Genomic DNA, 56766 nt, shown 5'->3' on the forward strand with positions numbered 1-56766 from the left:
CAACAACACCTCGGTGATCCGCGCCGCCGCCACCGGCAACGCCGCCGCCAGGGCGCTCGACCCGGCGTCCTTCTTCTCCAACAAGGAGAAGAACTACGCCTTCTACGGCAAAGCGAAGATCGGCTTCGACCTGGGCCAGTTCCCGGTCGATGGCGTGATCGGCGTGCGTGTGACCAAGACCGATTCGGATATCGAGGCTAACGACAGTGTCGATGGCGTCCTGGTGCCGACCTCCAAGGACTCGTCCAACACCGAAGTGCTGCCGAGCGCGAACTTCAAGCTGGCGTTGCGCAAGGATTTGCTTGCGCGTTTCGCCTACGCGAAGACGATGACGCGTCCGGACTTCGGCCAACTCAATCCCGCCACCGCGTACGTTAAACCGAACGGCACCACCAACGTGGCGACGGCGAGCGGCGGCAATTCGGACTTGAAGCCGTTCACAGCGCAGAACTTCGATACCTCGCTCGAGTGGTACTTCGCGCCGACCGGTTCCATTAGCGGCACGGTGTTCCGTCATAACTTCGACGGATACATCATGAACCGTGTGATATCGGAGACCTTCCAGGGCGTTCCCTACAATACTACTCGGCCGTTCAACACCGACAAGGGCCATCTGCAGGGCGTCGAGCTGGCGTACCAGCAGTTCTATGACGGTCTGCCTGGCTGGTTGAGCGGCTTCGGTTTGCAGGCCAACGTGACCTACAGCGAAGGCGGCGTGACCGCGTCCGAGAACAAGGATATCGAGGGCAAGCCGTTCGCCGGCATGTCGCGCCTGTCGTACAACATCGTGGCGCTGTATGAGAAAGAGGGCTGGTCGGCGCGCCTGGCGTACAACTGGCGCTCGAAGTTTGTCGACACCTACGCGGATACGCCGGACCGGGCCAACCCGAACCTGGTGCCGAAGGATTTGATCGTCAAGCCGATGTCGTCGCTCGATGGCTCCTTGAGCTACAAGGTGAGCGATCATGTTACCGTCAACCTGACCGGCACCAATCTGCTGAACTTCAAGTTCCAGGACTACTGGTCGGATTCGCGGATCTACCCGCGCGACACGCGCCGTTATGATCGCACGGTTGGCCTGTCGATGAATTTGAAGTATTGATGTCACCACGTCGTTAAAAAACTATCCCGCTTTTGCGGGATAGCTGCATTTTTAAGAGGTTGTAAATGTCGAATCAAAAACTATCGCTGTTGGAAAAAGTGGGCTTTGGCGCCGGCGACATGGCGCTGAACGTGGTGATTTCGTCGATGATGTTGATCATCACGTTCTTCTACACCGATATCTATGGACTGAAAACCTCCGACCTGGCCTTGCTGTTCCTGGTCGTCAAATTCGTCGGCGCCATCGCCGACCTGGTGGTGGGCCAGCTCACCGACCGCTATGCCAGCGCGCGCATGGGCCGCTATCGTCCATGGCTGCTGCTGCTCGCCGTCCCTTACGGCATCAGCGTGTTCTTCGTCTTCACCACGCCCGACTGGGGCTATGACGCGAAACTGATCTGGGCCTATTCGACCTACATCATCATGACGATCATGACCTCCGGCGTCGGCGTGGCCTATATCTCGCTGCCGAGCAGCCTGACCAACGATCCGCAGCAGCGCCTGTCGGCCAACGGCTACCGCCTGTTCTTCGCCAAGGTCGGCGCCTTCATGGTGACGGTGGTGGTGCCCATCCTCTCCGAGCGCTGGGGCGGCGGCAACGCGGCCACCGGCTACCAGGCGGCGATGGCCGTGATGGCGGCGATGGGCGTGGCGCTGTTCCTGTTCTGCTTCTTCACCACCAAGGAGCGCGTGCTGCACGTGGTGCAGCGCCAGTCGCTGTGGACGCAGCTCAAGGTGCTGCTGCAGAACGACCAGTGGCTGATCCTGTGCGGCGTCTGCGTGACCGGCACCATCGGCTATGTGCTGCGCGCCACGGCCGCCATCTACTACGTCAAATATTATCTGGGCGGCGACACCGCCACCGTGGCCACCTTCCTGTCGATCGGCGTGGTCGCGGCGATCCTGTCGATGGTCGCCTCGACCTGGATCACCAAATTCTATTGCAAGGTCAAGCTGTTCCGCTGGAGCCAGATCGCCGTGGGCGTGATCAGCGCCGCGATCTACTTCTTCGTCAAGCCGGGCGACATCATGCTGGCGTTCGTGCTGTACTTCGTGCTGTCGTTCGTGGTGGACCTGCATGCGCCGGTGTTCTGGTCGGCCATCGCCGAAACCATCGACTACGGCCAGGTCAAGACCGGCAAGCGCGTCTCCGGCTTCGCCTTCGGCGGCATCTCGGTGTGCCAGAAGGCCGGCATGGGCGTGGCCGGCGCGCTGGCCGGCGGCCTGCTGACGTACTTCCAATATCAGCCGAACCACGAGCAGACCGCGTTCGCGCTGCACGGCATCGTGCTGATGATGACCCTGATCCCCGGTTTCTTCCATACCTTGATGGGACTTTTGATGTTCAAATACCGGGTCACCGACGAGTATTACACGGAAGTGAAGAAGCAAATGGGAGCCGATTCTTATGTGGCAGTCTAATTTTTTGGAAAACGAAGCAATGGAAAGCAAAGACATACTGCAGCCGCTGATCGAACAGCGCGCCGATCCTTTTATCATCCGCCACAGCGACGGCTATTATTACTTCACCGCCTCGGTGCCGCAGTACGACCGCATTGAGCTGCGCCGCGCGAAAACCATCGCCGGCCTGGCCGACGCCGAGAAGGTCGATGTCTGGTTCAAGCCGGAGACGGGCGCGTACAGCGAGCTGGTTTGGGCGCCGGAGCTCCACTTCAACCAGGGCGCCTGGTATGTCTACTTCGCCGCCGCGCCGAGCCGCGAGATCAAACACAAGCTGTTCCAGCACCGCATGTACGCGATCCGCAACACCAACGCCAATCCGCTGGAGGGCGAGTGGGAGTTCATGGGCCAGATCGACACCGGCATCGACACCTTCTGCCTGGACGCCACCACCTTCACCCACAACGGCCAGCTGTACTACCTGTGGGCGCAGAAGGACGTCGCCATCGAGGGCAACTCCAACCTGTACATCGCGCCAATGAAGACGCCGTGGCAGCTGGGCGGCCCGCCCGTCATGCTGAGCAAGCCCGAATTCGACTGGGAGATCCGTGGTTTCTGGGTCAACGAGGGTCCGTCGGTGCTGAAAAAGAACGGCAAGATCTTCATCAGCTATTCGGCCAGCGCCACCGACGAGAACTACGCCATGGGCCTGCTGTGGGCGGACGAGAACGCCGACCTGCTGGACCCCGCCTCGTGGACCAAATTGAAGGAGCCGGTGCTGCAAACCTGCTTCGAGCACGGCGTCTACGGTCCCGGACATAACAGTTTCACCATCGGCGATGATGGCGAAACCGTCATGTTGGTTTATCATGCAAGGACCTACACCGAGATTGTTGGCGACCCGTTGTGGAATCCGGACCGTCACACCTATGTCAAGCCGCTCAAGTGGGACGGGCAGGGCATGCCGGTCTTCGGAAAACCGTCGATCGCATAATATAGGTTCATTCGCCTGGTCCCGACGGACCGCACAGGATAACCGCGGCGGCCGGTGGGTTCATTCCCCCGGCCGCCGCCCCATTTGAAAGTCAAGAATGCAAGCTTCGATCACTGAATCCCCGTTCGGCCAGATGGCCGACGGCCGCGACGTCACCCGCTACACGCTGACCAACGCCAACGGCATGATCGTCAAGATCATCAACCTTGGTGGCGCCATCACCGAAATCCATGTGCCCGACCGCAGCGGCACGCTGGCCGATGTCAATTGCGGCTACGACGACGTCGCCGCCTACATGGGCGAATCCCATTACTTCGGCGCGCTGATCGGCCGTTACGGCAACCGCATCGCCAACGCCCGCTTCACGCTCGACGGCGAGACCGTCGCGCTGGACGTCAACAACGGCGTCAATCACCTGCATGGCGGGATCGACGGCTTCCACCGCCGCCTGTGGACCGGCGAGACCTTCACCACCCCGCAGTCGGCCGGCCTGATACTGAGTTATGTCAGCGCCGACGGCGAGCAGGGCTACCCCGGCAACCTGGAAGTGACGGCCATCTATGAGCTGCGCAACGATAACGAATTGCGTATCGCTTTCCACGCCATCACCGACAAGGCGACGCCGGTCAACCTGACCAACCACGCTTATTTCAACCTGGCCGGCAAGGGCGATATCCTCGGTCACGAGCTGACCATCGTGGCCGACGCCTACACGCCGATCGACGATGTGCAGATTCCGCTGGGCGATCTGCCGCCGGTCGAGGGCACGCCATTCGACTTCCGTACGCCGCGCACGATCGGCGAGCGGATCGGCCAGGATGACGAACAATTACGCAACGGCTTCGGCTACGACCACAACTTCGTGCTGAAAAAAACCAAGCCTGGCGCGCTGGAGATGGCGGCCCGCGTGCGCGATCCGGCCTCCGGCCGGGTGCTGGAGGTGTGGAGCCAGGAGCCGGGCATCCAGTTCTACAGCGGGAATTTCATGAATGACAAGATGACTGGAAAAGGGCGGATCTACAGCTATCGCAGCGCTTTCTGCCTCGAACCGCAGCATTTCCCGGATTCGCCGAACCGTCCCGACTTCCCGTCGACGATCCTGCGTCCGGGCCAGGAATACTCGACGGTGATGGCTTACCGCTTCAGCACCGACGCTTAAGCCGTCTGCCGGAGGTTGCTGATATCGGTTTTGATATCGAAGTTGATTAATAATTTATTGGAAAGATATCTCAGTCCATCTTAGTATGCTTTATCGATGCGGGGGCATGACATTCACGTCCCCGCACAGGAAAATACTGAGGAGAATTGCATGTCTGAGAACGACAACAAGAAGGTAAAGCTGCGCTCCGCCGAATGGTTCGGCACCCAAGACAAAAACGGTTTCATGTACCGCAGCTGGATGAAAAATCAGGGCATTCCTGATCACGAATTCCAGGGCAAACCTATCATCGGCATCTGCAACACGTGGTCCGAGCTGACCCCTTGCAACGCCCATTTCCGCAAACTGGCGGAACACGTCAAACGCGGCATCCTCGAAGCCGGCGGCTTCCCGGTCGAATTCCCAGTCTTCTCCAACGGCGAATCGAATCTCCGTCCAACCGCCATGTTGACCCGTAACCTGGCCAGCATGGACGTCGAAGAATCCATCCGCGGCAATCCGATGGACGGCGTCGTCCTGCTGGTCGGCTGCGACAAGACCACGCCGGCGCTCTTGATGGGCGCCGCCTCGGTCGACATCCCGACCATCGTCGTCACCGGCGGCCCTATGCTCAACGGTAAGCTGAACGGCAAGAACATCGGCTCCGGCACCGCCGTCTGGCAGTTGCATGAGCAGGTCAAGGCCGGCGAACTGAGTATGCACGACTTCCTCGCGGCCGAAGCAGGCCACTCCCGCTCCGCCGGCACCTGCAACACCATGGGCACGGCGTCGACGATGGCCTGCATGGCCGAGTCGCTGGGCACCTCGTTGCCGCACAACGCCGCCATTCCGGCCGTCGACGCGCGCCGCTACGTGCTGGCCCACATGTCGGGCATGCGCATCGTCGACATGGTCAAGGAAGACCTGAAGCTGTCCAAGATCCTCACCAAGGAGAATTTCGAGAACGCGATCCGCGTCAACGCCGCCATCGGCGGTTCGACCAACGCCGTGATCCACCTGAAAGCCATCGCCGGCCGTATCGGCGTCGATCTGGAACTGGAAGACTGGACCCGCGTCGGCCGCGGCATGCCGACCATCGTCGATCTGCTGCCGTCGGGTCGCTTCCTGATGGAAGAGTTCTACTACGCAGGCGGCCTGCCGGCCGTGATCCGCCGCATGGGCGAGGGCAAGCTGCTGCCCAACCCGAACGCGCTGACCGTCAACGGCAAGACCATCTGGGAAAACTGCCAGGATGCGCCGATCTACGACGACGAAGTGATTCGTCCGCTGGAGAAGCCGCTGCTGAAGGATGGCGGCATCTGCATCCTGCGCGGCAACCTGGCGCCGCGCGGCGCCGTGCTGAAACCGTCGGCGGCGACGCCGGAACTGATGCAGCACCGCGGCCAGGCCGTGGTGTTCGAGGACTTCGAGCACTATAAGAGCCGCATCATCGATCCGGATCTGGTGGTCGACGCGAACTCGGTGCTGGTGATGAAGAACTGCGGCCCGAAAGGTTATCCGGGCATGGCCGAAGTAGGCAACATGGGCCTGCCGCCCAAACTGCTGGCGGCCGGTGTCAAGGACATGGTCCGCATCTCCGACGCCCGCATGAGCGGCACCGCCTACGGCACCGTCGTGCTGCACGTGGCGCCGGAAGCGATGGCCGGCGGCCCGCTGGGCATCGTCAAGGATGGCGACTGGATCACGCTCGATTGCGCGGGTGGTTTGCTGAACCTGGAAATCTCGGACGCCGAAATGGCCGAACGCCAGGCCGCCCGCGCGCCGGGCAGCGCTCCGGGTCCTAAGACCGGCTACCAGCAGCTCTACATCGAACATGTATTGCAAGCGGATGAAGGTTGCGACTTCGATTTCCTCGTCGGGAATCGTGGTTCGGCTGTTCCTCGCCACTCGCACTAATAAGCACTGAGAAGAACCAGGAGATACCATGCTACTCGTACAATTCAAGAACGAACAAGGCGCGCGCCAGATCGGCGTGCTGGAACAAGACACCATCCGCGTCATCGACGGCTACAGCACCACCTACGCGCTGGCCCAGGATGCGATCCGTAAGTCGACCGGCCTGGCCGCCTTGGTGGAGAAGTCGGTCGGCAGCGCCACCGCCTCGTTTGAAGCCGTCGCCGCCGCCGGCCGCCTGCTGGCGCCCCTGGACCACACCGACGACGCCCACTGCTACGTCACCGGCACCGGCCTGACCCACCTGGGTAGCGCTGACACCCGCGACGCCATGCACAAGAAAATCGGCGGCGACGTCGAAAGCCTGAGCGACTCCATGAAGATGTTCCGCATGGGCGTCGAAGGCGGCAAGCCGGCCGCCGGCGAAGCCGGTGTGCAGCCGGAATGGTTCTACAAGGGCGACGGTTCGATCGTGGCCGCCAGCGGCCAGGACCTGAGCATGCCCGACTTCGCGCTCGATGGCGGCGAAGAGCCGGAAGTGGCCGGCCTGTACGTGATCGGCGACGACGGCCAGCCTTACCGCGTCGGCTACGCCATCGGCAACGAGTTCTCGGACCACGTGACCGAGCGTCAAAACTACCTGTACCTGGCGCATTCGAAGCTGCGCGCCTGCGGTCTGGGCCCGGCGCTGCTGGTCGGCGACGCGCCGGCCAACATCCAGGGCACGTCGCGCATCTACGACGTGGATGGCAAGGTGCGTTGGGAGAAGGCCTTCTTCAGCGGCGAGCAGAATATGTCGCACACCATCGGCAACCTGGAGCACCACCACTTCAAGTACCCGCTGTTCAAGCGCGCCGGCGACGTGCATATCCACTTCTTCGGCACCGCCACCCTGAGCGTGGCCGACAACATCGTCGTCAAGCCGGGCGAAACGTTCGAGATCGAGTCGCCACAGTTCGGTCCCGCGTTGCGCAACAAGCTGACCGTGTACAAAACCGAAGTAGCGAAAGTAAAGACCTTATGATCATCACCGGCGATTCGCTGATCGGCGGCCAGGCCGTCAAAGGAAACGGCGCCGCTTTCCGCGCCTACAACCCATCGCTGCAGCAGTCGATGGACCCTGAGTTCACGACGGCAGACGTCAATCAGATCGACCAGGCTTGCCGCCTGGCCGAAGCGGCGTTCGACACCTTCCGCTCGCTGAGCGACGAGAAGCGCGCCGTGTTCCTCGAGACCATCGGCGAACAGATCATGGCCCTGGGCGATGTGCTGGTGGAGCGCGTGATGGCCGAAAGCGGCCTGCCGCGCCCCCGCATCGAAGGTGAGCGTGGCCGCACCGTCGGCCAGTTGAAATTGTTCGCCAACCTGCTGCGCGAAGGTTCGTGGAACGACGTCCGCATCGACAAGGCGCTGCCGGACCGCGCGCCGCCGCGTCCCGACATCCGCATGCGCATGATCGGCCTCGGTCCGGTCGCTGTTTTCTCGGCCAGTAACTTCCCGCTGGCGTTCTCCGTCGCCGGCGGCGACACCGCGTCGGCCTTCGCGGCCGGCTGCCCGGTGGTGCTGAAGGCGCACTTCGCCCACCCCGGCACGTCGGAGCTGGTTGGCCGCGCCGTCGTCAAGGCGGTCGAGATCTGCGGCCTGCCGGCCGGCGTGTTTTCGCTGCTGACCGGTGTCGGTAACGACATCGGCCAGGAGGTTGTGCGTCATCCGGCCATCAAGGCGGTAGGTTTCACCGGCTCGCGTGGCGGTGGCCTCGCGCTGATGGCGGTGGCCGCGGCTCGTCCGGTGCCGATTCCGGTGTACGCCGAAATGAGCTCGATCAATCCTGTGTTCCTGCTGCCGAAGGCCCTGGCCAACCGCGCCGAGGACCTGGCGGCCGGCTTCTCCGCCTCGCTGGTGTTGGGCGTAGGCCAGATGTGCACCAATCCAGGCCTGGTGATCGGCATCGCCGGCCCGGATCTGGACCGCTTCAAGGCCGCCGCGTCGACGGCGCTGGCAGGCGGCGCCGCCTGCGCCATGCTGTCGCCGGGCATCGCCGGCAGCTACAAGCGCGGCATCACGCAGCTGGCCGACAACGCAGACGTCAATACGCTGGCGCTGGCGCCTCAATCGGAAGGCAAGGCCGCTCCGGCGTTGTTCGACACGAGCAGCGCGGCATTCCTGGATCAGCACGTCTTGTCCGAGGAAGTATTCGGCCCGGCCTCGCTGGTCGTGGCGTGCAAGGACATCGCTGAAATGCGCCAGATCGCCGAAGAACTGGAAGGCCAGCTGACCGCAACCTTGCTGATGGACGAAGCGGATCTGGACGCCGCGCAGCAGCTGCTGCCGGTGCTGGAGCGTAAAGTCGGCCGCATCCTGGCCAACGGCTATCCAACCGGCGTGGAAGTATGCAGCGCCATGGTGCATGGCGGCCCGTTCCCGTCGACGTCGGATGGCCGCAGCACCTCGGTCGGCACCGGCGCCATCACGCGCTTCCTGCGTCCTGTCTCGTACCAGAACCTGCCGCAGCCGCTGCTGCCGCAAGTGCTGCGCGACGAAGGCGGCGCGCCATGGCGGCGCCTCGAAGGTGAACTGACCCACAAGTGATCGTGGTGGCTGTACCGGCCCCGCCACGGCGGGGCTTTCGTCTATAAAAACAACGGAGACTGTATGACCCAATTGGCCAAATTCGCCAGCCTGCGCGGCAAGCGCGTGTTCATCACCGGTGGCGGCACCGGCATCGGCGAGGCGATGGTGATTTCCTTCGCCGAGCAGGGCGCCAAGGTCGCTTTCGTCGACATCGCCCGCGACGCCAGCCTGGAGCTGGTTCGCCGCGTCAAGGAAGCCGGCTACCCCGAGCCGGAGTTCCGCGTCTGCGACATCACCGACATCCCCGCCTTGCAATCGACCATGGCCGAGATGGCCGGCATCATCGGCTCCTTCGACATCCTCGTCAACAACGCCGCCAACGACCAGCGCCACGAAACCAAGGACGTCACCGTCGACTACTGGGACGAGCGTATCGCCATCAACCAGCGTCCGATGTTCTTCACCTGCCAGGCGGTCTTCGAAGGCATGAAGGAAAAGGGTTCCGGCTCGATCATCAACGTCGGCTCGATCTCGTGGCAGGTCAAGAACGCCGGCTATCCGGTGTATGCCACCTCCAAGGCGGCGACCCATGGCCTGACCCGTGGCCTGGCGCGCGAATTCGGCGCCCATGGCATCCGCGTCAACACCGTCACGCCGGGCTGGGTGATGACCCAGCGCCAGATCGACCTGTGGCTGGACGAGGCGGGCGAGCAGGATATCAAGCGTAACCAGTGCATGCCGACAAAGCTGATGCCGCAGCATATCGCGTCGATGATTTTGTTCCTGGCCGCCGATGACGGCGCCATGTGCACGGCGCAGGAGTTCATCGTCGATGGAGGATGGGTGTAAGCAGCAACCGCAATACCCGTAATACCCGCAACACCGTTCGCCGCCCCGGAGACACCGCCCTTAGAGGCGGCGGGGCTACATAACCCTAAAAAACTGGTGAGAACATGGTGAATAGATTTATCTCCGCGGTCGCGGTGGGCGCCACAGCCGCGTCGACCGCTTTCGCAGCGTCCCCTGGCGCGCTGACAAGCCCCGACCGTCACATCAGCGTCCAGCTGAACGAGTCGCCCGGCAAACCCCTGACCTACACCGTCTCCCGCGACGGCAAACCGGTGCTGCTGGCCTCCGAACTCGGGCTGCAACTGCAAGGCGCCGATCTGGCCGGCGCGCTGACGATCGCCGCCAGCTCCAAGGTCGTCACCGTCACCGACAAGTATCAAATGGCCACGGGTAAGAAACGTGACATCACCTACAGCGCCAACGAACAAACCTACTCCGTACAGAACGCGCAAAAGCAGAAGATGGACGTCGTCTTCCGCGTATCGAACGACGGCGTCGCCTTTCGCTACATCGTCGCCGAGCCATCGCTGCCGCGCAAAAAGCTGATCCAGGAACGCACCACGTTCGCCCTGCCGACATCGGCCAAAGCATGGCTGCAGCCTATCGCCGTCGCGCAGACCGGCTGGGGCAGGACCAATCCGTCCTATGAAGAACACTATCAGATGGACATCCCGGTCGGCACGGTCTCGCCGTCGCCGGCCGGCTGGGTGTTCCCGGCGCTGTTCAAGGCCGGCGACAACTGGCTGGCCATCTCGGAGGCGGGCATGGACGGCAGCTTCCAGGGATCGCGCCTGGCGCCGGATTCCAAAGGCGGCAAATACAGCATCGGCAATCCGATGAAAGAGGAGGTGTTCCCGGACCGTGGCCTGATGGCCGACGTCGAAGGCACACTGACCTCGCCATGGCGCCTGATGGCGCTTGGTTCGTTATCGACCGTGGTTGGCTCAACCCTGGGCACCGACCTGGCCGCGCCGGCGATCGCCTTCGACAAGCAACTGGTCAAGCCGGGACACGCCTCCTGGAGCTGGGCGCTGCTGAAGGATGACGCCACCGTCTACGACGTGCAGAAGAAGTTCATCGACTACGCCGCCGACATGAGGTGGGACTACACCCTGGTCGACGCCGACTGGGACCGCAAGATCGGCTACGAGAAGATGAAGGAACTGGCCGACTACGCCGCCACCAAGAACGTTGGCGTGCTGGTTTGGTACAACTCGTCAGGCCCGTGGAACTCGACCGAGTACTCGCCAAAAAGCAAACTGCTGACGCACGAGCAGCGCGTGGCCGAGTTCACGCGCCTGCGCCAGATGGGCGTCAAGGGCGTCAAGATCGACTTCTTCAACGGCGACGCGCAGTCGATGATCGCCTATTACGTCGATATGCTGAACGATGCGGCCGCCGCCGGCCTGCTGGTGAACTTCCACGGCGCCACCTTGCCGCGCGGCTGGACCCGCACCTGGCCCAACCTGATGACGATGGAGGCGGTGCGCGGCATGGAGTTCACCACCTTCGAGCAGGCCGACGAGGACAAGATGCCGACGCACGCGGCGATGATGCCGTTCGCCCGCAACCTGTTCGACCCGATGGACTTCACGCCGATGGTGTTCGGCGATATCCCGAAGATCAAACGCACCAGCAGTAATGGCTTCGAGCTGGCGACATCGGTGTTGTACGTCTCCGGCATCCAGCACTTCGCCGAAGTGCCGGAAGGGATGGCGACCGTGCCGGCCTACGTCAAGAGCTTCCTTCAGGAGCTGCCGCGCAGCTGGGACGACAGCCGCCTGGTCGACGGCTTCCCCGGTAAATATGCGGTGGTCGCGCGCCGCGCCGGCGACACCTGGTACATCGCCGGCATCAACGCCACCGAATCCGACAAGGCGCTGACACTGGACTTGTCCTTTGCCGGCGCCAAGCAGGGCACGATCATCGCCGACGGTGAAGGCGAACGTGGTTTTAGCCAACGCAGCATCGCTGCCGGCAAAAAAGCAGCAGTAACCATCAAGCCGCATGGCGGCTTCGTGATAACAATAAAACAGTAATCAGGAGATTTAAAATATGAATCACATCAAACGTGGTGTTCTCACTCTGTGCATGCTCGCTTCGGGTGTCGCTTTCGCCGCGCCTGTCGGCGTGACGATCGATACGACCAAGCCTGGTCCGGTCATCAACAAAAACATCTACGGCCAATTCGCCGAACACCTGGGCACCGGCATCTACGAGGGCATCTGGGTCGGTCCGAAGTCGAAGATCCCGAACGTCAATGGCTGGCGCAAGGACGTTGTCGGCGCGCTGAAAGCCATGCATGTGCCGCTGGTGCGCTGGCCGGGCGGCTGCTTCGCCGACGAATACCACTGGCGCGACGGCATCGGCGCGCGCGAGAAGCGTCCGGTCAAGGTCAACACCAACTGGGGCGGCGTGGAGGAAAACAACGCTGTCGGCACCCACGAATTCTTCGAACTGGCCGAGCAACTCGGCGCCGAGACCTACGTCAACGGCAACCTGGGCACCGGCAGCGCGCAAGAGATGTCGGAGTGGGTCGAGTACATGACCTCCGACAGCAAGTCGACCTTGGCCGAACTGCGCCGCAAAAATGGCCGCGACAAGCCGTTCAAGGTCGACTACTTCGCCATCGGTAACGAGGCCTGGGGCTGCGGCGGTAACATGTCGCCGCAACACTACTCGAACTTGTACAAGAACGTCGAAACCTTCCTGCGCGCGCCGCCGCAGTATCGTCCGAAGATGATCGCCAGCGGCGGCAACGACCATGACCTGACCTGGACCGAAACCCTGAGCAAAGAGCTCAAGAAGCAGACCTACGGCATCAGCTTCCACTACTACACCATCCCGACCGGCCAGTGGGAAGTGAAGGGCATGGCGACCGGCTTCAAGGAAGACCAGTGGTTCTCGACCCTGTCCAACACGATCAAGATGGATGGCTTCATCAAGGCCAATACGGCGGTGATGGACAAGTACGATCCTGAGAAAAAATTGGGCTTCCTGGTCGACGAGTGGGGCACCTGGTACGACGTCGAGAAGGGCACCAACGCCGGCTTCCTGTTCCAGCAAAACACGCTGCGAGACGCGGTGGTGGCTGCGCTCAACTTCAACATCTTCCACGACCACGCCGACCGCGTGCGCATGACCAACATCGCGCAGATGGTCAACGTGCTGCAGGCGATGATCATCACCGACAAGGACAAGATGGTGCTGACGCCGACGTACCACGCGTTCCAGATGTATGTGCCGTTCCAGGACGCGACCTCGCTGCCGCTGAAGTTGACGAACAATCCCCAGTATTCGTACAACGGCAGCAGCATTCCGGAGATCAGCGCCTCGGCCGCCCGCGCCAAGGACGGCAAGCTGTATCTGGCGCTGGTCAACACCAACCCGACCAAGGAAGCGGAGATCGCCGTGGACGTGCCGGGCCAGGCCATCAAGTCGGTCAATGGCCGGGTGCTGACGTCCGCCGCGATGGACACGCATAACACCTTCCAGTCGCCGGAAGCGATCAAGCCAGCTCCGTTCAGCGCCACCGCCGGCGCCGATGGCAAGCTGACGGTCAAGATTCCGGCCAAGGCGGTTATCGTGGTCGCTGTGGAGTAAGTCGTAGGCCCGCGAGGTCATGCTGATGGCATGGCCTCGCATCGTTAATCGAGGTTGTGGATGAAGTATATTTTTTCGACGATGGCTTTGCTGTTGGGCGTGGCCGGCCTGTCGGCCTGCACGGCAAAGGAAGTCAGCGTGCATGATCCGGTGATGGCCAAGGAGGGCGATACCTATTACGTCTTCAGTACGGGGCCGGGTATCACTTTCTACAGTTCGACCAATATGAAGGACTGGAAGCCCGAGGGCCCCGTGTTCAAGGAGCCGCCGTCGTGGGCCAAACGCGCGGCGCCGACTTTCGACGGCCATATCTGGGCGCCGGATGTGCAGTTCCATAACGGTAAATATTATTTGTATTATTCGGTGTCCGGATTCGGTAAAAACACATCGGGAATAGGCGTCACGGTCAACAAGACGCTCAATCCCCGCTCGCCGGACTATCGCTGGGAAGACAAGGGCATGGTGCTGCAGTCGGTGCCGATGCGGGACGACTGGAACGCCATCGATTCGAACATTATCGAGGATGAAAAAGGCGTGGCCTGGATGTCGTTCGGCTCCTTCTGGAGCGGACTGAAACTGGTCAAGCTGAACGACGCCTGGACCGGGTTGGCCGAACCGCAGGAGTGGCACGCGATCGCCAGCCGGACCGCCAATGTCGACGCGCCGGCCGGGAAGGACGCTGGACCGGGCGAGATCGAGGCGCCGTTCATCTTCAAGAAGAACGGCTACTATTATTTGTTCGCGTCGTTCGGCCTGTGCTGCCGCAAGGGAGACAGCACCTACAACGTCGTCGTCGGCCGCTCGACTTCGGTGACCGGGCCTTACGTCGACAAAAACGGTGTCGACATGATGAAGGGCGGCGGTTCGCTGCTGATCGCCGGCGACAAGGACTGGAAAGGCCTGGGCCACAACAGCGCCTACACGATGGACGGCAAGGACTATCTGGTGCTGCACGCTTACGAGACCGCCGACAACTATCTGCAAAAGCTGAAGATCATGGAAATGAAATGGGATGCGAAGGGATGGCCGACGGTTGACCAGGCCGACTTGAACAAGTACCGCAGCACGCAGCTGCCCGTCAAATAATGGCGGCGGCCACCCACAAGCCGGCGCGCCGGCGCACCTTGCGCTATGCCGCCACCGCGATGGCCGCGGCGGCGGTTCCGCCGATGGCCGGCGCCGCAACGCGCGCGGGTGCCGCCGCAGTGCCAGTGGATAAAGCGCCCGTGCGCCTGTTCCCGCTGTCGGCGGTGCGCCTGACCGCCAGTCCCTTCCTGGAAGCCCAACAGACGGATCTGCGCTACATCATGGCGCTGAACCCGGACCGCCTGCTGGCGCCATTCCTGCGCGAAGCCGGCCTGACGCCGAAAGAGGCCAGCTACGGCAACTGGGAATCGACAGGCCTGGATGGCCATATGGGTGGCCACTATCTGACCGCGCTGGCGCTGATGTTCGCCGCCACCGGCGATGAGGAAGTTCTCAAGCGCCTGAACTACTTTGTGTCGGAACTTAAGCGCTGCCAGTCGAGCAACGGCGACGGCTACATCGGCGGCGTGCCGGGTGGCGCCGCCGCGTGGCGCGATATCGCGCAGGGCAAACTCCAGGCCGACGGTTTCTCGGTCAACGGTAAATGGGTCCCGTGGTACAACCTGCACAAGCTCTATGCCGGCCTGCGCGACGCCTATGTCTATGCCGGCAACCAGGACGCGCGCGCCATGCTGATCGCCTTGTGCGACTGGACGGTCGAGCTGATTTCGCACCTGAACGAAGAACAGATGCAGAACATGCTGCGCTGCGAGCATGGCGGCATGAACGAAGTGCTGGCCGATGTCTCGGAGATGACCGGCCAAAAAAAATACATGGACCTGGCGATCCGCTTTTCGCACCAGGCCATCCTGCGCCCGCTGGAGGACGGCAAGGACCAGCTGACCGGCCTTCACGCCAACACGCAAATCCCGAAGGTGATCGGTTTCAAGCGCATCGGCGACATCACCGGCCGGCGCGACTGGCAGAAGGCCGCGCAGTTCTTCTGGCAAACCGTGCACGATCACCGCACCGTCGCCATCGGCGGCAACAGCGTCAAGGAGCACTTCCACGACCAGAACGACTTCTCGTCCATGATCGAGGAAGTCGAAGGCCCCGAGACCTGCAATACCTACAATATGCTCAAGCTTACCGGGTTGCTGTTCGTCGGAGACGCCAAGGGCAGCTACGCCGACTACTACGAGCGCGCGCTGTACAACCACATTCTGGGATCGCAGCGCCCGCACAGCGGCGGCTTTGTCTATTTCACGCCGATGCGGCCCAACCACTACCGCGTCTATTCGCAACCGCAGCAGGGCATGTGGTGCTGCGTGGGCTCGGGCCTGGAGAACCACGCCAAGTACGGCGAGTTCATATACGCGCATCGCGGCGACAACTTGTATGTCAACCTGTTCATACCTTCGACCCTGAACTGGCGCGAGCAGGGCGTCTCCATTCGCCAGTCCAACCGCTTCCCGGATGAAGGCGGCAGCACCATCACCGTCAAGGGCAACAAGACCTTCACCTTGAAGATCCGTTATCCGGAGTGGGTGGAGCCGGGGGCGCTGCGCGTTACCGTCAATGGCCGGCCGGTCGCCGCCAGTATCGGCGCCGACCGCTATGTCAGCGTCCGCCGGCAGTGGCGTGACGGCGACAAGGTCGATATCGCACTGCCGATGACAACCCGGCTCGAACAGATGCCGGACAAATCAAACTACTACGCGGTGCTGCACGGCCCCGTGGTGCTGGCGGCGAAGACCAATCCGTTCCCGGACGAGAAGCTGAATTTCCTGGCCGACGACTCGCGCATGGGCCATATCGCCTCCGGGCCGGTCAGCCCGTTGCAGGCCGCCCCGGTGCTGGTCGACGACAGTCCCGCGTTCGAAGGCCGCTTCAAACCGGTGTCGGGCAGGCCGCTGACGTTTGTCGCTCCCGGACTGGTGGAGGGCAAGGATGGCAAGCAGGCCGCCACCTTTGTACCGTTCTTCCGGGTGCACGATTCCCGCTACATGGTTTACTGGCCGTATTCCACGGCGGCGGATCTGGCGGCCACGCGCGCCAAAGCCGCCGAGGACGAGGCGGCGCGGCTTGAGCTGGACGCGCGCACCATCGACCAGGTGGCGCCGGGCGAGCAGCAGCCGGAGTCGGACCACTTCTTCAAGGCCGAAGGCGGCGAATCCGGTCTGGCCAAGGGACGCCACTGGCGCCATGCGACCAACTGGTTCAGCTACGACCTGACCGACAAGAAGTCGGAGGCCCGCGCCTTGCGCCTGACATACTCGAAAGGGGATGCCGGCCGCAGGTTCGATATCCTGATCAACGGCCAGTTGTTGGCCGAGGTGAAGCTGGATGCCACGGCGCCGCAGGAGCTTTACACGGTGGATTACCCGATTCCGCCTGCGTTGGTCGCGGCGGCGGGCGGGAAGCTGGTGGTCAAGTTCGTGGCCCGCAACGGCTCCGTGGCCGGTGGCCTGTACGGCCTGCGGCTGCTGCGTTGAGCTATTACTTCTGTCGTTGAATTGATACCGGAATCGATATCGCAATAGACCAAAATATCATTGGATAGATATTTGTGTTTCTCATAGTATATGATCGATAAAACCATAAAAATCTAATCTGGAGACCTTGCTATGACATGCAATCGCAGAACCGTACTCAAAGCCGGCGTCGCTGCGGCGATCGTCGCCGCCTTCGGTAGCGTCGGCCCGGCCTTCGCGGCCAAACCGCTGGTTATCGGCTTCTCGCAAGTCGGCGCCGAAAGCGAGTGGCGCACCGCCAATACCGTTTCGATCAAGGACGCGGCCAAGAAAGAGGGCATCACCCTCAAATTCGCCGACGCGCAGCAGCGCCAGGAGAACCAGGTCAAGGCGATCCGCTCCTTCATCGCCCAGCGCGTCGATATCATCGCCTTCTCGCCGGTGGTGGAATCGGGTTGGGATACCGTTCTGCGCGAAGCCAAGGCCGCCAAAATTCCGGTCATCCTGACCGACCGCGCCGTCAACGTCACCGACCAGTCGCTGTACGTGACCTTCATCGGTTCCGATTTCGTCGAAGAGGGACGCCTGGCCGCCCGCTGGCTGCTGGAACGCGCCAAGAAGACGCCCGACGCCAGCTTCAACATCGTCGAGCTGCAGGGCACCGTCGGCTCCGCGCCGGCGATCGACCGCCAGAAGGGTTTCGCCGAAGTCATCGCCGCGAATCCTAAGCTGAAGATCATCCGCTCGCAGACCGGCGACTTCACCCGCACAAAGGGCAAGGAAGTGATGGAAGCCTTCCTCAAGGCCGAGGGCAAGAAGATCAACGTGCTGTACGCGCACAACGACGACATGGCCATCGGTGCGATCCAGGCGATCGAGGAAGCCGGCATGAAGCCGGGCAAGGACATTCTGGTGATCTCGATCGACGGCGTGCGCGGCGCCTTCCAGGCCATGGTCGCCGGGAAGATGAACGTGACCGTCGAATGCAACCCGCTGTTCGGCCCACAGCTGATGCAGATCGCACGCGACGTCGCCGCCAACAAGCCGGTACCCAAGCGCATCACGGTGCAAGAAGGCGTGTTCCCGGCCGAGGTGGCGGCCAAGGAATTCCCGAACCGCAAATACTGATAGCCTCCCGCGATGAGTACATTAGCGCGAGCCGCGTCTTCGACAGCGCCGGTGCTGGAGCTGCGCGGCATCAGCAAAGCCTTCCCGGGCGTGCAGGCCTTGAGCGGCGTGGCGCTGAAGCTGTATCCGGGCGAGGTCCATACGCTGATGGGGCAGAACGGCGCCGGTAAATCGACCCTGATCAAGGTGCTGACCGGCGTCTACGCGCCGGACCACGGCGAGATACTGCTCGATGGCCAGGCGATCTATCCGACGTCGACCCTCGATGCGCAGAACCTCGGCATCAGCACCGTCTATCAGGAAGTCAACCTGTGCCCGAACCTGTCGGTGGCGGAGAATATCTTCATCGGCCGCTATCCGCGCAAGTTCGGCGGCATCGACTGGCGCGGCATGCAGCAGCAGGCGGCCGAGCTGCTGGAGCGGATGCAGATCCGCATCGATGTGACCATGCCGCTGGCGCACTATCCGCTGGCGATCCAGCAGATGGTGGCGATTTCGCGCGCGCTGCTGGTGTCGGCCAAGGTGCTGATCCTCGACGAGCCGACCTCCAGTCTCGACGAGAAGGAAGTCGACCTGCTGTTCAGCGTATTGCGCGGCCTGCGCGAGCAGGGCATGTCGATTTTGTTCGTCACCCACTTCCTTGACCAGACCTACGCGATCTCCGACCGTATCACCGTGATGCGCAACGGCGAACGGGAAGGGGAGTACGCCTGCGCCGATCTGTCGCGGCTTGAATTGGTGAATAAAATGGTCGGCGCCCCGGTCGCCGCAGCGCCGGACACCGCATCCGCCGCTCCCGCGGCGAACGATGCCCCCGCCGCCGCGCCATCGAAACTCAAGGCGTTCCTCAGCGCGCGGGGCCTCGGCCGCAAAGGTGCGCTGGCGCCGATGGATCTCGACATGCGCGAGGGCGAGCTGCTTGGCCTGGCCGGCCTGTTGGGCTCCGGTCGCACCGAGGCGGCGCGCCTGCTGTTCGGCGCCGACAAGGCCGACAGCGGCGCCATCACGATCGATGGCAAGGAACACAGTTTCAATTCGCCGCGCGACGCCATCGCCGCCGGCATCGGCTTCTGCTCCGAGGACCGCAAGCACGAAGGCGCGATCCTCGACCTGTCGGTGCGCGAGAACGTCATTTTGGCTTTGCAGGCCCGCATGGGGCTAACGCGCGCGATCCCGCTCAAACGCCAGCAGCAGCTGGCCGAAGAATACGTCAAGGCGCTCGGCATCAAGACCGCCAGCATCGAGACGCCTATCGGCACGCTCTCCGGCGGCAACCAGCAGAAGGTGCTGCTGGCGCGCTGGCTGGCGACCGAGCCGAAAATGCTGATCCTGGACGAGCCCACGCGCGGCATCGACGTGCGCGCCAAGCAGGAGATCATGGATTACGTGGTCAAGTTGTGCCGCAAGGGCATGTCGATCCTGTTCATCTCGTCCGAGCTGCCGGAAGTACTGCGTTGCAGCGACCGCGTCGTCGTCATGCGCGACCGTAAAACCGGCGGCGAGTACCCGCGCGGCGCGCTCGATGAAACCTCGGTGCTGCACGTGATCGCGGCGGAAGGGGCTCACGCGAAATGAGCGAAATGAACAAAATGAGCGTGGTGCGCCACCCGCTTTTCCGGCCGCTGGCGGCGCTGGCGATCCTGCTGCTGATCGACCTGCTGCTGATCCCCGGCTTCTTCCACATCGAGATCAAGGACGGCCACCTGTACGGCAGCTTGATCGACATCGCCAACCGCGCGGCGCCGCTAGCGCTGGCCGCCATCGGCATGACCCTGGTCATCGCCACGCGCGGCATCGACATCTCGGTCGGCGCGGTGGTCGCCATCAGCGGCACGGTGGCCTCGATGCTAATCGGCGGCACCATGGTGATGAACAACGGCGTGCCGGAATATGTCGCCAATACGCCGATGGTGTGGGCGCTGTGCGCCGCCATGGGCGCGGCGCTGCTGTGCGGCGCCTGGAACGGCGTGCTGGTGGCCGGCCTTGGCCTGCAACCCATCGTCGCCACCCTGATCCTGATGGTGGCGGGGCGCGGCCTGGCGCAGTTGCTGACGGACGGCCAGATCGTCACCGTCTATTACGAGCCGTTCTTCTTCCTTGGCAGCGGCTATTTGTTCGGGCTGCCGTTCTCGCTGTACATCGTCGCCTTTGTTTTCATCGTCACCTTCCTGTTGATGCGCAAGACGGCGCTCGGCCTGTTCATCCAGTCGGTCGGCATCAACCCGGTGGCCGCGCGCCTGGCCGGCTTGAAGACCGCGACCCTGATCTTCTTCGTCTACCTGTTCTGCAGCGCCTGCGCCGGCCTGTCAGGCCTGATGATCAGCGCGAACATCAAGAGCGCGGACGCCAACAACGCCGGCCTGCTGCTGGAGCTGGACGCCATCCTGGCGGTAACGCTGGGCGGCACCTCGCTGGCGGGCGGCAAATTCAGCCTGGCCGGCAGCGTGATCGGCGCCTTGATCATTCAAACGCTGACCTACACCATCTACTCGCTCGGCCTGCCGCCGGAAGTGAACATGGTCGTCAAGTCGGTGGTCGTGTTCCTGGTCTGTATCTCGCAGTCGGCCGAATTCAAAAACATGTGGCGCCGCGTTTTCCCGGCCCGCTCGAAAGGGATCGCAACATGAGCGCAACCGCCATGACCGGCGCCGTCGCGGGCGCCGCTGGTAACATCGCATCGGGCCGGCGCGGCCTGACGTCGTCGCCATATTTCACCTCGCTGGTGACGGTGCTGCTGCTGGTGGTGCTGCTGGCCGCCGGCGGCGCCGCCTATCCGGGTTTCCTGTCGCTGCAGGTGATGTTCAACCTGCTGATCGATAACGCCTTCCTGCTGGTGATCGCGGTCGGCATGAGCTTTGTGATCCTGTCGGGCGGCATCGACCTATCGGTCGGCTCGGTGCTGGCGCTGACGACGATGATCTCGGCCTGGCTGTTGCAAACGTGGCATGTGCCGCCGCTGCTGGTGATCGCAATCTCGCTGGTGCTCGGCGCCGGCTTCGGCGCGGCCATGGGCGCCATCATCCATTACTTCAAGCTGCAGCCGTTCATCGTTACCCTTGCCGGCATGTTCCTGGCGCGCGGCCTGTGCTACCTGATCAGCATTAACTCGATCACCATCGAAGACCCGTTCTTCGTCGCCATGTCGCAGACGCAGGTGCCGGTGCTGGGCGGTTTCCTGTCGCCGGGCGCGCTGATCGCGCTGGCGATGCTGGCAGTCGCCATCTACGTCGCGCACTGCACGCCGTTCGGCCGCGCCGTCTACGCCGTTGGCGGCAACGAGCAATCGGCGCTGATGATGGGGTTGCGCGTGGCGCGCACCAAGGTGCTGATCTACGCGTTCAGCGGCTTTTGCGCGGCGCTGGCCGGCGTGCTGTTCTCGTTCTACATGCTGTCCGGTTACGGCCTGCATGCGCAGGGCACGGAACTGGACGCCATCGCGGCGGTCGTCATCGGCGGCACCTTGCTGACGGGCGGCTACGGCTATGTCGCCGGCGCGCTATCCGGCGTGCTGGTACTCGGGACCATCCAGACGCTGATCGCCTTCGACGGCACGCTCAGCTCGTGGTGGACCAAGATCGTCATCGGCGGTCTGCTGTTTGTATTCTGCGTCGTGCAGCGCTTGATGGCGATGGGCGCGACCGCAAAAAAATAAGATCAACCTGGAGAGAGCTTTGAAAACGAAAATGATGAAATATGCCGCTATCGCAGCGGCGGGGATGGCTTTTGCCGCGACCAACGCCGCGCAAGCGGCCAACCCGCTGTTCCCGAAACTGTTCACGGCCGATCCGTCGGCGTATGTCGACAATGGCACGGTCTACCTGTACGTCGGCGTCGACAGCGCCTCGGTCAAGGACAAGGACTATGTGATGAAGGAATGGCGCGTGTACAGCAGCTGCGACATGAAAAACTGGACCGACCGTGGCTCGCCGCTCAAGCCGTCCGCCTTCAAATGGGCGATCGGCAAGGTCGACGCCTGGGCCGCCGACGTCACCAAGCGCGATGGTAAATACTACTTCTATTCGACCGTCGATCACGCGACCCTTCCCGGCCGCGCCATCGGCGTGGCCGTCTCCGACAAGCCGGAAGGCCCGTTCGTCGACGCGCGCGGCTCGGCGCTGGTCACCAACAACATGACCTTGGAAGCGCCGATCGCCTGGGACGACATCGATCCGGGCGTGTTCGTCGACGACGACGGCCAGGCGTATCTGTACTGGGGTAACACGGTGCTCAAATACGCCAAGCTCAAACCGAACATGATCGAATTCGATGGTCCGATCCACACGGTGGGCATGGACCGCTTCACCGAGGCGCCGTATATGCACAAGCACAAAGGCGTGTACTACCTGTCGTATTCGCGCGACTTCCCGGAGACCACCGCCTACATGATGTCGAACAGCCCGACCGGCCCATGGAAGTTCGGCGGCGTGATCATGGAGAAGAACGCCAAGGTCAAGACCATCCACCAGGCTATCATCGAGTTCAATGGCAAGAACTACATCTTCTACCATAACGATAAGCTGCCGACCGGCGGCGAGTACCGCCGCTCGGTGGCGGTGGAGGAGTTCCAGTACAACGCCGATGGCACCATCCCGTTCATCAAGCAAACCAAGGAAGGGCCTGCGGCCAATCCTAGTTCGGCTTGCAAGTGATATTGAAACGATGGGTTTTTATGCAAAATCAATATCCATCGTGATATCATTTTCCTATGGATACTAATTCGAACTGGTTCCTGCGCGCGCGCCTTAAAACGCGCCAGCTGCTGTTGCTGATCGCGCTGGACGAACAACGCAACATCCACCGTGCGTCGGAAGATCTGCACATGACGCAGCCCGCCGCGTCCAAGCAGCTCAAGGACCTGGAGGAGATGCTCGGCGTGCAGCTGTTCGACCGGCTGCCGCGCGGCATGGAGCCGACCATCTACGGCGAGACGATGATACGCCACGCCCGCATGGCGCTGACCAGCCTCTCGCTGGCGCACGAGGACATCGTCGCCATCAAGGCCGGCCTGACCGGACAGGTGGACATCGGCACCATCATGACCCCGGGGATCTCGCTGCTGCCGCAGGCGATCACGCGCACCAAACAGGCCTCGCCGCGCCTGCGCATCGGTGTCGAGATGGAGCAGTCCAACATCCTGCTGGAGCAGTTGCAGCGTGGCCGGCTGGATTTCATGATCGGCCGTATTCCCGAGCGTCAAAGCGCGCAGGGGCTGGCCTACGAGGAGTTGGGCGACGAGCCGGCGTGCGCGGTGGTGCGTCCCGGCCATCCGCTGCTCAAGGCGCGCAACCTGCAGCTGCGCGACATCGCCGGGCAGCCGTGGATACTTCCGCCGCAGGGCAGCATCCTGCGCGCGCGCTGCGAATTGATGTTCCGCCGCGCGGGCCTGGAAGTGCCGGGCAATGTGGTCGACACCACGGCGGTGCTGCTGATTAAACCGCTGTTGCAGCAGACCGATGCGCTCAACGTGATGCCGATCGCGGTGGCCAAGTATTACGAGTCGCAGGGTGTGCTCAACATCCTGCCGATCGAGCTGCCGTGCCGCATGGACGCTTTCGGCATCATCACGGTGGACGGGCATCTGATGTCCCCGGGCGCCGCGCTGTTGCTGCGCTATGTACGGGAAGTGGCGAAAGACATCTACCAGATCGCCTGATCCGCAACTGCAGGCCGCTCAGGCGGCCATTTGCGCCATCTCGCGGCACGAATGCTCGCACACCTCGCAGGCGCGCAGGCACTCCTCCATCCCATCGAGGTCTCGGCAGCTCAGGGCGCAGGCGTGGCATACCTCGGCGCACACGCCGCACAGGCGGTCGGCGAACGGCGAACCGCTCAGCTGCAGATTGGCCGACAGCTCGCAGACGGCCGCGCAGTCGAACATCAGCCGCAGGTGGTCCGGCGCGACGTGGCGCCCGCCCATCTGCAGGCAGTGGGTCATCGCCGTCTGGAGACAGGCTTGATGGCAGTTGGTGCAGGCGTCGATACAGTCCTGCATGTTGGTCACGGTATCCATGGCGTCCCTTTCTTTTTCAAGTTAACTAAAACTCCATGGTAGGCCGCCGCTGGCGACGCCTCTGTGCGCGGACTCTCTTTGCATATTGTTGACTCCGTCAATCATATTGCGCATACTAAGCCCATCGACATAGAGGGAAAGACCATGCAAGACACCCCGTTTGACGACCGCGTCGCCGACGTCCGGGCGTTCAACCGCTTCTTCACGCGCCAGATCGGCGTGCTGCGCGAGGGCCTGCTGCACAGCGAGTACACCCTCACGGAGATGCGCGTGCTGTACGAACTGGCCAACCACGGCGACCAGCCGGCATCCACGCTGGGACGCGATCTGGGACTGGATCGCGGTTATCTGAGCCGCATCCTCGCCAAGTTCGAAAGCCAGGGGCTGGTGGCCAAGGTGCCGTCGCCCACCGACGGCCGCGCCAAGCTTCTGCATCTCACCGAACAGGGACGCGCCTTGTACGAACCGCTGGAGCGCCGTTCGCGCGAGGAGGTCGGCGATCTGCTGTCGCGCCTCGAGGAGCCGGATCAGTTGCGCATGCTCGAGGCGATGCGCACCATCCGCGAGCTGCTCGACACCGGCAGCGGTATGAAATACGCCCAGCCCTTCGTCCTGCGTCCGCACCGTCCCGGCGATATGGCGTGGATCACGCGCCGCCACGGGGCGGTGTACGCGGCCGCGCAAGGCTGGGACGCCAGCTTCGAGACGCTGGTCGGCGGGATCTGCTCCGATTTCGAACGTCATTTCGATCCCGCGCTGGAGCATTGCTGGATCGCCGAGATGGGCGGTGAGCGGGTCGGCTCGGTGGCGGTGGCGCGCGGCGGCGAGGAGGGTGTGGCCAAGCTTCGGTTGTTGTTGGTAGAGGATGCGGCGCGCGGCGCCGGCCTCGGTTCCCGGCTGGTCGACGAATGCCATCGCTTCGCCAGGGCCGCCGGCTACCGAACGATGCGTTTGTGGACCACCGACCAGCAGAAGGAGGCGCGCCAGATCTACGTGGCCAAAGGCTATGTGCTGGTGGCGCGGGAACCGGTGCACGCCTTCGGCCACGACATGGTCAACGAAACCTGGGAATTGACGCTGTAAGTTCGAGACACCCGATTGCCTGCGCGGTGGATTATCTGGCACTATTGCCGGATTGATCTGATTTCCGGGAATCGTATGCAAAAGAGCAGGCTGACGGTGTGGTCCAGGCGGATCTTGTTGGTGGCGGTGGCCTTGTTGGTATTGGCGCTGCTGGGGGCATGGTTGTATTTGCGCGGCAGCCTGTCTCAATTGGACGGCACGCGGCAGGCGGCGGGGCTGGAGACCACCGCCAGCGTCGCGCGCGACGAGCGTGGCGTACCGGTGATCAGCGGCGGCAGCCGGCTCGATGTCGCCTACGCCACCGGTTTCGTGCACGCGCAGGAGCGCTACTTCCAGATGGATTTGCTGCGCCGGTCCTCGGCCGGCGAGTTGTCCGAACTGTTTGGCGCGCGCGCGCTGCCGACGGACAAAGCGCGCCGGTTCCACCGCTTCCGCGCCCGTGCCGATCTGGCCTTCAAGTCCCTGTCCGCGCCGGACCGCGCGCTGCTGGAGCGCTACGCCGCCGGCGTCAACGCGGGTCTGGGCGCGTTGAGTACCAAGCCGTTCGAGTATGCGCTGGTGGGCATGCCGCCGCGCGCCTGGTCGCCCAGCGATTCGCTGCTGGTGATCTGGGCGATGTATTTCGATTTGCAAGGAAACATACTGCCGCGCGAACTGTCGCGCGGCTGGCTCGCCGAGCATTCGTCCGAGGAGCAGCGCGCCTTCCTGGCACCGGAATCGACGCAGTGGGACGCGCCGCTCGATGCCGACAAGGTGCCGGGCGAGCCGCCTCCGATTCCGGCGGCGGCGCCGGCGTGGTGGGGCAAACCCGGAACGGCCGGCACGGCGCCGTTGTCGAAAATGGCGTTCGCGCCTTTGCCCGCCGAGATGCTCAACACCGTCGGCAGCAACAACTGGGCGGTGGCCGGGAGCCGCAGCGACAGCGGCGGCGCCATCGTGTCCGACGATATGCATCTGGGCATACAGCTGCCCACCACCTGGTATCGCGCCGCCTTGCAGTTCCCGGACGGGAAAGGTGGCCAGCGACGCGTGGTCGGCGTCACCTTGCCCGGCGCGCCGGTGGTGGTGGCCGGCAGTAACGGCCACGTCGCCTGGGGCTACACCAACAGTTACGGCGATTACCTGGACCTGATCGCGCTCGAAGCCGATCCGGCCAAGCCGGGGCAGGTGCGCACGCAGACCGGCTGGGAGACGCCGTCGGTCCACGAGGAGACGATACTGGTCAAGGGCGCGCCGGCCGAGATGCTGGCGGTGCGCGAAACCTCGCTCGGCCCGATCCGCGAGGCGATGGGCCGCAGCTACGCGGTGCACTGGACCGCGCACACGCTGGCCGCCGTCAACGTCAACGTCCAGAAACTCGAAGGGGCCGATACGCTGGACCAGGCGCTGGCGATCGCGCCGACGCTGGGCATCCCGGCGCAGAATTTCGTCGGCGGCGACGACAAGGGCAATATCGGCTGGACCGTCGCCGGCCCGCTGCCGCGCCGCGCGCCTGCCGGCGTGGAGATCACCTATCCATTGAGCGCCGACGACAAGGCCGGCGTGTGGGATGGCTGGCTGACGCCGGCCGAATATCCGAAGGTGGTCAATCCCGCCAGCGGCCAGCTGGCCACCGCCAACAGCCGTCAACTGGCGGGCGCCGGCGCGGAGCTGATCGGCGACGGCGGCTACGATCTTGGCGCACGCACGCACCAGGTGCGCGAGGATCTGACGGCGCTGGGGCCGAAGACCGACGTGAAGAAGGTCTACGCCATCGCGCTGGACGACCGCGCGGTGTTCCTGACGCCGTGGCGCAAGCGGGCCATCCTGGCGCTCGACGGCAAGGCCGTCGCCGACCATCCGCGCCGCGCCGAGGCGCTGGAGCTGCTGAAAACCAGTTGGAGCGGCCGGGCCAGCGTCGACTCGGTGGGCTACCGCATCACGCGCGCCTATATGTATGCGCTGTACGACATCCTGTTCGAAAACGCCGACCAGCAGATGGCCGCGATCGATCCGAAGGCGAATATGGCCGCCATCAGCGCGCGCTGGCCGGTGGTGCTGGCACGCCTGCTGGACGCGCAGCCGCCCGGATGGCTGCCGCCGCAGTTCGCCGACTGGCAGGCCTTGCAATTGGCGGCGCTGGACCGGGTGATCGCTGATCTGACCAAGGATGGCAAGCCGCTGTCGGCGGCGACCTGGGGGCAGCGCAACACCGCCGCCAGCGCCCATCCGATGGCGTCGGCGTTGCCGGTGGTGGGCCGCTTCCTGAAGGTGGCGCCGGACATGCTGTCGGGCGACCAGCACATGCCGCGCGTGGCCGGACCGACGTTCGGGCAGTCCGAGCGCATGACGGTGACGCCGGGGCGCGAGCAGGAAGGTATATTTAATATGCCGGCCGGCCAGAGCGGCCATCCCCTGTCGCCGAATTTCCTCGGCGGCCGCGAGGATTGGATCGGCGGACGCGAATCGCCGCTGTTGCCTGGGCCGGCGAAGCACACGCTGACGTTCGTGAAGTAAAACTCAGGAAGCACGTAGGGCAGATTAGGCGGAACGCCGTAATCGGCCCCACGTGGTTTAGTGGCTTTTATCACACCGTGGCCGCTTCCGCCTGGTAGCGATCCTGAACCTTGGCCGGCCGCCGACCCAACCCGAACAACGGCCGCAGGACTCCAATCCGCCGCACCACCTCGAACACCCCGAAGCTGATGCAAAACGTCAGCACGACCAGTATCAAGCCCTCGGTCACCGGCGCCAGTTTGAGCGGCTTGAAGCTATGCGCCATGGTAACGATCAACGTCTGGTGCAGAATATAGACCGGGAACACCGCCTCGGTCAGATACCGCCGCTTGGCGCTGTCGAACGCCAGATGGCGATGGCCGAACCCGCAAACGGTCAGTATCGGCACCCACTGGCACAGGCAATAAACCATGCGCATCAGCGGCTTCCACTGGGCAACGGCCGGCGACGCCGCCTGCGCCTCGGGGATCGAGTAGTAGCAAACGATCGCCGCCCAACTTGCCAGCCACAACCCCAGATTGACCCAACGCAGCTTTTCCACATTCGCCCAGAATCCGCTCTGCATCGCCAACATGGCGCCCAGCAAAAACAGGTAGAAGGAATGCGCATGGTTGTACCAGTCGTCGAACAGTCCGTGCGTGGTCGGGAAGCTATCGGCCAAGGTAAAGCGCGCGATCGCCAGCCCGATCACCGGCAACACGATGATCTTCCAGCCCGTCAACAGCCGGCCCAGCGCGTTGGACCAGGATTGCAGGCGCGGACCGGCCAGCCAGGCGATGCCCCCGATCAGCATCGTATACACCCACAGGTACGCGACAAACCACAGGTGGTTCCAGGTCGGCATGTCGAGGCAGTCGTCGCCACGGCAAAATCCCTTGTAACTGGTGATGTACAAATGCATGAATTCGCCGTAGCCGCCCTTGTAGGCCACTTTTTCGACCACTTCAAGGTAGGACTGCGGCGGCACGATGACCAGCATGCCGAACACCAGCGGCACCAGCAGGCGCCAACTGCGTTGCCTGAGCAGCGCGCCGACGCGGATTTTTTTCAACATGAAGGCGCTAGCGACGCCGGAGATCATGAACAGCAATCCGAGCCGCCAGGGCGAGGACAGTATCATCAGCGGTTCGATGGCGTGGCTGGCGTCGGGGCTTTTGACATGCCAGTCCCACGTTACGTAGTACATGCCGGTGTGGTACAGGATTAACAGGAAAAACGCGAAAATGCGTATCCAGTCGAGGAAGTACAGGCGGTTGTTGTCGGGGTTGTGCATTGCTGGCTCTCGTCGTAAGGGTGCGATGGAGCCAGTTTAGGTATGGCGCCCCGCGCCCGTCCAGCGCGATGGGGCGAAGCGGGATGCCGCCGGGGCGAACCGGTTTTACGGGCTAGGGGCCGGCGTAGGCTTTCTTCAGGCCGGCGATATCGAGTTTTTTCATTTGCAGCAGAGCGGTCATGACGCGGTTGCATTTTTCCGGGTCCGGGTCGATGATCATCGACGGCAGTATGGTCGGCACGACCTGCCAGGACAGCCCGAATTTATCCGCCAGCCAGCCGCAGGCCTGGGCTTCGGGCGCGCCGCCTTCGGACAGGCGTTCCCAGAAGTAGTCGATTTCGTCCTGGCTTTCGCAATTGATCTGGAACGATACCGCAGGAGAAAACTGGAACTGCGGGCCGCCGTTCATCAGGGTGAAACGCTGGCCGTCGAGTTCAACGGCAACGGTCATGACGGTGCCAGCTTCGTGGCCGTGGTGTTCCTTGCCGGCCTCGGGGTAGCGCGAGATTTCGCAGAGTTTGGCGTTGCGGAAGATGCTGACGTAGTACTCGGCCGCTTCTTCCGCCCGGTCGTCGAACCAGAGACATGGGGTGATCTTTTGAAGACTATGCATGACTGAGCTCCTGATCGTTGATGGTGGCCGTTCAAGGCTAGCAGGATGGGGCGCGGTCGGGCGCACGACTGGGTCGGCCTAGACGATGCCGCCCGCTTGCAGGCGCTCCATCAATTCGGTGCGGTATTGGCGAGAGCAGGGGACGCGGGCGCCGCTGCGCAGTATCAGTTCGCAGTCGCCTTTGTCCAGCGGCTGGACGCTGCGTATCCAATCCAGTTGCACCGCCGCGCGGCGGTGGCAGCGCAGGAAGCGGTAGCCCAGCTTTTCAACCAGTCCGGCGAGCGTTTGGCGCATCAGCGGATCGCCGTCGGCCGTGTGCAGGACAACGTAATTATCGGCCGTCTCTATCCACTGTATCTGTTCGATCTTGACGATGCGCGTGCCGCCGCGCTCGGGCACCAGCAGCTGGGTGATGGCCGGCAGCGGCTCCAATGAGGCGGGAGGTGTCGGCGCCGCCGGCGCCGTGGCGTCCAGCCGCTCTCGCACCCGCCGCAACGCCCGTTGCAGCCGCTGTTGGTCATAGGGTTTGAGCAGGTAGTCGATGGCGTTTGCGTCGAAGGCGCGGATCGCGTATTCGTCGTAGGCGGTGACGAAGACCACCAGCGGCGCCGGCGATGGCAGCGAGGCGGCGACATCAAGCCCGCTGATCTCCGGCATCTGGATATCGAGCAGCAGCACGTCCGGGGCGAAGGCGGGCAGCCGTTCCAGCGCCTCGACGCCGTCGCGCGCCTCCTCGATGGCGCCGATGTCTGGCTCCAGTTCCAGCATGCGGCGCAGTTTGTCGCGCGCGGGGCGTTCGTCGTCGACGATCAGTATTCGCATGGCAATCGGCATGGCAATCGCATTTCCGCCCGCACGCCGGCCGGCGCGAGCTGTATCAGGTTGAAGGATGCGCGCTCGCCGTACAAGCCGGCCAGGCGCTCGCGCAGATTGCGTACGCCTATGCCGGATGCGTGCTCGCTCTTCACGTCGGCCCCGGGCAGCACCCCGGCGTCATCTTCCAGCCCCACCACGATGACATCCCGCTCGCGGGTGACGGAGATGCTGATCGCGGTGCTTTGGCGCCGCCGTTCGACGGTATGCTTGAAGATGTTCTCCAATAGCGGCTGCATGCTCATGACCGGGACCGGGCAGGCCAGCAGCGAGTCGTCGACGTGCCAGGCGATGTGCACGCGGTCCGAAAAGCGCTCGGTCATCAGCGAGGCATAGCCGCGCAGCAGTCGCAGCTCCAGTTCCAGCGGCACCTGGTGCTGCTCGCCCACGTCGAGCGTGGCGCGCAGAACGTCGGCCAATTGGATCAGCATCGCGTCGGCACGCGCGACGTCGTTGTGCATCAGCGACGAGATGGTGTTGAGGGCGTTGAACAGGAAGTGCGGTTGCAGCTGCTGCGTCAGGCGAAGCAGCTGCGCCTCCCGCAGCGAGGCGTTGATACGCTCGACCCGCAGCTTTTCGTTCAGCATGGCGTGATACGACAGCACGCCGAATGTGATGGTGGCGAAGATGAAGAAGAATACCGTCATCTTCACGTCCTCATACAAATATACCTGCGGCCACGCGTGGTGTTTGTACGTGTCCCCCGCCAGGCGGTAGACCACGTGCCGGATGCCGAAGGCGATCGGCACGAAGGCCAGCCAGTAGACCGGCAGCCACACGAGCTGGCGGGAGAACCAGCGCAGCGGCGACGAGATCAGGTGGTCGTACCTGCGCGTGAAGTAACGCTGCAGGATGAGCAGCACCGTGCCGGTGAAGGCCGACGAGGTCTCCCACAGTATCGGCTTCCACACGCCGTGATCATTATCGCGCAGGTATTCCTGCACCGCCGTGGTGGTCATCAGCAGCCAGAATAGTATCCAGGCGACCGCGATGATGGTTTGGGTGCGTGTCGGTCGCATGGCGGCTCTTAGCGGTAGCGCGTTTCCATCAAGTCGATCTCGCGTACCAGCTTGCGCGAAATCGCGTCGGAGATGCGGTCGGTGCGCGCGAGCTCGAACACGGCGCGCCGTTCGGCCGCCAGCGCCGCCAGCCGCAGCTCGTTCTCGGCGTGGTCGGTCTTGCGCCACGCCGAATCGTCATCACGGTCGACCTCATTGAGCTTATGCTCATAGAACGCGATCACGCGCGCCGCCGCCTGGGGATAGACCTCCGGGTCGACGCAGCTTTCCGCTTCCATCAGCGAGACCTGCGTTTTCTCGATGGCCTTGATGGCCGCATTGGCCGCTTCGCGGCGCGCCAGGTCTTCCTCCTGCTGTTCTTCCGGCTCGGCCGGGAAGGTCATGCCGGCCAATAGCCGGGGCAGGGCGATGCTGGCGGTGAGCAGCGAAATCAGGATCACCGAGCAGGCCAGGAAAATGACCAGCGCGCGCGCCGGAAACGGGGCGCCGTTCGGCAACGCCAACGGCAGGGTCAGTACGCCAGCCAGGGTGATGGTGCCGCGCGCGCCGGCCAGCGTGGTCGCCAGCAGCAGGCGCGGATTGATCTTCTGTCGCTCCTGGTGGCGGATCTTCTGCTTGAAGATGGTCAGCCGCAGCGACGCCCACACCCACGCCATGCGCAGTGCCAGCAGGCCGGCGGTGATGGCGAAGGCGTAGACCAGCAGCCACCAGGGATTCAAGCGCCCGCTTTCCATGATCGACAGGCTGGCGCCGCGGAAGATGTCCGGCAGCTGCTCGCCGAGCAGCACGAACATCACGCCGTTGAGCGCGAACTGCACCGTGTCCCACACGGCGGAGCGCTGGATGCGGGTGTTGGCCAGCGCGTGGCCGCTCAATTCCACGTAGCTCATCGTCACGCCGGCGGCGACGGCGGCCAGGATGCCCGAGCCGTGCAGCCGCTCGGCCACCAGATACGCGCCGAACGGCAGCAGCAGATTGACCAGGATCGGCGAGCCCACCGGTTCGCCAAAGCGGCGCGACAGCCAGCGCTGCGCCCATGTCACGACTAGGGTGACGCCGACGCCGGCGCCGATGCCGGCCACCACCAGCCAGACGAAGGTGATGGCGGCCGTGCCGATCGAGAAGCTACCGGTCATCGCGGCGGCGACGGCGAAGCGGAAGCACACCAGGCCACTGGCGTCGTTGAGCAGCGATTCGCCCTCCAGGATGTGCATCAGGCGTTTGGGGATGGGCGCGTTGGAGGCGATCGAGCTGACGGCGATCGGATCGGTCGGCGAGATGATGGCCGCCAGCGCGAAGGCGACCGGCAGCGGCATGGCCGGAATCAGCCAGTGGATCAGGAAGCCGGCGCCGACGACGGTGAAGATCACCAGGCCCAGGGCCAGCTCCAGGATGGTGCCCTTGTCGCGCAGCAGGCCGCTCTTGGGAATGCGCCAGCCGTCGAGGAACAGCAGCGGCGGCAGGAAGGCGAGGAAGAACAGCTCCGGTTCCAGGTCCACGCCGTGCGACGACTTGGCGGCGATCAGCGCGCCCAACGCGATCTGCACCAGCGGCAGCGGTATCGCTGGCGGCAGCAGCCGCTTGATATAGGCGCTCGCCACCACCGCCAACAACATCGCCAACACAACTTCGATTGAATCCATTCCCATCCTTTTCCATTGCAAATCGCTATCAAGCTTACACTATCGCCCGTCCCGGAAAAAGTTGGCCGCGAGCACTGGTCAAGCGGGAATCTTTCTGTCATAATCTGGCCTCTCCAAGCGGGAGTAGCTCAGTTGGTAGAGCGCAACCTTGCCAAGGTTGAGGTCGAGAGTTCGAGACTCTTCTCCCGCTCCAGAATTCCAGTGTGACCGCCGACTGCGGCCCGGCTCACCAGCAAAGAAATAGTCATTTGGCGAGCTCATTCGCTTTCAAAAAGAAACCCTAGGGTTTCTTTTTTTATTGGCAATGTTTCGCCACTCCCCGACCCACAACCGTTGTATATCGTGCTTTAAATCAATATCCTGACGTCCAAAATGTGACGCGAGGGTGTTGCTCCCGCTATACTGGAAACGCAATGTAAGCCAAGCCCGCCGTGGGCCTTTTCCTATCAGCGGACCCAGTGGAGACCAATTTATGAAATCAGTTCAGCAGGAAGTGGATGAGCGCAGTAATTTAACAAATTCCAACAAGTTCGAACTGCTGCTGTTCCGTTTAGGCGGCGACGCCAACGGCCAACACTCCGAGTTGTTTGGTATTAATGTCTTCAAAATCCGCGAGATCGTCGCGATGCCGGAAGTAACCGCTGTGGCCGGGTCCCCGCCACACATGCTGGGCGTCGTCAATCTGCGCGGTCAAATCATTACGGTGCTCGATTTGCCGGGCATCGTCGGTGTGACCCCAAAAACCGGTCTGAATATCATGTTGGTCACCGAATTCGCGCGCACCACGCAGGCGTTCGCGGTCGAATCGGTCGATGAAATCGTGCGTCTGGACTGGAGCCAGGTGCTGACCGCCGAAGGCACGGCCGGCGGCAAAGTGACCAGTATCGCGCGCGTCGACGGCGACGTGCAGAACACCCGCCTGGCGCAGGTGCTCGACGTCGAAACCATTTTGCGCGAATTGGTGCCGCCGGAAGGCAAGGACATCGATCCGGAAACCATCGGCCCGAAAGTGCTGTTGAAACCGGGCGCCGTGATCCTGGCGGCCGACGACTCGGTGGTCGCGCGCAACCTGATCGAAAAGGGTCTGGACGCGATGGGCGTCCACTTCATCATGACCAAGTCGGGCAAGGAGGCGTGGGAGCGCCTGCAGCACATCGCCGACGGCGCCAAGGCCGAAGGCGTGGCCATCACCGACCGCGTGGCCATGGTGCTGACCGATCTGGAGATGCCGGAAATGGACGGCTTCACGCTCACGCGCCTGATCAAGCAGGACGCGCGCTTCTCCAAGATTCCGGTGGTGATCCACTCCTCGTTGTCGGGCAAGACCAACGAGGATCACGTCAAGGGCGTGGGCGCCGACGCGTACGTGGCCAAGTTCTCGGCCGAGGATCTGGCCGGCACCATCCGCACCGTCATCGCCAAGGCCGCCGGCGCCGCAGCCTAAGCGTCCGCGAACAAATCAGGGTAGTATCGAAGGGCCGCGACGGCAACGTCGCGGCCCTTTTTCCATTTAACCCGTTCTCGAAAGGACATACCGTGGCAGCTAAGAAAATTCTGTTTCTGACTGGCGATTTTGCGGAAGACTACGAGACCATGGTGCCGTTCCAGGCATTGCAGATGGTTGGACACACGGTGCACGCGGTCTGCCCCGGCAAGCAGTCCGGCGACACCATCAAGACCGCGATTCACGATTTCGAAGGCGACCAGACCTATACCGAAAAGCCGGGCCACCTGTTCGCCCTCAACGCCAGCTTCGACGACGTCGACGTGGCGAAATACGACGCGCTGATGATCGCCGGCGGCCGCGCGCCCGAGTACCTGCGCCTCAATCCGCGCGTGATCGCCATCGTGCAGGAGTTCGCGGCCGCGTCCAAGCCGATAGCGGCGGTGTGCCACGGCGCCCAATTGCTGGCGGCGGCGGAGGTCATTCGCGGCAAAAAGATCTCATGCTATCCGGCCTGTTCGCCGGAAGTCAAACTCGCAGGCGGCGAGTACGCCGACATCCCGGTCGACCAGGCGGTCACCGACGGCAATTTCGTCACCGCGCCCGCGTGGCCGGCGCACCCCGCGTGGCTCGGCCAGTTCCTGCGCGTGCTCGGAACCGAAATCAAGCTTTAACGAGGTTGCGCGCGTGGAAGCGGATGTGGTCTTCCATGAACGTCGAGATGAAATAGTAGCCGTGGTCGTAACGCGCGTGCCGCCTCAGTTCCAGCGGCTGCGCGGCGGCGCGGCAGGCTTCCTCGAACGCCTCCGGATACAGCTGCTCGGCCAGGAATTTATCGCCCAGTCCCTGGTCGATCAGGATACCGGCGGGGAAGGGCGTTTTCAGACCGGCCATCAATAAACTGGCGTCGTACCGCGCCCACGCGGCGGTGTCGTCGCCGAGGTAGCCATTGAACGCTTTTTGGCCCCATGGGCATTTCGACGGCGCCGCGATCGGCGCGAACGCCGACACCGAGCGGAATACGTCCGGCCGTTTCAGCGCCATCGTCAGCGCGCCGTGGCCACCCATTGAGTGGCCGAAGATGCCCAGACGCGCGCCATCGACCGGCAGCTCTTTCACCACCAGTTCGCGCAACTCGTGGATATAGCTGTACATCCGGTAGTGCCGCGACCACGGTTCCTGTGTGGCGTCCAGATAGAAGCCGGCGCCGACGCCGAAATCCCAGCTGTCCGTTTCACCGGCGACACCGGCGCCGCGCGGGCTGGTGTCGGGCGCGATGAGGATCAGCCCCGCCTGCGCCGCCGCGCGCTGGGCGCCGGCCTTGATCATGAAAGTCTCTTCGTTGCAGGTCAGGCCCGCGAGGTAGAACAGTGCCGGCATGCGGGTTTGATCGGCATTCGCGCCGTCCGCGCGCTCCGGAATGAAGACCGAAAAGCGCATCGGCAGGCCGATCTCGCGCGAGTCGTGGCGGTAGAAACGCTGGGTGCCGCCGAAGCAGGCGTGTTCACTGATTAGTTCAAGCATGTGGTTTTCCTATGTTCCCTAGCGAACAGTCGTGGTGCGGTTTATCGGCCATAATAATCGAAGTATGGTTTACAGAGGAGAAGTACATGCCGGATATTCAGGTCATCATGGCCGAACTAGGCTGGCCACTCGCGATCGCGCTGGCTTGGTTATCGGGAGAATTCCTGCATCGCTGGACACGTCTGCCGCGCATCAGCGTCTACGGCATCGTCGGTTTCTTACTGGCGCAGATATTCCCGGCCGCGCTGAGCAGCGGCGCATCGAGCACCGTCACCACGCTGGCCAACCTGGCCTTCGGACTTATATTGTTTGAATTTGGCTACCGCATCAATTTGCGCTGGCTCAGGATCAATCCATGGATCGCCGTCAGCGGCCTGGCCGAATCGGCCGCCACTTTCGGCGTCGTTTATCTGATTGCACATCTCACCGGCATGCCGTCGCTGACGTCGTTGCTGCTCGCGTCCTTGGCCATGTCGACATCGCCGGCCGGCGTGCTGCGCGTGATCAATGAGCAAAACAGCTCAGGCCAGGTCACCGAGCGCGTGCTGCACCTGGTGGCGATCAACTGCGTGCTGGCGGTGTTCGTGTTCAAGGTGGTGGTGGGCTTCTGGGTGTTCCAGACCTCCGGCAGCTTGCCGCAGGCGATCTCGCACAGCCTGATCGAACTGGTGGTGTCGGCGGTCATGGGCGCGTTGATGGGCTTTATGGTGCCCGCCTTGCTGCGCCGTCTGGGCGCGCTGGCGCAGGACGGCACCGTCGCCTTCGCGCTCGGCGTCGTGCTGCTGGTGGCCGCCGCCGGCGCGTTTGAAGTGTCGCCGGTGCTCGCCACATTGACCTTCGGCCTGGCCGCGCGCCACAGCCGCGTCGCGTTCAGCCGCACCGAGCGCAACTTCGGCGGCATCGGCGAGCTGCTGACGGTGCTGCTGTTCGTGTTCGCGGTCTCCACCCTTGAGTGGGAGCGCGTGGTCGACGGCGCGGGCCTCGGCATCTTGCTGCTGCTGGCGCGCTTCCTGGTCAAGACGACCAGCGTGGCGGTTTTCGCCAAGGTGGGCGGCATCTCATGGCGCAAGGGCGTGCTGACCGGTGTCGCGCTGGCGCCGATGTCGGTGTTCGTCACGCTGCTGCTCGAACAAACCAAATACATGGGGATCGTGCTGGTCGACGAACTTGCGGCGCTGGCGGCGATGACGCTGCTGCTGGAGGTGGTCGGACCGATCGTCACGCAACGTGCGCTGATCTGGGCCAACGAAACCCAGGTCAAGGAGGAAAAGTAAATGCCATTAGAACCATTCAACACATCGCAACCGCTGACGATGGGCGTGGAGCTCGAGCTCCAGCTGATCAGCCTTTCGGATTACGACTTGACGGCGTCCAGCCCGGACCTGCTGCACCTGTTGGGACGCAAGCCTTTCCCCGGCAACGTCACGCCGGAAATCACCGAGAGCATGATCGAGATTAACAGCGACGTGCACACCAATCACACCGAACTGGTGGCGCAGTTGCAGCTGATCCGCGACACGCTGGTCACGGCCGGCGAGCAGCTCAACATCGGCATCTGCGGCGGCGGCACGCACCCGTTCCAGAAATGGTCGGACCGGAAGATCTTCTCCAAGCCGCGCTTCAAGGAGGTGTCGGAGCTGTACGGCTATCTGGCCAAGCAGTTCACGATTTTCGGCCAGCACGTGCACATCGGCTGCGCCAATGGCGACGACGCGCTGTTCCTGCTGCATTCGCTCAGCCGCTACGTGCCGCACTTTATCGCGCTGTCGTCATCGTCGCCGTACGTGCAGGGGAACGACACCTTGTTCAATTCCGCGCGTTTGAATTCGGTGTTCGCGTTTCCGATGAGCGGACGCGCGCCGTTCGTGCAGAACTGGGCCACCTTCGAGAACGAGTACTTCGCCAAGATGGAACACACTGGCGTGATCAAGAGCATGAAGGACTTTTATTGGGATATTCGTCCGAAGCCGGAATTCGGCACCATCGAGCTGCGGGTGTGCGACACACCGCTGACGGTGGAGCGGGCGGCGGCGCTGGCCGTGTACCTGCAATCGCTATGCAGCTATCTGCTGGAGCGCCGGGAAGAGGCGCCGGCCGAGGATGACTATCTGGTGTATAACTACAACCGCTTCCAGGCTTGCCGTTTCGGGCTGGATGGCACGTTGGTGCATCCAAAGAGTTACGAGAGCCTGTCGCTGCGCGAGGATATCCTGACCACCTTGCGCAAGATGGAGCCGTATGGCGCCAAGCTTGGCGCCACCGCCGGCCTGCAGCATCTGATGCAGGTCACGCATGAGGGCAGCGACGCGCATTATTTGCGGCAGCAGTTCGATCGTAGTGGTAGCGCAGAGGGCATGGTCGACGCCGCGATCCATCGATTCCGTGGCCGTTGACAGTGTCGTTCACGGTAAACACGTAGGGCGGATTAGCGAAGCGTAACCGGCCATGGTTGCGCCGCCGACAGCGCATGCATGGCCGATTACGGCGTTCCGCCTAATCCGCCCTACGTGTCTCGGTGGTCACGCGGACGGCAATTTCGATGCTAAAACCGCGTCTCCCGCGCCACGCGCAGGAAATTATCCAGAATCGCCGTGCAGTCGAGCAGCTCGACGCCGCCGGCGCTGTGGAACTCCGGGTGCCACTGCAAGCCCATCACAAACGGCGCCTTGCGATACCGGATCGCCTCCACCATGTTATCGGGCACCGACAGCGCCTCGACCACCATGTCGCGGCCCAAGGTCTTGACCGCCTGATGGTGGATCGAATTGACCAAGCCCGTCTGATGCCCCTTGAACAGCTTGCTCAACGACGACCCCGCCGGGAAACTGATCTCATGCCGGTTGCGGTCGTACTCGTCATTCACGTGCGCCAGCGAATCCGGCACGTCCGACGCAATATCCTGGTACAAGGTACCGCCGAACGCCACATTGATCAGCTGACACCCACGGCAAATCCCCAGCACCGGCTTGCCGGCCTCGACGAATTCGTGCAGCAGTTCCAGTTCGTACATGTCGCGCGCGCGGTCGCCGCCCCATTCGGGCCGGGTCGGCGTTTCCGAATAGCTCTGCGGCGAGACGTCGGCGCCGCCCTGCAGCACCAGGCCGTCAAGGTGGCGCGCGTAGTCGCGCAGGCGGATGTTGGAAGGGTGCAGCAGCCCGTCGGTGTTGACGGTCGGGATCATGAACACCAGCACGTCGCGCGACATGACCCATTGCGCGATCGATTCCTCCAGATATTGCAGGTTCTTGCTGCGCAGGCCCTTGGCGCCGGCTTCCGGGTGGAAAATCCGCGCCGAGACCCCGATGTGCAGCGGCCGCTGAATGATGTGGCGCGTGACGGAGGCGGCAACCCGGCGGTAGCGCGCCATGATGACCCGGCCCCACAGGCTGAAGACGTTGTCGCCCGGATCGAGGTAGCGGGGCGTGCCCACTTCGGGACGCGTCGAGCGGCGCTCGTGGTCGCTCGCGCGGCGATGCGGCGTTTCCTGCACGTGCACGTCTTCTGGCGGTACGTCTATGATGTCCTTATCGTCCGGCCCGGCACTCATGCTGTCCCTCATTCACTGTTGACATGATGCCAGTGTGCCATACACCGGCGTCGGCGGTCGCCCGCTTCACAAATCCTTACAACTGTCGGACTTCACGAAAGCGAGGAAGGCGTCGGCGAACCCGGCCACCAGGGGATCGGCCTCGCGCAGGCAGACCAGGCCGACGGACGACAGTAGCTTGCCGTTTGCCAGTGGGACGAAGCACACGCCCACCGGCGCCATCAACCGCATGCACTCGGGAACGATAGCGATGCCCAGGCCGGCCGCGATCAGGCTCAGTTGCGACGATTTGCGCGACAGCGCCCGGGCAGGTATCGGAAAGAAACCCTGTTCCAGGCACAGGTTGGCGACCAGGTAGCTGAGGCCGCCCCTGTCCTTGTGCGGGATCGAGATGAACTGCTCCTTGCTCAGGCTGGCCAGTTCGACGTTGTCGAGCGCGGCCAGCGGCGAGTTGTGCGACACGGCTACCATCAGCCGCTCGGTCGACACCTCGCGCACGTGGATGTGCGGATACTTGCGCAGTGTCGGCAGGCGGATCAGGCCGATGTCTGCGCGGCCTTCCTCGATATCGAGCGTCTGGTTTTCCGAGGGCGCCATCGACACTTCCAGCGTCACGCCCGGAAATTGGTCGAGCAGCCGGCCGATGGCGCCGGTCATGGCGGGCGTCAGGATCACCGAGCTCGAATGCTGCAGCCGGATCACGCCGCGCGCGCCGAGTCCGACCTGGCGCGCCTGCACCACCGTGTCGTCGATGTCGTCGAGGATGCGCTTGCCGCGCTCGAAGAACAGCTGGCCGGCCGGCGTCAGTTCGATATGGCGCGAGTCGCGCGTCAGCAACTGCGTTTGCAGCTCGTCTTCCAATTCCTTGATCTGGCGGCTCAGCGCCGACTGGGCCACGTACAGCTTTTCGGCCGCGCGCGAGTAACTTCCTGCCTCGACGATTTCAACGAAGTATTTGAACTGTTTAAGCGATATCACCGTGTATGCCGTTTCGAGATAGATGGCCGCCGTATTTGATATTGGCTCGAATGGGGCGGCGCCGTTAAAGTGAAGCGTCTCTTCTTCATTTACGGAACCGCCATGTTGGAGCTTATCGGAATAATCGGCATGGTATTGAGTATTGCAGTAAAACTGATATGCGTCCAGATCGGGTGCGGCAGCGGCAAAGACGAACACGAGGATTGAGTGGCAGCCCATATAATTGGGCATGAATAAAAATAGTCTTCTTGTCGCGTTTCGCGTGATGGCATCGGTCGTGCTGTCGATATTGTCGATCTGGGGCGGCATGGCGCTCTGGTTTCAGCTACCGGCGCTACGCTTGCCGGCCGTGGTGGCGTGGGGTGTTGGCGCCATCGTCACACTGGTGCTGTGGTGGCGCAAGCGCGACGCGCGCGTGGCGCTGCCCTGGCTGGCCGGAATGATCGCGCTGATGGCATGGTGGAGCACCTTGCAGCCAACGCACAACCGCGTGTGGGCCGACGACGTGTCGCGCATGGTCACCGGGCAGGTGGCAGGCAGCGTGGTCACCCTGGACCAGGTGCGCAATTTCGACTGGCGTAGCGATACCGATTACACGCAGCGCTGGGAGGCGCGCAGCTACGATCTGGATCGACTGCGCTCGGTCGATGTGGCCATGTCGTACTGGATGGGGCCGGCGATCGCGCACACGCTGGTATCGTTCGGCTTTGCCGACGGGCGCTATCTGACGTTTTCCATCGAGATCCGCAAGCAGCGCGGCGAGAGCTTCGACGCGATCGCCGGGTTTTTCAAGGGGTTCGAGACGGTGCTGATCGCCGCCGACGAGCGCGACATCCTGCGGGTGCGGACCAACGTTCGCGGCGAGGACATGTATTTGTACCGGTTGAAGATGCCGCCCGAGGCGATGCGCTCGTTGTTCCTGGCGTATTTGGACGAAGGCGCGAAGCTCAAGCGCGAGCCACGTTTCTACAATACGCTGACGGCCAACTGCACCACGATCATATTCGAGATGGCGCGGCGCATCGATCCAGGATTGCCGTTCGATTGGCGCTTGCTGGCGTCGGGGTATCTGGACCGGTATTTGTTCGATATCGGCGCCTTGGCGGGCGGGCAGGATTTCGAGACGCTGCGCCGGAACGCGCATATAACGGAACGCGCCCGCGCCGCCGACCAAGCAGAGGATTTTTCAGCACGGATAAGGGCCGTCGCCCAATGAAAATTGGCCCGGGACCCACAAAAAACACCGGAAACACGTAGGGCGGATTAGCGAAGCGTAATCGGCCATGCATCCGTGGGCGGCGGCTCATACATGGCCGATTACGGCGTTCCGCCTAATCCGCCCTACGTGTCTCCGGAGCGGAGCTTATTTCACCGCGCGAAATACAGCTCGTTCACCCGATCAAGGCTGACCTCGGCCGCGCGCTGCGACAGCACGACCTTCCCACTCTGCATCAGATACACATGATCGGCGATCCCGATCGCCAGCTCCGTGTTCTGCTCCACCAGAATAATGGTTCGCCCGCCGGCTTTGAGCCGCTCCAGCGTCTCGAACACCTCATTGACAATCACCGGCGCCAATCCCAGCGACGGCTCGTCGACAATCAACAAGCGCGGTTCGGACATCAACGCCCGCGCCATCGCCAGCATCTGCGCCTCGCCGCCCGACAGCGAACCAGCCAACTGCGCGCGCCGCTCGCGCAGACGCGGAAACATCAAGTACGACTTCTCCAGTCGCGGCTTGACATGCGCCCGATGCGAAGGATGAAAAGCCCCCATGATCAAATTCTCCTCCACGCTCATATCGCGGAAGATCAAACGGTCCTCGGTGATCAGCGCCACGCCATGGTCGGCCATATGCCAAGTCGGCGTTCCGTTCAACCTTTCGCCGTCGAGGCGGATCTCGCCGCCGTTCACAGGCAGCAGTCCCATGACCGTGCGCAGCAGCGTAGTCTTGCCGGCGCCGTTGGGTCCGATGATGGCCGTCAGTTCGCCGGCCCGCGCGCGCATCGACACGTCCCACAGCACGTTGATGGCGCCATAACCGGCGCGCACCCGTTCCAGTTCAAGCATCGCCCGCTCCCACGGCGGCGCCCGTGTAACTGCGCATCACCTCGGGATCGCGGAAGACGGCACCCGGCGTGCCATCGGCGATCACCTGCCCGAAGTTGAGCACCACCACGCGCGCGCACAAGGCGTTGATGGTCTCGATATCGTGCTCGATCATGATGATGCCCACGCCAAAACGCGCATGCATCTCCCTGAGCATTTCCATGAAGCGGCGCTTGCCGGTGGTTTCCAGTCCTGCCAGCACTTCGTCGAGCAGCAGCAGCTTGGGCGACGTCGCCAGCGCCTTCGCCACTTCCAGCGCCTTCAACTCGGTCAGCGACAACTCCGTGGAGGCATCGCGTGCGGCCTTGTCGGTCAGGCTGGTGAACTCCAGGATCTCGTCGATCTGCCGCGTGTCGATCTTGTCGGCGCCGAAACGCTGGGCGACGATCAGGTTCTCGCGCACCGTCAGTTCATGCATCGGCTGCGGCACCTGGAAGGTGCGGCCGATACCCAGCCGCGCGCGCCGGTACATCGGCGTGCGCAGCACGTCGTGCCGGTCGAAACGGATGCTGCCGCCCGTCGTGCGCACCAGCCCCGATATGGCGTTGAACAGCGTGGTCTTGCCGGCGCCGTTGGGCCCCACCAGTCCGACCACGTCGCCCGCGCCGACGTTGAGCGTGACGTTGTTGACCGCCGTCAGGCCGCCGAAGCGCACCGAGAGGTTGTTCAGTTCAAGCATGGTCGTTCCTTCCTGGCTTGGATGCGGGCTTGCGCGGCGACGGCAGCAACGGCAGCAGACCGGTGGGACTGAAGATGATCATCGCGACGAGCAGGCCGCCCAGCACCAGTTGATGTCCGGTGGGGATCAGCGCCTTGAATACCAGTTGATCGAGCAAATACACCACCAGCGCGCCGATCACCGGTCCGGTAATGGTGCGGTAGCCGCCGAAGATGGCGGCGACGATGGGCAGCGTCACCCAGACGCCGTTGAAGGCGTAATCCGGCTCGAGAAAATTCAGGTAGTGGGCATTGAACGCGCCCGCCACGCCGGCCATGAAGGCCGAGACCATCAGCATCAACCCTTTGAGCAGCGTGCTGTTGACGCCGACCACGCGGGTGGCGTCCTCGCTGCCGTGCATGGCGCGCAGGGCGAGGCCGTAGTGGCTGGTGCGGATGGCGCGGTAGGCCAGCGCGAACAGTAGCACGATGGTGAGGATGACCAGATAGGCGACGGTCTTGCCGCCCATGGCAATGCCGAACGAGTTCGGTGGCGGCGCCGGCAGCAGCGGGATATTGCCGATGCCGCCGGAGCCGCCCGTCACCGAAGTCCATTCGGTGGCGACGATGCGGAAGATGTGGGCGTACGCCAGGATCGCCAGCGCGAAGTAGGGACCGCGCAGGCGCAGCACGGGCAGCATCGCCAGCGAGGCGGCCACCGCGCCGGCGCCGCCCAGCGCCATCCCGGCCGCCACCGGCAGCCCCGCCTTGACCGTGACGATGGCCGAAACGTAGGCGCCGACGCCGAAGAACGCGCTGTGGCCGAAGCTGACCATGCCGCCCAGATTACCCAGCAAGGCCCACGACAGCGCCACGCAGCCGATCACCAGCGCCGCGACGATCAGGCTCATAATGTACTGGTTGGCGCCGAGCAGCAGCGGCACGGCGCCGTAGCCGACCGCCAGCAGCGCGATGCGCAGCGGCCAGCCGCGCACCGCCGCCAGTGCGAGCGGCCCGCTCATCCGCGCCTCCGGCTGGCGCCCATCAGGCCATTCGGCATCGCGAACAGCACCAGCAGGAACAGCATCATGCCGGCCAGCTCCTGCAGGGCGGAACTGGCCAGGGTGACGGTCAGCGCCTCGGCCACGCCAAGCAGCACGGCGCCGAGCAGGACTCCGGGAATCGAACCCACACCCGCCAGCACGGTGATGATGAAGGCTTTGACGGTCAGCGCGCTGCCGTACGCCGGCTGGATCACGCCGTAGCTGTACAGCGCGACGCCGGCGAATCCCGCCAGTATGCCGGCGACGATGAAGGACGCCAGTTCCGTGCGCGCCGGCGGAATGCCCATCAACTTGGCCGCCTCGCGGTTGCTGGAGACGGCGCGCAGCGCGCGGCCGTACCAGCTGCGCGACAGCCACCACCACAGGCCGGCCATCAGCACCAGGCTGACAATGAAGAACACCGCCTCGCCGCGCATGCTGTACAGCGGGCCGACGACGAAGGCCTCCTGCAGCCAGTTGGAACTGGTCGAGCGCACATCGGCCTTCCAGATCAGCAGGATCAGGTTCGTCATGATCACGCCGATGCCGAAGGTGAGTATCAGCGAGTTGATCTCGCGGTCCTTGCGGATGCGGCTGACGACGCCGTACACGCCGGCCGACGTCAGGCTGACGACGATCACGGCGATCGGAATCGCCCATGCGGGATTGAGTCCCAGCCCGGATTCCACCGTGTAGGCGATGTAGGCCGCCAGCAGCACCAGCTCCCCGTGGGCGAGATTGATCACCCGCATGGTGCCGAACACCAGCGCCAGTCCCAGCGCGATCAGCGCGTAGGAGCCGCCCTGGAGCAGGCCGGAATACAGCGCCTGCAGTATCAGGTCGGTCATGTGCAGCGGCCCGCGCTTACCACGGTTTGCCCGGATAGATCATCTTGCCAGTGGCGTTGGACGCCGGCCAGACGATGACGATGTTCTTGCCCTGATGTTGGGCCATGCGGTGGACGAAGTTCAGGTTGTCGCCGTTGGCGCCGAACTGCACGCGGCCGATCAGCGTTTCGCGGTCGGTCCTGCGCAGCTCCTCGGCGACGCCGCCTTTTTTAACCGTGCCCTTGTCGGCGGCGCGGGCGATGGCCTCGAACAGCAGCATCGATTGCACGTAGCCGAACTGGCCCAGGTAGTCCGGCTCCTTCTTGTACAGCGCCTTGTAGGCGCCAGCGAAAGCCTTGCCGTCGGCCGTGTCGAATGTGGCGGGGAAGGGCAGCAGCGCGGTGCCGTACACATTGGGCATCAGGTCGGGGAATTCGGCCGCCATCTTCGGCGTCGCCAGCGACCACACGCCGATCAGCGCCTTGACGGGCGGCTTGAGCACGCGCGCCGCGCGCAGAATGCCGACATAGTCGTTCTCGTAGCCGACCATCAAAATCACTTCGGACTTGTCCTGTAGCCGGATCTTGTTGATGATCGGCTTGAAGTCGGTGATGGCGGGGTCGAACGAGTGCGCGGTAGCCTTCACGCCCTTGGCGGCCAGCGCCTTTTGCACCGAGTTGGCCAGGTCCGAGGTGGCTTCCTTGGTCGAGAAGACGATGGACACGCTCTTGGCGCCCATCTCGGCCAGGGTGCCGAGGACGGCTTTTTCGTAGCCGGCGGTGTTATTGATGCGGAAAAAATTCTTGCGGCCGCTGTTGACCAGGTTGTCGTCGACGCCACCGGAGGTGATGTAGGGCAGTCCCAGTTTGTTGGCCGCGTCGGAGGCGGGGGAGATGTTGTTGGAACCGTAGCCGCCGGTGATGGCGATCGCGCCCTCGCTGGCCAGTTTCTCGACCGCCGCCACCGCCTTTGCCGGCGCCGACTCGTCGTCGATGGTGACGATCTTGATCTTGTGTTTGCCGTTGTTCTTGTTGAAGACATCGGCGGCGACCATCACGCCTTCCTGCATGCCGGCGCCCACCCGCGCCAGGGTCCCGGTCAGCGGCAGCTGCGCGCCAACGACGAACTCCTCCGCCTGTGCGCGGAACGCGATTGCCGCCATCAGCACCGCGAGCGACGCGGCCATCGTTATTTTTCTCATGACTGTCTCCACCTTTCGGGTTACTTTTGTGCCAGTTGCCGCAGCCGTCCTTTCAAGATCTTGCCGGTCGTTGCCGCTGGCAGTGTTTGCATCGCGATGATCTCCGACGGGCATTTGTAAGGCGACAGCCGGCCCGCCAGGTACTGCTGTAATTGTATGGTCAACTCCGCGGTCGAACCGCTGTGGCGCGGATCGAGTTCGACGAAGGCGACCACCTCCTCGTTGCCGTCGCCGTCGTTCGAATCGCGGCCCACCACCGCCGATTGCGTCACCGCCGGATGGGCGTTCAGCACCGTCTCCACTTCCAGCGGATAGACGTTGAAGCCGGAGCGGATGACCAGCTCCTTGGTGCGGCCGACGATGAACAGCGCGCCGTCGGCCTCCTGGCGCGCCATGTCGCCGGTGTTGATCCAGCCGCCGGGCCGCATCGCCGCCGCCGTCATTTCCGGCTCGCGGTAGTAGCCCAGCATGATGTTAGGGCCGCGCACCCACAGCTCGCCGTCGGCTCCCGCCGCCACATCGGCGCCAGCCTTGTCCACCACGCGCACCTCCACGCCCGGAATCGCCATGCCGACCGAGGCGTCGCCGCGCGGCGCGTCGAGGCGCGTCTGGCTGACCGTCGGCGAGGTCTCCGTCATGCCGTAGCCGTTGTGCAGCGCCACCCCCAGCAGGCGCTCGACCTGCGTTTTCAGGCTGGGCGACAGTGGCGAGCCGCCCGCATAGGCGAAGCGTAGCCGGTTTTCCAGCCGGCGCGGTTCACCGTCGTCGCCGGTCCCGAGCTTTTCGAGCAGGCGCGCGTACATCGCCGGCACGCCCTGCAGGATGGTCAGGCCATCGTCGCGGATCGCCGCGATCAGCGCCTCGGGCGTGAAGCGCGGGCACAGATACAGGCAGGCGCCAGCGTACAAGGTGCCCAGCATGACCGAGGCCAGTCCGTAGACGTGCGTGATCGGCAGCACCCCGTAGGCGCGGTCGTCCGGCGTCAGGCCGCGCAGCGTACTCGAAATGGCGGCGATGAACAAGAGGTTGCGGTGCGTGAGCATCACGCCCTTGGGATTGCCGGTGGTGCCGGTGGTGTAGATCAGCGCCGCCACCTGGCGCCCGGACGAGGCATGCGGCGCTTCCTGCGCGCCGCCGGCGTTCAGCGCGCCGATCATCCACGGGACGTCGCCGAATGGCGGCTGCGACGGCTCGGCGCCATGGCGTTGGCCGTGGGCCGTGGTTTCAGGGGAGGCCGGCATCGATGTGTAGATCACGCGCCGCGCGCCGCTGTGGTCGAGGATCTGGTCCACCTCGCGCGCGGAGAGGCGGCCGTTGACGTGGACGATCCAGGCGTCGATGTCGGCGGCGGCGAAGGTCAGCACCACTTGCGCGACGCAATTCTCGCCGACCACCATCAGGCGGTCGCCGGCGCGCACATCGAGCCGGCGCAGCAGCCTGGAAGTTTGATCGACCGCCGCCGCCAGTTGCGCGTAGCTCCAGTACCGCCGGCCGTCGTGCAGCGCCGGCGCGTCCGGCGCGCGCGCGGACCAGCGGCGCGGAATGCCGCTGATGCGGTCCGGCAGCGATGTCAGCACCTGCTCGACGTCGATATCGGCGTTGGCGCCTATCCTGTTCATCCGGCCCGCGCCGGCGTTTTCTGGTCTCTTGTCATGGTCTCCCTCTCGGAAGTCCCCAATGTGCCGATTCGGCCGGACCCTGTCAAGCTTTGATGTCGATCAGCGTGCCGAGGTTTTCGTCGGCGGCCTGTATCACTTTGGCCGACAGGTCGAACTGCGCCTTGTAGACCAGCGAGTTGGTGGCCTCGGTGGCGAAGTCGGTGCCGCTGGCTTCCGACGACTGCATTTGCCGTCCCTGCACCGATAGCGTGACGCCGCCGCCGGCTGGCGAGCTTTCCTGGAACGTCGCGCGCGCGGGCTCGAAGCCCGCGGTGCTCATGTTGGCGACCGAGTGCGCGCTATTGGCCAACGCGCCGGCGCTCGCTTGCAGGCCCGAGGCCGAAGTGTGAAGTGCTGATATCGCCATGATAGTTGCCTGTCTATTATTGCCATGCGGAAACTTCAATCAGTGTAGCCTAATTATTGCCGCTACGCACGATAACTAGACCGTTAGACAATATATTGGTTTAAAAATCGCTGTTTCTATGCTACCCTGCGCGCCTTAGTTGTTTTTGAGAAATAATCAGGGGAGTAGTAAACATGGCGTTTTTTGATTTTCTGGAGAAGGACCGCACGATAGCGGGGTCCGGCTTCAATCGCTGGCTGGTGCCGCCGGCGGCGTTGGCGATCCACCTATGCATCGGCATGGCCTACGGCTTTTCGGTGTTCTGGCTGCCGCTGTCGCGCGCGGTCGGCGTCACCGAGCCGCTGGCCTGCGCGGCCGAGATGGATCTGATGGCCCGCATCCTGTCGTCGACGTGCGACTGGCAGATCTCGATGCTGGGCTGGATGTACACGATGTTCTTCGTTTTCCTCGGCCTGTCCGCCTGGCTGTTCGGCGGCTGGCTGGAACACGCCGGTCCGCGCAAAGCGGGCGTGGTGTCGGCGCTGTGCTGGTGCGGTGGCCTGGTGATTTCGGCGCTGGGCGTCTACCACCACCAGATCTGGCTGATGTGGATCGGCTCCGGCGTGATCGGCGGTATCGGCCTCGGTCTCGGCTACATCTCGCCGGTGTCGACCCTGATCAAATGGTTCCCGGACCGTCGCGGCATGGCGACCGGCATGGCGATCATGGGCTTCGGCGGCGGCGCGATGATCGGCGCACCGCTGGCCGACATGCTGATGAAGCACTTCGCCACCGCCGGCGGCGTCGGCGTCTGGCAAACCTTCCTGGCCATGGCGGCGATCTACTTCGTCTTCATGATGGCGGGCGCGCTGTCGTACCGCGTTCCGGCCACCGGCTGGAAACCGGCCGGCTGGACGCCTCCGGCGACCAACGCCAACGCCATGATCACCACCCGCCACGTCCACGCCAGCAAGGTGTGGGGCATCCCGCAATTCTGGCTGGTATGGCTGGTGCTGTGCCTGAACGTGACGGCCGGTATCGGCATCCTGGGCATGGCTTCACCGCTGCTGCAGGAGATCTTCGGCGGCCAGCTGCTGGGCGTGACCACCGCGTTCAATGAATTGACGCTGGCGCAGAAGGGCCAGATCGCCGCCATCGCCGCCGGCTTCACCGGCTTGCTGTCGCTGTTTAACATCGGCGGCCGCTTCGTCTGGGCGTCGTGCTCCGACTTCCTGGGCCGCAAAGTCACCTACGGTATCTTCTTCGTGCTGGGCTTCACGCTGTACGCGTCGATTCCCTCGATGGCGCACGGCGGCCATCTGGGGCTGTTCGTCGGCTTCTTCTGCATCATCCTGTCGATGTACGGCGGCGGCTTCGCCACCGTGCCGGCCTACCTGGCCGACTTGTTCGGCACGCAGATGGTTGGCGCCATCCACGGCCGCCTGCTGACCGCGTGGGCCGCGGCCGGCGTGTTCGGTCCGATCCTGGTCAACTACGTGCGTGAATACCAGATCGCCAACGGCGTGCCGAAGGCGCAGGCCTACGACTTCACGATGTACGTGCTGGCGGGCCTGCTGCTGGTCGGCCTGGTGTGCAACCTGCTGGTGCGCCCGATCGCCGACAAGCACTTTATGACCGACGCCGAACTGGCGGCCGAGAAGAAGCTGGCGCACGAGCGCGACGCGGCCGCGTCGACCGGCGCGGCCGTGGCGGCGGGCGGCACCACCAGCCCGATCGCGGTTGCTTTCGGCTGGCTGGCGGTGGGCATCCCAATGGCCATCGGCATCTCCATCACCGTGCAGAAAGCCTCGGTGCTGTTTAAGTAAGCCGCCGACGCGTGGCAGCGAGCGGGGCCGGTTCAGCGTGTGCTGAACCGGCCCCGTTTGTTTTCAGCCCGGTTTTTCCGCGCGGATATTGCGGGCTATCATTGATGGGCGGCATTTTTGCTGACTGGGAGCAAAACAGGGAGGCGATTTTTTGACGTCGTCGTTCGGTGTACGTTTGATCTAGATCATACAGCGCGGGTAGGGCTGACGTAGCCTTGGCATTCGCGCTGCAGACGCGTCGTCGAAACCGGATCGACACAATCGCTAGACTTCAAGGCCCCCTTTTACTTTCTTGTCGAGGCATACTTATGTATCCATTTTCCCAGTCAGTAACCCCAGCCGCCAGAACTCATCTGGAAGCGCAGTTGTCGTTCTTCAACGACATGTCGAAATCCTTGTTCCGTACCGTTCAGCAATACAGCGACCTCAATATTCAACTGGCTCAAACCTTGCTGGAAGAAAGCACGATGACCGGCCAGCAATTTATTACCGCGAACCGTCCCACCGAAGCGCTCGCCGCAGCGGCCGCGCATGCGCAGCCGGCGGCGGAAAAGCTGCGCGCCTACCACCAGCACCTGTCGCGGATTGCCGCCGACACCCAGGTTGACCTGTCCAAAGTAGCCGAAGAGCACGTACAGGAAACCAGCCGCACCGCCCGGGCATTGGCCGATGAGGTGGCGCGTGTGACATCCGAGGAAACGGAAAAAAACCTGCGCAGCCAGCAGGACGCCGTCAGCAAGTTCACCGATCCGTTCATGAGCCAGTACGACGGCTCACGCCAATCGCGCGGTACCGAAGTGCGCGGCAGCCAGTCCCTGCAGAGCGCCGGCCAGAACGGTGCCGAGAGCCACGCCGGCAGCATGCAAGGCGGTCAAGCCACCCAGGCACAAACTGCGGCCCAGGCGGCCGCTCAGGGCAGCAAGCAAACCGTAGCCCGCAAGGAAACTTGATACCGGTTGCAGTAAAATAAAATGAGATTTGCCGTGTGCGGGATCGGGGATCGCCGCGCGCGGCATTTTTTTCGTCCATGCTTTATCATGGCCAGCTTATGCTGTCTGGAGATAGGGTATGACGACTTCCACCACCGCGCAGCCGGAATCGCTGCACATCGTTTGTCCACATTGCGACGCCGTTAACCGCGTGCCGGCCGCCAGGCTGTCGGCCGAGCCGGTGTGCGGCAAGTGCCAGCGCGCGCTGTTTACCGGCCAGCCGGTCGATCTGTCGAGCGCGCGCTTCCTCAAACATATCGAACGCAGTGATATTCCGGTCCTGGTGGATTTCTGGGCGCCGTGGTGCGGTCCATGCCGCACGATGGCGCCGTTTTATGCGCAGGCGACCCAGCGGCTGGAGCCGCAATTCCGCGTCGTCAAGGTGAACACCGAGGAGGCGCAGGATTTGTCGGCGCGCTACGCGATCCGCAGCATTCCGACGTTGGCGTTGTTCAAGGGAGGGCGGGAAATCGCGCGCCAGCCGGGGGCGATGGATGCGACCAACATCGTCGCGTGGGCGACGCAGAACAATCGCGGATGATTAGTCGGCGGCGCGGTCCAGCCACTTCCGGATGCCGTCGAGCGTGCGGAAATCGGCGATCGACCGGGTGTTGATGTGCGGGTGCCGCGCCTGCAGCATCTTCGTCAGCGCCGATCCGGGCCCCAATTCCAGCGCGTAGGTGATGCCGGCTTCGGCGCAGGCGTCCATGCACGCGAGCCAGCGGATTTTTTCCGCCATCTGGCGCGACAGCTGCTCGACCGCCTGTTTCTTGTCGTGGATAGGGGTTGCACTGATACCGGCCAGCACCGGCGCGGTCATTGGGGCGAATTCGGTTTGCCGCAGCAGTTCCGCGAACGGCTCCACGGCGTCGCGCATGAACGGCGTGTGCGACGCCACTTCGACCGGCAACCGCGTGCATCGTCCTCCCGCTGCGATGACGGCCGATTCCAGCGCCTGGGCCCTTTGCGCCGGTCCGCCGGCGATGCTGGCGTCCTCGCCGGTTTCTATACCGATGTGAAAAGCGTGCGCTGTCGAGAGTTCTTCGAGCCGCTTTGAGCTCAGACCGGACAACGCCAATAACGCCTGGCCCGGATGCGTCGCCAGGCAGGCGTCCATCAGTTGCGCGCGTCGTGCGGCCAGCCCGGTCGCCGTCGCGGCGGTGAAGGCGCCGGCGGCGCCGTAAGCCGACAATTCGCCGATGCTGTAGCCGGCGACCAGCGCAGGTTGTGGCGCAAACTCCCGGATCGCTTCCCACATGGACAAGGTCGCGGCCACGATCAACGGTTGCGCGTTGCTGTTGGCGTAAATATCCGCGCCACCGAAAGCCTGCGGCATGGCGGCGGACAGGCCGTCGAGCAGGGCGGCCGCGCTTGCGCTGGTGCGCGCCAGGTCGAACATTTGTGCATGCTGTCCACCCTGGCCGGGGCAGAGCAGCAGCAGCCGTGATTGCGTGCCGTATGACATCGTCACGACCTGTCCGCGTCCAGCGCGGCGATCGACTGCACAAGACAGCTTGCGGCCAGCAGATCGGCGGCGCCGCCCGGCGATAATCGCCGCTGCACGAACACCTGGTGACTGGACAGGGCCAGCCCAAGCCAGTCGGCGTTCGCGGTGCCACCGGCGTCCAGGAAGCGCTGCGCGTGCGTCCTTACCGTTTGCGCGCCTTGTGGGCCGGCGCGGTGATAGACGTTGCTGTCGCTGATGTGCGCCATCAGTGCAAACAGCGCGTCGATGCGGGCCATCGTCATCGTGGCGCCGCGCGCGCGCGCCGCCTGCAAGGCCGGCACGCCGATCTCGAACACCGATGGCAGGCCAAGCGCGCCTTCCTCGCGCGCGCCGCTCGCTGCGTATTGCGCCGCCACGCGCAGGCCGTTGCTGGCCGCGGCGGCCGGCGCGGACGGCGCGCTGGCGTGCATCGCCAGTTCCTCGCCCCAGCGTATCAGCATGGTGGCGCGCAGCGCGGCTGGTGTCGTCGGCGTGCCCTGGGCGAGGGCGCGGCCTGCCGCCGCGCATAGCAGCCCAAGGCTGAAGATGGCGCCGCGATGCGTGTTGACGCCTCGCGTCGCCTTCAACATCGCCCGCTCCGCCGCGATGCCAAGTTGTTTCAACCGGGCGAAGGGGGCGTCGTCCAATCCCGCCAGGCAGATGTCCCGGAAATAGTGACGCAGCGAGAACAGGCTGCGCACGAAGGTGGCCGCGTTCATGTCGCTATGGCTGCCCGAATCGACCAGCGACACCAGTCCCGGTTTCGGATACAGGCATAGTTCGGTGTACAGGCTGCCCACGGCAAGGCGCGCGATCTCGCGGGCGAAGTGTCGCTGCGTTGTAGCGCTCAGCTGTCGTGGTGTGGCGTGTGGTATGAGCGCGCGCGGGGCGGGGACAAGGCTGGTGGCGCGCATCATGACGGCTCCAGCAGCGCCACCAGCGACGCCGTATCGGCCAGGCGCACCGTAAGCAGCTCCTTGACCAGCACCTTGGCCGGATGGGCGATCGCCATCCGCCACTCCTTCCACGATACGGCCGCGCCGCCGGGGAAAACAATCTCGCCGTCGAGCGGCAGCAGCGTCGCATGGCGGGACAGCAGCGCGACGCCATCGTCCAATTGCCGCCGGCTGGTCGGATGAAACAGGATATCGACATCCGACGTCGGCGATACATAGGGCAGGCCGGTGATGGCTTCCATCGCCAGCGAACCGTAGACCCGCAGATGCATGTCCGCGGCATCGTGTTGTAGCGCGGCGAGCGGCGCGCGCAGAGGGCCTGACAGGGAGCGCACGACGGACGCCAGATCAATCGCGGGCGTCGTTTTTTTGATATGCACCGCATGCGCGCGCAACGAAATGCGCACCTTCTCGCCACTGTCTTCGTCGGGAGGCAACGGCAATCCAAGGCAGATTTCATCCGGCCCCGCGTCGCTGTCCGCGCGTCGCACGATCACCGGCCAGGACTGGCTTTGCCACAGCTGAAAGGCCATCTTTGGCTGTGGCTCGGTGGTGGCCTGCGCGGCGTTCCAGCCAGCGTCGCCAAGCCAGACCAGCGTGTGGCGCTCCAGTCCCGGAGCGGTTGCCGCCGCGCCGGGCATGTCATTTTTTTCAGGCGGCGCGTACATCGCTGTCCGTCATGACCGCTTCGATCACCGGCTGCGCGAGGCGGCGTCCACCGCGTTCGAGCCCCAGCGCGCTGCGCCGGTCGCCGGTGGCCGGTTCGGCCAGCGCCGCCTTCAGCTGCGCCGCCAGGTCGCCTTCCCAGATCGCCTGCAAGCCGCCCATGCGCAGATAGTTCTCCGGGCCCGGCGCGAACACGGGATTACTTTGCGCCAGTTCCGTCAAGCGTTCCTCCGGCACCTTGGTGATGCGCGCCATCGCCGGCAACCCCATGACGCGGATGGTGGCGTCGGGCAGGGCGTAGCAGGCGTCGGCCATCAGGCCGCTGGTGATGAAGCCGCCCGACAAGGCCTGGTCGTAGACCAACCCGATGATCTTGTGGCCCTTGCGCCGCGCCAGGTCCACGCACTTTCCCAGGTGGGCCATATAGCTATTGATGCCCAACATTTCGTCGCGATGACGCAAACGCTGGCCTTGCGTATCGATCAGCATCAGGATCGGCTTGCCGGGGAATTCACGCACGGTGTGCAGGATCGACTTGGCTTGCGCCAGTGCGATTTCCACGCCGATGGGCGTGTGGCCGGTGGTGCCGATCACTTTCACCATCTCGCCATCCACCTGACCGCTACCGCACAGGAAATCGTCTTTTTCGACGATCGAGTGGCCTTGCGGGAACAGCGTATCCGCCAGTTTTTTCCAGTCCATGTCAGGCTCCCATACGGCGCGCCGCGGCCACCGCGATAAAACTGTCCACTTCCAGCATCGGCACATTGGCCGCGTCGGGTATTTGCATCGCGGTCCAGATATCGACCGGATCGGGCAGGGCGCCGAAGCTGGCGATGCGTTCGTCGAGCATGCGCTGTTCGGCTTCCAGCGCCTCCATCGACAGTTCGGCGGGCTGGGTGGCGTACTGCGCCACCGCCTCCCGCGCCGCCGTGCGGAAGGCCGCGATGTCGTCGGCGACGATGCGCTGGCAGTCGCCCATCAGATAGCGGTGCTTGCCGCCGGTGCTGCGCCAGACCAGCGCGCGGTCGCGCGAATCGAATTCCTCGACGCCGTTGGCGGTTTCGATCACTTCCGGACCGGACATCGCCAGCCGGCCTTCCTCCGACATCACGACCACATTGGCGCAGCGCGAGACGATGCCCATGCCGCCGAAGGCGCCGTTGGAGCCGCCCACCAGCACGATCACCGGAACGCCGGCGGCGCGGGCATCGAGCAGGGCGCGCATCACTTCCGACACCGCGATCAGGCCGGCGTTGGCTTCGTGCAGGCGCACGCCGCCAGATTCCACCAGCAGCACCACCGCGGCGGCCTTGTCGGCGACGGCGCGGCGCAGTAGGCCGACCAGCTTGGCGCCATGGACCTCGCCCACGGCGCCGCCCATGAAACCACCTTCCTGCGCGGCCGTGTAGACCGGCACGCCGCCCAGCGAGGCGCGGCCGACGGCAACGCCGTCGTCGAAGGCCACCGGCGCGTTGAGCTGACCCAGGTGCGGGCTGATGACACGTTTGGACGGCGGCAGGAATTCCTCGAAGCTGCCTGGATCGAACAGCGACTGCAGGCGCTCGCGCGCGGTCGCTTCCTGATAACTGACGGCGCGGATTGGATTCACGGCGGCGTTCACGGTGCTTCTCCCAGCATGGTTTGCACGGCCTGGTCGAGCCGCAGGCTCACGACGGCCGGCGTCGCGCCCATGTCGTTGATCGAAATACGGGTGTCGGCCAGCAGCCAGCGCGCGTGGAAGTCATTCATCACGGCCTGCCAGATAGGGCCGAAGCCCACCGCCGCCGTGGTGATCTCGATGGTGCAGGCGCCATCGAGCGCCGCAGGCTCGATCAGCACTTCCAGATTGCCGGAACCGACCACGCCGACCACTTGCGGATCGGTCTTGAGGCGGCGGGTTCCTTGCTCGAATCGGTAGTTCAGGGTTTCCATATCTGCTCCTTTACCAGTTGCGGAAACGCTTGGGCGGCTGGTACAAACCGCCCGATGCGCGCACCAAGTCTTTCATATTGCGGGCGGCCAGCAGGTCGCGCGTGGCCAGGCGCTTGTCGATGCCCAGGTCCTCCGCACGCTGGATGATGCCACGATCGCGCAGGTTTTCCACCATGCGCGCGTCGCGTCCCAGCCCGACCGGCGTGTAGCCGGCCACGCCGCGTATCGCCTGCTCGCGCTCTTCGTCGGTGCGGCACAGCAGCAGGTTGGCGATGCCTTCCTCGGTCAGGATGTGGGTGACGTCGTCGCCGTAGATCATCACCGGAGGAATCGCCATCTTGGCCTGTTCCATCAACTCCCACGCG

General features: G+C 63.8%; 51 protein-coding genes and 1 tRNA gene (2 of these 52 only partly in view). 29 read left to right on the forward strand and 23 right to left on the reverse strand.

Annotated features, from left to right (window positions below):
* The 18 genes from MRBLMU1_RS10130 to MRBLMU1_RS10215 form a co-directional block, all read left to right on the forward strand.
* Positions 1 to 1102, forward strand: partial view of a TonB-dependent receptor gene (locus MRBLMU1_RS10130; RefSeq protein ID WP_363500440.1) — the 3' end only. 1601 nt of this gene lie to the left of the window's left edge; only the last 1102 of its 2703 coding nucleotides appear in the window; its start codon lies off the left edge, out of view; the stop codon is at positions 1100 to 1102.
* 65 nt (positions 1103 to 1167) lie between these two features.
* Positions 1168 to 2523 carry an MFS transporter gene (locus MRBLMU1_RS10135; RefSeq protein ID WP_363500444.1) on the forward strand — a complete coding sequence of 452 codons (1356 nt, stop codon included), beginning with the start codon at positions 1168 to 1170 and terminating at the stop codon, positions 2521 to 2523.
* 19 nt (positions 2524 to 2542) lie between these two features.
* Positions 2543 to 3496, forward strand: coding sequence for a glycoside hydrolase family 43 protein (locus MRBLMU1_RS10140; RefSeq protein WP_363500447.1), 954 nt, complete (start codon positions 2543 to 2545; stop codon positions 3494 to 3496).
* Positions 3497 to 3593: 97 nt separating this feature from the next.
* A complete protein-coding gene (locus tag MRBLMU1_RS10145) occupies positions 3594 to 4655 on the forward strand; it encodes an aldose epimerase family protein (RefSeq protein ID WP_363500450.1) in 1062 nt (353 codons plus the stop codon).
* A 150-nt stretch (positions 4656 to 4805) separates the two neighbouring features.
* Positions 4806 to 6551 (forward strand): IlvD/Edd family dehydratase, encoded by a 1746-nt coding sequence (locus MRBLMU1_RS10150; RefSeq protein WP_363500453.1) that lies wholly within the window; start codon positions 4806 to 4808, stop codon positions 6549 to 6551.
* Between the two features lie 28 nt (positions 6552 to 6579).
* Positions 6580 to 7572, forward strand: coding sequence for an AraD1 family protein (gene araD1, locus MRBLMU1_RS10155; protein ID WP_363500456.1), 993 nt, complete (start codon positions 6580 to 6582; stop codon positions 7570 to 7572).
* Positions 7569 to 9137 (forward strand): aldehyde dehydrogenase (NADP(+)), encoded by a 1569-nt coding sequence (locus MRBLMU1_RS10160; RefSeq protein ID WP_363500459.1) that lies wholly within the window; start codon positions 7569 to 7571, stop codon positions 9135 to 9137. The genes araD1 and MRBLMU1_RS10160 overlap by 4 nt, the downstream gene beginning before the upstream one ends.
* A gap of 63 nt (positions 9138 to 9200) precedes the next feature.
* On the forward strand, positions 9201 to 9968 hold the full coding sequence (locus MRBLMU1_RS10165; RefSeq protein ID WP_363500462.1) for an SDR family NAD(P)-dependent oxidoreductase: 768 nt from the start codon (positions 9201 to 9203) through the stop codon (positions 9966 to 9968).
* A gap of 104 nt (positions 9969 to 10072) precedes the next feature.
* Positions 10073 to 12007 (forward strand): glycoside hydrolase family 97 protein, encoded by a 1935-nt coding sequence (locus MRBLMU1_RS10170; protein WP_363500465.1) that lies wholly within the window; start codon positions 10073 to 10075, stop codon positions 12005 to 12007.
* A gap of 16 nt (positions 12008 to 12023) precedes the next feature.
* Positions 12024 to 13571: an alpha-N-arabinofuranosidase gene (locus MRBLMU1_RS10175; RefSeq protein ID WP_363500468.1), complete on the forward strand. Its 1548-nt coding sequence runs from the start codon at positions 12024 to 12026 to the stop codon at positions 13569 to 13571.
* Positions 13572 to 13631: 60 nt separating this feature from the next.
* Positions 13632 to 14657, forward strand: a complete 1026-nt coding sequence (locus tag MRBLMU1_RS10180; protein WP_363500471.1) for an arabinan endo-1,5-alpha-L-arabinosidase — start codon at positions 13632 to 13634, stop codon at positions 14655 to 14657.
* Positions 14657 to 17092 carry a glycoside hydrolase family 127 protein gene (locus MRBLMU1_RS10185; RefSeq protein ID WP_363500474.1) on the forward strand — a complete coding sequence of 812 codons (2436 nt, stop codon included), beginning with the start codon at positions 14657 to 14659 and terminating at the stop codon, positions 17090 to 17092. Before MRBLMU1_RS10180 ends, MRBLMU1_RS10185 begins: the two co-directional genes overlap by 1 nt.
* A gap of 132 nt (positions 17093 to 17224) precedes the next feature.
* Positions 17225 to 18199, forward strand: a complete 975-nt coding sequence (locus MRBLMU1_RS10190; RefSeq protein ID WP_363500477.1) for an ABC transporter substrate-binding protein — start codon at positions 17225 to 17227, stop codon at positions 18197 to 18199.
* A gap of 12 nt (positions 18200 to 18211) precedes the next feature.
* The gene (locus tag MRBLMU1_RS10195) at positions 18212 to 19774 is read left to right on the forward strand and encodes a sugar ABC transporter ATP-binding protein (RefSeq protein WP_363500480.1); all 1563 of its coding nucleotides are present in this window, start codon (positions 18212 to 18214) and stop codon (positions 19772 to 19774) included.
* A 14-nt stretch (positions 19775 to 19788) separates the two neighbouring features.
* Positions 19789 to 20826, forward strand: a complete 1038-nt coding sequence (locus MRBLMU1_RS10200; RefSeq protein ID WP_363500638.1) for an ABC transporter permease — start codon at positions 19789 to 19791, stop codon at positions 20824 to 20826.
* Between the two features lie 11 nt (positions 20827 to 20837).
* Positions 20838 to 21851 (forward strand): galactofuranose ABC transporter, permease protein YjfF, encoded by a 1014-nt coding sequence (gene yjfF, locus MRBLMU1_RS10205; protein WP_363500641.1) that lies wholly within the window; start codon positions 20838 to 20840, stop codon positions 21849 to 21851.
* 64 nt (positions 21852 to 21915) lie between these two features.
* Positions 21916 to 22848, forward strand: a complete 933-nt coding sequence (locus MRBLMU1_RS10210; protein WP_363500483.1) for a glycoside hydrolase family 43 protein — start codon at positions 21916 to 21918, stop codon at positions 22846 to 22848.
* Between the two features lie 56 nt (positions 22849 to 22904).
* Positions 22905 to 23852: a LysR family transcriptional regulator gene (locus MRBLMU1_RS10215; RefSeq protein ID WP_090314101.1), complete on the forward strand. Its 948-nt coding sequence runs from the start codon at positions 22905 to 22907 to the stop codon at positions 23850 to 23852.
* An 18-nt stretch (positions 23853 to 23870) separates the two neighbouring features.
* Here MRBLMU1_RS10215 and MRBLMU1_RS10220 read toward each other — a convergent pair whose 3' ends face one another.
* Positions 23871 to 24209 (reverse strand): four-helix bundle copper-binding protein, encoded by a 339-nt coding sequence (locus MRBLMU1_RS10220; RefSeq protein ID WP_363500486.1) that lies wholly within the window; start codon positions 24207 to 24209, stop codon positions 23871 to 23873.
* A 144-nt stretch (positions 24210 to 24353) separates the two neighbouring features.
* On the opposite strand from MRBLMU1_RS10220, the gene MRBLMU1_RS10225 reads away from it, so the two are divergent.
* Entirely contained in the window at positions 24354 to 25292 is a 939-nt protein-coding gene (locus tag MRBLMU1_RS10225) for a bifunctional helix-turn-helix transcriptional regulator/GNAT family N-acetyltransferase (protein ID WP_363500489.1), read from the forward strand.
* Positions 25293 to 25367: 75 nt separating this feature from the next.
* On the forward strand, positions 25368 to 27788 hold the full coding sequence (locus MRBLMU1_RS10230) for a penicillin acylase family protein (protein ID WP_363500492.1): 2421 nt from the start codon (positions 25368 to 25370) through the stop codon (positions 27786 to 27788).
* Positions 27789 to 27858: 70 nt separating this feature from the next.
* On the opposite strand, the gene MRBLMU1_RS10235 is transcribed toward MRBLMU1_RS10230, so the two are convergent.
* The 5 genes from MRBLMU1_RS10235 to MRBLMU1_RS10255 form a co-directional block, all read right to left on the reverse strand.
* Positions 27859 to 29061: an acyltransferase family protein gene (locus MRBLMU1_RS10235; RefSeq protein WP_363500495.1), complete on the reverse strand. Its 1203-nt coding sequence runs from the start codon at positions 29059 to 29061 to the stop codon at positions 27859 to 27861.
* Positions 29062 to 29173: 112 nt separating this feature from the next.
* Positions 29174 to 29674 (reverse strand): VOC family protein, encoded by a 501-nt coding sequence (locus MRBLMU1_RS10240; RefSeq protein ID WP_363500498.1) that lies wholly within the window; start codon positions 29672 to 29674, stop codon positions 29174 to 29176.
* 78 nt (positions 29675 to 29752) lie between these two features.
* A complete protein-coding gene (locus MRBLMU1_RS10245) occupies positions 29753 to 30496 on the reverse strand; it encodes a LytR/AlgR family response regulator transcription factor (RefSeq protein WP_363500501.1) in 744 nt (247 codons plus the stop codon).
* Positions 30484 to 31566, reverse strand: coding sequence for a sensor histidine kinase (locus MRBLMU1_RS10250; RefSeq protein WP_363500504.1), 1083 nt, complete (start codon positions 31564 to 31566; stop codon positions 30484 to 30486). Before MRBLMU1_RS10250 ends, MRBLMU1_RS10245 begins: the two co-directional genes overlap by 13 nt.
* An 8-nt stretch (positions 31567 to 31574) precedes the next feature.
* A complete protein-coding gene (locus tag MRBLMU1_RS10255; RefSeq protein ID WP_363500507.1) occupies positions 31575 to 33209 on the reverse strand; it encodes a Na+/H+ antiporter in 1635 nt (544 codons plus the stop codon).
* Positions 33210 to 33326: 117 nt separating this feature from the next.
* Here MRBLMU1_RS10255 and MRBLMU1_RS10260 point away from each other — a divergent pair.
* From MRBLMU1_RS10260 to MRBLMU1_RS10270, 3 genes are all read left to right on the forward strand, one after another.
* Positions 33327 to 33402, forward strand: a tRNA-Gly gene (locus MRBLMU1_RS10260).
* 279 nt (positions 33403 to 33681) lie between these two features.
* Positions 33682 to 34653 carry a chemotaxis protein gene (locus MRBLMU1_RS10265; RefSeq protein ID WP_363500510.1) on the forward strand — a complete coding sequence of 324 codons (972 nt, stop codon included), beginning with the start codon at positions 33682 to 33684 and terminating at the stop codon, positions 34651 to 34653.
* A 92-nt stretch (positions 34654 to 34745) separates the two neighbouring features.
* Positions 34746 to 35327 carry a DJ-1/PfpI family protein gene (locus MRBLMU1_RS10270; RefSeq protein ID WP_363500513.1) on the forward strand — a complete coding sequence of 194 codons (582 nt, stop codon included), beginning with the start codon at positions 34746 to 34748 and terminating at the stop codon, positions 35325 to 35327.
* Here MRBLMU1_RS10270 and fghA read toward each other — a convergent pair.
* The gene (gene fghA / locus MRBLMU1_RS10275; RefSeq protein WP_363500516.1) at positions 35317 to 36177 is read right to left on the reverse strand and encodes an S-formylglutathione hydrolase; all 861 of its coding nucleotides are present in this window, start codon (positions 36175 to 36177) and stop codon (positions 35317 to 35319) included. The genes MRBLMU1_RS10270 and fghA overlap by 11 nt on opposite strands.
* Positions 36178 to 36263: 86 nt before the next feature.
* Between fghA and MRBLMU1_RS10280 the strand changes: the two genes are divergently transcribed.
* Together MRBLMU1_RS10280 and MRBLMU1_RS10285 are read left to right on the forward strand one after the other, a co-directional pair.
* Positions 36264 to 37451, forward strand: a complete 1188-nt coding sequence (locus tag MRBLMU1_RS10280; protein ID WP_363500519.1) for a cation:proton antiporter — start codon at positions 36264 to 36266, stop codon at positions 37449 to 37451.
* Positions 37452 to 38570: a YbdK family carboxylate-amine ligase gene (locus tag MRBLMU1_RS10285; protein ID WP_363500522.1), complete on the forward strand. Its 1119-nt coding sequence runs from the start codon at positions 37452 to 37454 to the stop codon at positions 38568 to 38570.
* Positions 38571 to 38719: 149 nt separating this feature from the next.
* Here the strand turns inward: MRBLMU1_RS10285 and MRBLMU1_RS10290 are convergent, their stop codons facing one another.
* Both MRBLMU1_RS10290 and MRBLMU1_RS10295 read right to left on the reverse strand, forming a co-directional pair.
* Positions 38720 to 39724, reverse strand: a complete 1005-nt coding sequence (locus tag MRBLMU1_RS10290) for a gamma-glutamyl-gamma-aminobutyrate hydrolase family protein (RefSeq protein WP_363500525.1) — start codon at positions 39722 to 39724, stop codon at positions 38720 to 38722.
* 66 nt (positions 39725 to 39790) lie between these two features.
* Positions 39791 to 40702 (reverse strand): LysR family transcriptional regulator, encoded by a 912-nt coding sequence (locus MRBLMU1_RS10295; RefSeq protein ID WP_363500528.1) that lies wholly within the window; start codon positions 40700 to 40702, stop codon positions 39791 to 39793.
* A gap of 265 nt (positions 40703 to 40967) precedes the next feature.
* On the opposite strand from MRBLMU1_RS10295, the gene MRBLMU1_RS10300 reads away from it, so the two are divergent.
* Positions 40968 to 41918 (forward strand): DUF4105 domain-containing protein, encoded by a 951-nt coding sequence (locus tag MRBLMU1_RS10300; RefSeq protein WP_363500644.1) that lies wholly within the window; start codon positions 40968 to 40970, stop codon positions 41916 to 41918.
* Positions 41919 to 42070: 152 nt separating this feature from the next.
* On the opposite strand, the gene MRBLMU1_RS10305 is transcribed toward MRBLMU1_RS10300, so the two are convergent.
* The 7 genes from MRBLMU1_RS10305 to MRBLMU1_RS10335 form a co-directional block, all read right to left on the reverse strand.
* Positions 42071 to 42772 (reverse strand): ABC transporter ATP-binding protein, encoded by a 702-nt coding sequence (locus MRBLMU1_RS10305; RefSeq protein WP_363500531.1) that lies wholly within the window; start codon positions 42770 to 42772, stop codon positions 42071 to 42073.
* On the reverse strand, positions 42765 to 43490 hold the full coding sequence (locus MRBLMU1_RS10310) for an ABC transporter ATP-binding protein (RefSeq protein ID WP_363500534.1): 726 nt from the start codon (positions 43488 to 43490) through the stop codon (positions 42765 to 42767). Before MRBLMU1_RS10310 ends, MRBLMU1_RS10305 begins: the two co-directional genes overlap by 8 nt.
* Positions 43483 to 44490: a branched-chain amino acid ABC transporter permease gene (locus tag MRBLMU1_RS10315; RefSeq protein WP_363500537.1), complete on the reverse strand. Its 1008-nt coding sequence runs from the start codon at positions 44488 to 44490 to the stop codon at positions 43483 to 43485. The genes MRBLMU1_RS10310 and MRBLMU1_RS10315 overlap by 8 nt, the downstream gene beginning before the upstream one ends.
* On the reverse strand, positions 44487 to 45359 hold the full coding sequence (locus MRBLMU1_RS10320) for a branched-chain amino acid ABC transporter permease (RefSeq protein ID WP_363500540.1): 873 nt from the start codon (positions 45357 to 45359) through the stop codon (positions 44487 to 44489). Before MRBLMU1_RS10320 ends, MRBLMU1_RS10315 begins: the two co-directional genes overlap by 4 nt.
* 16 nt (positions 45360 to 45375) lie before the next feature.
* Positions 45376 to 46539, reverse strand: coding sequence for an ABC transporter substrate-binding protein (locus tag MRBLMU1_RS10325; RefSeq protein WP_363500543.1), 1164 nt, complete (start codon positions 46537 to 46539; stop codon positions 45376 to 45378).
* A 20-nt stretch (positions 46540 to 46559) separates the two neighbouring features.
* Complete coding sequence (locus MRBLMU1_RS10330) at positions 46560 to 48158, reverse strand: class I adenylate-forming enzyme family protein (RefSeq protein ID WP_363500546.1); 1599 nt, start codon at positions 48156 to 48158, stop codon at positions 46560 to 46562.
* 82 nt (positions 48159 to 48240) lie between these two features.
* Positions 48241 to 48564, reverse strand: a complete 324-nt coding sequence (locus MRBLMU1_RS10335) for a flagellar basal body rod C-terminal domain-containing protein (RefSeq protein ID WP_363500549.1) — start codon at positions 48562 to 48564, stop codon at positions 48241 to 48243.
* A 173-nt stretch (positions 48565 to 48737) separates the two neighbouring features.
* Between MRBLMU1_RS10335 and MRBLMU1_RS10340 the strand changes: the two genes are divergently transcribed.
* The 3 genes from MRBLMU1_RS10340 (at position 48738) to trxC (ending at position 51899) form a co-directional block, all read left to right on the forward strand.
* A complete protein-coding gene (locus MRBLMU1_RS10340; protein WP_363500552.1) occupies positions 48738 to 50369 on the forward strand; it encodes an OFA family MFS transporter in 1632 nt (543 codons plus the stop codon).
* 308 nt (positions 50370 to 50677) lie between these two features.
* Positions 50678 to 51319, forward strand: coding sequence for a phasin family protein (locus MRBLMU1_RS10345; protein WP_363500555.1), 642 nt, complete (start codon positions 50678 to 50680; stop codon positions 51317 to 51319).
* A gap of 118 nt (positions 51320 to 51437) precedes the next feature.
* Positions 51438 to 51899, forward strand: coding sequence for a thioredoxin TrxC (gene trxC / locus MRBLMU1_RS10350; protein ID WP_363500558.1), 462 nt, complete (start codon positions 51438 to 51440; stop codon positions 51897 to 51899).
* On the opposite strand, the gene MRBLMU1_RS10355 is transcribed toward trxC, so the two are convergent.
* The 7 genes in view from MRBLMU1_RS10355 to mdcA are tightly spaced (at most 10 nt apart) and all read right to left on the reverse strand, a layout consistent with a single transcriptional unit that may run on beyond the window.
* Complete coding sequence (locus tag MRBLMU1_RS10355; RefSeq protein WP_363500647.1) at positions 51900 to 52823, reverse strand: acyltransferase domain-containing protein; 924 nt, start codon at positions 52821 to 52823, stop codon at positions 51900 to 51902.
* Between the two features lie 2 nt (positions 52824 to 52825).
* Positions 52826 to 53761, reverse strand: coding sequence for a triphosphoribosyl-dephospho-CoA synthase MdcB (gene mdcB, locus MRBLMU1_RS10360; protein ID WP_363500561.1), 936 nt, complete (start codon positions 53759 to 53761; stop codon positions 52826 to 52828).
* Complete coding sequence (mdcG, locus tag MRBLMU1_RS10365) at positions 53758 to 54468, reverse strand: malonate decarboxylase holo-[acyl-carrier-protein] synthase (RefSeq protein WP_363500564.1); 711 nt, start codon at positions 54466 to 54468, stop codon at positions 53758 to 53760. Before mdcG ends, mdcB begins: the two co-directional genes overlap by 4 nt.
* Positions 54452 to 55168 carry a biotin-independent malonate decarboxylase subunit gamma gene (gene mdcE, locus MRBLMU1_RS10370; RefSeq protein ID WP_363500567.1) on the reverse strand — a complete coding sequence of 239 codons (717 nt, stop codon included), beginning with the start codon at positions 55166 to 55168 and terminating at the stop codon, positions 54452 to 54454. The genes mdcG and mdcE overlap by 17 nt, the downstream gene beginning before the upstream one ends.
* A gap of 1 nt (position 55169) precedes the next feature.
* Positions 55170 to 56090: a biotin-independent malonate decarboxylase subunit beta gene (locus MRBLMU1_RS10375; RefSeq protein ID WP_363500570.1), complete on the reverse strand. Its 921-nt coding sequence runs from the start codon at positions 56088 to 56090 to the stop codon at positions 55170 to 55172.
* The gene (gene mdcC / locus MRBLMU1_RS10380) at positions 56087 to 56401 is read right to left on the reverse strand and encodes a malonate decarboxylase acyl carrier protein (RefSeq protein WP_363500573.1); all 315 of its coding nucleotides are present in this window, start codon (positions 56399 to 56401) and stop codon (positions 56087 to 56089) included. Before mdcC ends, MRBLMU1_RS10375 begins: the two co-directional genes overlap by 4 nt.
* A 10-nt stretch (positions 56402 to 56411) precedes the next feature.
* Positions 56412 to 56766, reverse strand: the end of a protein-coding gene (gene mdcA / locus MRBLMU1_RS10385) for a malonate decarboxylase subunit alpha (protein ID WP_363500576.1). The gene runs 1307 nt beyond the window's last position; only the last 355 of its 1662 coding nucleotides appear in the window; its start codon lies beyond the right edge, outside the window; it ends in the stop codon at positions 56412 to 56414.

The organism is Burkholderia sp. LMU1-1-1.1, assembly GCF_040675865.1.
GTDB lineage: Bacteria > Pseudomonadota > Gammaproteobacteria > Burkholderiales > Burkholderiaceae_D > Rugamonas.

What these genes read in the sequence shown, in the direction of transcription:
- MRBLMU1_RS10135 (WP_363500444.1), top strand. Translation starts at nt 1,168, where the DNA reads ATGTCGAATCAAAAACTATCGCTGTTGGAAAAAGTGGGCTTTGGCGCC.
- MRBLMU1_RS10140 (WP_363500447.1), top strand. Translation starts at nt 2,543, where the DNA reads ATGGAAAGCAAAGACATACTGCAGCCGCTGATCGAACAGCGCGCCGAT.
- MRBLMU1_RS10145 (WP_363500450.1), top strand. Translation starts at nt 3,594, where the DNA reads ATGCAAGCTTCGATCACTGAATCCCCGTTCGGCCAGATGGCCGACGGC.
- MRBLMU1_RS10150 (WP_363500453.1), top strand. Translation starts at nt 4,806, where the DNA reads ATGTCTGAGAACGACAACAAGAAGGTAAAGCTGCGCTCCGCCGAATGG.
- araD1 (WP_363500456.1), top strand. Translation starts at nt 6,580, where the DNA reads ATGCTACTCGTACAATTCAAGAACGAACAAGGCGCGCGCCAGATCGGC.
- MRBLMU1_RS10160 (WP_363500459.1), top strand. Translation starts at nt 7,569, where the DNA reads ATGATCATCACCGGCGATTCGCTGATCGGCGGCCAGGCCGTCAAAGGA.
- MRBLMU1_RS10165 (WP_363500462.1), top strand. Translation starts at nt 9,201, where the DNA reads ATGACCCAATTGGCCAAATTCGCCAGCCTGCGCGGCAAGCGCGTGTTC.
- MRBLMU1_RS10170 (WP_363500465.1), top strand. Translation starts at nt 10,073, where the DNA reads ATGGTGAATAGATTTATCTCCGCGGTCGCGGTGGGCGCCACAGCCGCG.
- MRBLMU1_RS10175 (WP_363500468.1), top strand. Translation starts at nt 12,024, where the DNA reads ATGAATCACATCAAACGTGGTGTTCTCACTCTGTGCATGCTCGCTTCG.
- MRBLMU1_RS10180 (WP_363500471.1), top strand. Translation starts at nt 13,632, where the DNA reads ATGAAGTATATTTTTTCGACGATGGCTTTGCTGTTGGGCGTGGCCGGC.
- MRBLMU1_RS10185 (WP_363500474.1), top strand. Translation starts at nt 14,657, where the DNA reads ATGGCGGCGGCCACCCACAAGCCGGCGCGCCGGCGCACCTTGCGCTAT.
- MRBLMU1_RS10190 (WP_363500477.1), top strand. Translation starts at nt 17,225, where the DNA reads ATGACATGCAATCGCAGAACCGTACTCAAAGCCGGCGTCGCTGCGGCG.
- MRBLMU1_RS10195 (WP_363500480.1), top strand. Translation starts at nt 18,212, where the DNA reads ATGAGTACATTAGCGCGAGCCGCGTCTTCGACAGCGCCGGTGCTGGAG.
- MRBLMU1_RS10200 (WP_363500638.1), top strand. Translation starts at nt 19,789, where the DNA reads ATGAGCGTGGTGCGCCACCCGCTTTTCCGGCCGCTGGCGGCGCTGGCG.
- yjfF (WP_363500641.1), top strand. Translation starts at nt 20,838, where the DNA reads ATGACCGGCGCCGTCGCGGGCGCCGCTGGTAACATCGCATCGGGCCGG.
- MRBLMU1_RS10210 (WP_363500483.1), top strand. Translation starts at nt 21,916, where the DNA reads ATGGCTTTTGCCGCGACCAACGCCGCGCAAGCGGCCAACCCGCTGTTC.
- MRBLMU1_RS10215 (WP_090314101.1), top strand. Translation starts at nt 22,905, where the DNA reads ATGGATACTAATTCGAACTGGTTCCTGCGCGCGCGCCTTAAAACGCGC.
- MRBLMU1_RS10220 (WP_363500486.1), bottom strand. Translation starts at nt 24,209, where the DNA reads ATGGATACCGTGACCAACATGCAGGACTGTATCGACGCCTGCACCAAC.
- MRBLMU1_RS10225 (WP_363500489.1), top strand. Translation starts at nt 24,354, where the DNA reads ATGCAAGACACCCCGTTTGACGACCGCGTCGCCGACGTCCGGGCGTTC.
- MRBLMU1_RS10230 (WP_363500492.1), top strand. Translation starts at nt 25,368, where the DNA reads ATGCAAAAGAGCAGGCTGACGGTGTGGTCCAGGCGGATCTTGTTGGTG.
- MRBLMU1_RS10235 (WP_363500495.1), bottom strand. Translation starts at nt 29,061, where the DNA reads ATGCACAACCCCGACAACAACCGCCTGTACTTCCTCGACTGGATACGC.
- MRBLMU1_RS10240 (WP_363500498.1), bottom strand. Translation starts at nt 29,674, where the DNA reads ATGCATAGTCTTCAAAAGATCACCCCATGTCTCTGGTTCGACGACCGG.
- MRBLMU1_RS10245 (WP_363500501.1), bottom strand. Translation starts at nt 30,496, where the DNA reads ATGCGAATACTGATCGTCGACGACGAACGCCCCGCGCGCGACAAACTG.
- MRBLMU1_RS10250 (WP_363500504.1), bottom strand. Translation starts at nt 31,566, where the DNA reads ATGCGACCGACACGCACCCAAACCATCATCGCGGTCGCCTGGATACTA.
- MRBLMU1_RS10255 (WP_363500507.1), bottom strand. Translation starts at nt 33,209, where the DNA reads ATGGATTCAATCGAAGTTGTGTTGGCGATGTTGTTGGCGGTGGTGGCG.
- MRBLMU1_RS10265 (WP_363500510.1), top strand. Translation starts at nt 33,682, where the DNA reads ATGAAATCAGTTCAGCAGGAAGTGGATGAGCGCAGTAATTTAACAAAT.
- fghA (WP_363500516.1), bottom strand. Translation starts at nt 36,177, where the DNA reads ATGCTTGAACTAATCAGTGAACACGCCTGCTTCGGCGGCACCCAGCGT.
- MRBLMU1_RS10280 (WP_363500519.1), top strand. Translation starts at nt 36,264, where the DNA reads ATGCCGGATATTCAGGTCATCATGGCCGAACTAGGCTGGCCACTCGCG.
- MRBLMU1_RS10285 (WP_363500522.1), top strand. Translation starts at nt 37,452, where the DNA reads ATGCCATTAGAACCATTCAACACATCGCAACCGCTGACGATGGGCGTG.
- MRBLMU1_RS10290 (WP_363500525.1), bottom strand. Translation starts at nt 39,724, where the DNA reads ATGAGTGCCGGGCCGGACGATAAGGACATCATAGACGTACCGCCAGAA.
- MRBLMU1_RS10300 (WP_363500644.1), top strand. Translation starts at nt 40,968, where the DNA reads ATGGCATCGGTCGTGCTGTCGATATTGTCGATCTGGGGCGGCATGGCG.
- MRBLMU1_RS10305 (WP_363500531.1), bottom strand. Translation starts at nt 42,772, where the DNA reads ATGCTTGAACTGGAACGGGTGCGCGCCGGTTATGGCGCCATCAACGTG.
- MRBLMU1_RS10310 (WP_363500534.1), bottom strand. Translation starts at nt 43,490, where the DNA reads ATGCTTGAACTGAACAACCTCTCGGTGCGCTTCGGCGGCCTGACGGCG.
- MRBLMU1_RS10315 (WP_363500537.1), bottom strand. Translation starts at nt 44,490, where the DNA reads ATGAGCGGGCCGCTCGCACTGGCGGCGGTGCGCGGCTGGCCGCTGCGC.
- MRBLMU1_RS10320 (WP_363500540.1), bottom strand. Translation starts at nt 45,359, where the DNA reads ATGACCGACCTGATACTGCAGGCGCTGTATTCCGGCCTGCTCCAGGGC.
- MRBLMU1_RS10325 (WP_363500543.1), bottom strand. Translation starts at nt 46,539, where the DNA reads ATGAGAAAAATAACGATGGCCGCGTCGCTCGCGGTGCTGATGGCGGCA.
- MRBLMU1_RS10330 (WP_363500546.1), bottom strand. Translation starts at nt 48,158, where the DNA reads ATGAACAGGATAGGCGCCAACGCCGATATCGACGTCGAGCAGGTGCTG.
- MRBLMU1_RS10335 (WP_363500549.1), bottom strand. Translation starts at nt 48,564, where the DNA reads ATGGCGATATCAGCACTTCACACTTCGGCCTCGGGCCTGCAAGCGAGC.
- MRBLMU1_RS10340 (WP_363500552.1), top strand. Translation starts at nt 48,738, where the DNA reads ATGGCGTTTTTTGATTTTCTGGAGAAGGACCGCACGATAGCGGGGTCC.
- MRBLMU1_RS10345 (WP_363500555.1), top strand. Translation starts at nt 50,678, where the DNA reads ATGTATCCATTTTCCCAGTCAGTAACCCCAGCCGCCAGAACTCATCTG.
- trxC (WP_363500558.1), top strand. Translation starts at nt 51,438, where the DNA reads ATGACGACTTCCACCACCGCGCAGCCGGAATCGCTGCACATCGTTTGT.
- MRBLMU1_RS10355 (WP_363500647.1), bottom strand. Translation starts at nt 52,823, where the DNA reads ATGTCATACGGCACGCAATCACGGCTGCTGCTGCTCTGCCCCGGCCAG.
- mdcB (WP_363500561.1), bottom strand. Translation starts at nt 53,761, where the DNA reads ATGATGCGCGCCACCAGCCTTGTCCCCGCCCCGCGCGCGCTCATACCA.
- mdcG (WP_363500564.1), bottom strand. Translation starts at nt 54,468, where the DNA reads ATGTACGCGCCGCCTGAAAAAAATGACATGCCCGGCGCGGCGGCAACC.
- mdcE (WP_363500567.1), bottom strand. Translation starts at nt 55,168, where the DNA reads ATGGACTGGAAAAAACTGGCGGATACGCTGTTCCCGCAAGGCCACTCG.
- mdcC (WP_363500573.1), bottom strand. Translation starts at nt 56,401, where the DNA reads ATGGAAACCCTGAACTACCGATTCGAGCAAGGAACCCGCCGCCTCAAG.